This is a genomic window from Bradyrhizobium sp. 22, from assembly GCF_000482425.1.
Lineage (GTDB): Bacteria > Pseudomonadota > Alphaproteobacteria > Rhizobiales > Xanthobacteraceae > Bradyrhizobium > Bradyrhizobium japonicum_B.
This window is the reverse complement of sequence record NZ_KI519400.1, coordinates 958691-1016361: the sequence shown is the minus strand read 5'-3', so window position 1 is coordinate 1016361 and position 57671 is coordinate 958691. Positions and strand designations below refer to the sequence as shown.

Genomic DNA, 57671 nt, shown 5'->3' with positions numbered 1-57671 from the left:
ACTGGTTGTCTGAGCAGGCCGACATCGTCGTCCGCTTCCAGGGCGGGCATAACGCCGGCCACACGCTGGTCATCAACGGCAAGACCTACAAGCTCGCGCTCCTGCCCTCGGGCGTGCTGCGCGAGGGCAAGCTGTCGGTGATCGGCAATGGCGTGGTGTTCGACCCCTCTGCCTTCCTCGACGAGGTCACCAAGCTGCGCTCGCAGGGCGTCGCGGTCTCTCCGGACAATCTGCGGGTGGCGGAGAACGTCACCCTGATCCTGCCGCTGCACCGCGAGCTCGACGCGCACCGCGAATCCGCCAATGCGGCGACCGCGATCGGCACCACCCGCCGCGGCATCGGCCCGGCCTATGAGGACAAGGTCGGCCGTCGCGCCATTCGCCTGATGGACCTCGCCGACCTCGACACGCTCCCGCACAAGATCGACCGGCTGCTGGCCCACCACAATGCGTTGCGCCGCGGCCTCAATCTGCCGGAGTTCGATGGCAAGCAGATCCTGAAGGAATTGAGCGCGCTGGCGCCGCAATTGCTGCCCTACGCCGAGACGGTGTGGCGGCTGCTCGACATCAGGCGCCGCGAAGGCAAGCGCATGCTGTTCGAGGGCGCGCAAGGCGCGCTGCTCGACGTCGACCACGGCACCTACCCTTACGTCACCTCGTCCAACACGGTGGCGGCGCAGGCCGCGACCGGTGCGGGCCTCGGGCCGGGCGCGGTCGGCTATGTGCTCGGCCTGTGCAAGGCCTATACGACCCGCGTCGGCCAGGGCCCGTTCCCGACCGAGCAGGACAACGAGACCGGCCGCAAGATCGGCGAGCGCGGCCGCGAGTTCGGCACCAATACTGGCCGTCCGCGCCGCTGCGGCTGGTTCGACGCCGTGCTGGTCCGGCAGGCGGTCCGGACCTGCGGCATCAACGGCCTCGCGCTGACCAAGCTCGACATCCTCGACGGCTTCGACACCATCGAGGTCTGCACCGGCTATAGGCTCGACGGCAAGGAGATCGACCATTTTCCGGCCGGCGAGGGCGCCCAGGCCCGGGTCGAGCCGATCTACGAGACCATTGAGGGCTGGAAGGAGCCGACTGCGAGTGCGCGGTCCTGGGCCGACCTGCCGGCCCAGGCCATCAAATACGTCCGGCGGATCGAGGAATTGGTGGGGTGCCCGGTCGCATTGCTTTCCACCAGCCCCGAACGCGAAGATACTATTCTCGTGCAAAACCCGTTTGAGGCTTAACGATCTCTTACCAGGACGCGCGTATAGTTGAGTAGAAATGGCTGATTACTATCCGCTGATCGCCCGCGCTATTGCCGCCCTGGACCCCAATGCTCCCGGCGAAAGCCGTCGCGCGCTCTATGAGCGGGCGCGCACGGCGCTGATCGCGCAGCTGCGCAGCGTGCAGCCGCCGCTCTCCGAATCCGAGATCACCCGCGAAAGGTTGTCGCTGGAGGAAGCCGTCCGCAAGGTCGAATCGGAGGCGGCCCAGCGCGCCCGCGAGGCTTCGCGCCCCGGTGGCGGCGGGCGCAGCGGCGGCAGCGGAGACGCCTTTCGCCGCGCCAGCACGAGAGCCGCTGAAGGCAACGCGGCTGCGGGCTCGCCGGCTGCGCCGCGGACGCGCCCGGCTCCGCCGCCGCGGGCCGACCGTCCGTCCGCCAACGTCGATGACCAGGGCGATGCCCAGCGCCCGCCGCGCGCGCCGCGGTTCGATGCCTCGCGCCAAGCCGGACCGGCCGCGCCGCCAGCGATGCCGGAGCCGCCGGCTGCTGGACGCGATCGCACCGGTCCCCGCCGTCCGCCCGATCTCGGACCGGCGTCGCCGCCGCCCGCCCCGGGCGTGCGCGGATTCCGCGACATCACGGCCGATGCCAATGATCTCGGCGGTGCGGCCGCGCAGGCCAGCCGCGCCGCGCGCCGCACCTACGCCAACGTGCCCTCGCCCTCGCCGGAATTCGACCGGCTCGAGCCGAGCCTGGAAAACCGCGCCGGCGAGCAGGACGCGCCCTATTCCTACGACGAGTCGATCGAGGAGGCCGAGCGCTACGCGCCGCAGCCGCCTTCGCCGCGTCCGCGCATCGCGCCCGAGCGCGACGCCAAGAAGCGCGTCCGCACCGGCTCCGCCTTCCCGTTCAAGAGCGCGATCGCCGTCGGCATCGTGCTGATTCTGGTCGGTGCCGGCATCCTCTGGGGCAAGCCGCTGCTCCAGATCGCGACCAACCTGTTCAAGTCCTCGCCGACCCAGGTGGTGGAGACGCCGAGCACTGCCTCACAGCCGCAGACCAAGCCGAAGATCCCCGATCGCGTCGGCCAGCCCTCGGCGAGCGACCAGCCGGTCGCGCCGGTGGCGCAGAAGGTCGTGCTCTACGACGAGGATCCGTCCGATCCGAAGGGCAAGCAATATGTCGGCTCGGTGGTTTGGCGGCTGGAGCCGATCAAGGCCTCCGGCAACCAGAAGGCCGATGTCGCCGTGCGCGCCGACATCGAAATTCCCGACCGCAAGTTCAAGATGACGATGTCGTTCCGCCGCAACACCGACTCCTCGCTGCCGGCGAGCCACACGGCCGAGCTGACCTTCATCCTGCCGCCGGACTTTCCGGGCGGCAGCGTCTCCAACGTGCCGGGCATCCTGATGAAGTCGAACGAGCAGGCGCGCGGCACGCCGCTCGCAGGGCTTGCGGTCAAGGTCACCGAAGGCTTCTTCCTGGTCGGCCTGTCAAACGTCGACGCCGACCGCGCCCGCAACGTCCAGCTCCTGAAGGAGCGTTCGTGGTTCGACGTGCCGCTGGTCTATGCCAACCAGCGCCGCGCCATCATCGCGATCGAGAAGGGCGCCCCGGGCGAGCGCGCCTTCAACGACGCCTTCGCGCAGTGGGGCGATTAGGGCACTCTGTCATTCCGGGGCGAGGCGTCGGCGTCGAGCCCGGAATCCATTTCCCAGCATGCCGCGCAGCACGATGGATTCCGGGCTCGACGCCGACGCGTCGTCCCGGAATGACGACTGCAGCTACTGCGCCGCCGCTTCCCGCTTGCGCGAGGCGACCGCCTCGCGGTCCATCACGGCGCGACAGCCGGAGCTGACCTGCGCCTTGTTCCGCACCATGCAGGCCCTGACTCGCGGGATGTCCGGGATTTCACTGGAGCACAGCCGCATCGCATCGCCGGTGCACAGCTGCTGCGCTTCGGACGAGAAGGCGAGACCGGGCGAGGTCTGGAGCGCGATGGCGGCGGTTGCGACGGCCAACAGCGAAGCGGTGGTCTTAAACAGCGAAGCGATGGTCTGAGTGCGTGTCATGCAGAATGGATCCCCGTATCCTTAGGCTTGAGCCACTTGGTTTTGGGGCGCCGCACGCGACTTGATCTGCCGCATGTCACAGCCTTCACGCCGGGAGCTCACTCCCGCATGTGGTCGCTCGATTTCTTGATTGCTCGAATCGAAAAGTGCTGCGCCGCCCGAGCGAAGTATGCGCCATTGTCACCAGCCTGCAATGGTCAGCGCAAAGGAATTCGCAATTGTTGCACGCGAGTCACGTCGCGCGCGATCAGATCAGCCGATCGGCGGATGCGCTCGCTTGTTCCACATCGCTCGCGCCGAGCGCGGCGGCGTGTTCCTCGACGGCGGTGACGCCTTTGGCGGTGAGCTCGAACAGGTCGCCGTCCTTCATCACGTAGCCGTCGGCAATCAATTGCCCCATCTTGCCTTGCCGGTCGTCGGCGAAGGCAACGGACTGGCTGATGTCCCGCAGGATTGAGAGTTCTTCGTCGTGCAACATGGCTTCACTCTCCGTTCGCTGGGGATGGTGTTCGTCCTCACATGCCGTGGCTCTGGAACACCTTGCTGCACGACTTCGACAGCTTGGCCCGGTTGGCTTGCAGGCAGCCTTGGACCGCCATGTCGTTGCCGAGATCCTTGCGGCAAAAGCGGGAGGCGTCGCGCGAGCAGGCCTTCTGCTCCTGGGGCGTACCCATATGGCCTTGAGCGAAAGCGGGCGCGTCGGACAGGCTCAACGCTGCCAGCGCGATCGTCGCCAGGAGAACTTTGCGGGCCATCGGCACTCCAATCTGTCAGGGTCGAATTCAGGTCCTGTCTGAACTCGTCGCCCTGCCACTTGTTCCCCCGATGAGACCTGCGCCCCGCTGTTCAAGGTTCCCGCGGCGCTGCTATAATCGCCCGGGAAGTGTGAGGGTGTTTGATGAAACGCTATCTGGTGTTTGCGCTGGTTGGCCCGTTCGTCGGCGGGTTTCTGCTGCTGCTGACGACGACCTATCAGTCCGGCTATTGGACCCAGACCAGTCTCGGCGAGGTCGGCAAGCTGTTCGCGGTGTTCTTCAAGACCCTGCAATACAGCTATCTGTTCGGCCTGCTGCCCTCGCTGATGATCGGCGCGGTGGACGACATCCTGGTCCACATCAGGCGGATCGGCCCGGTCTTGCGCATGCTGCTGGTCGGCCTCTTCGCCTTCGTGCTGGCCTCGCTCACCTACAGCTCGCGCGGGCCGGATTCCGGCGCGGTGCAGTTCATCCTGTACGGCCTCGTTGGCTTCGTGCCGGCGGCGATTTCGTCCTTCCTCGTGCATAGATACGTCAAGGAGCCGCAGGCTGTGGCGGCGCCGACCTGAGTGCGCGACGTTCGGGCGCGGCGCAGCAACTTCCGCCGCGCCGGCGCGTTCCTTCGAGACCATGACCATGTCCGACGACGATATTCTCGCGCCACGCAGGCCCCGTTCGGGGAGCGGCCCGCGCGGGCCCTTTTCGGGTTCCGAGGGACGCGGGCCGATCATCGACCAGGACGGCCGGGAAATCCGCCCCGAAACGCTGGAGCAGGGGTTTCGCGAGTTCCGTGTCGAGTTTGGCAAGGATAATCCGTTCTCGGGGAGCCCGTTCGGCAATCTGACGCGCGAGCAGCGGATCGCGCGGCTGGAGGCGATCGCAAAGCTGCTCGACATCGCCTTCATCCTGCCCGGCACCAACATCCGCTACGGCATCGACGGGCTGATCGGTCTGATCCCCGTGGTCGGCGACATCATCACCACGGCGGTCTCGCTGTGGCTGGTGCGCGAGGCCCGCGCGTTGGGCGCGCCCTGGCACGTCACCGCGCGCATGCTCGGCAATGTCGCGCTTGACGGCGTTGTGGGCCTGGTGCCGTTCGCGGGCGACGCTTTCGACGTCATGTTCCGCGCCAACATGCGCAATATGCGCCTGCTCCGCCGCTGGCTCGACAAGCAGCCGCGGATGTGAGGCGAGCTTCTTCCTTTGCCTCCCCGCAAACGGGGCAGCGAGGGACAGAGGCCCAAAACGCAAAAAGCGCGACGACCTTTAGGTCATCGCGCTTTTCGCGCACATCGTAAGGCTCAGCGAAAGCTTACGCCGCGTCGGCGTCGGTCTCGGCGGCCGGCGCCGGCTTGGGACGGCGGGGCAGCGGGAAGGCCTCGCTCTCATAGAGCGAGCGGATGCCGTTCTGGTCGAAACGCGCTTCCTCAACCTGGAGATAGGCGCCGTTCAGCGAATCCGTCGGCAACTGCTCCATCGCGAACTGCACGGCTTCGGCCGCGGTGCCGAAGCGGCGATAGGTAAAGCCCGCACGCTTCTTCTTGCGGATCGCGGCGGGGAAGAGTTCGGCGGAGGTATTGAAGTTGAACGGACGCAATGGACGCATGGTCAAAGACCTCGTGATCTTCTCTGGGGCTTTAAGCGCGTGGGGTTTGGGAGGGCAGGGGCCGCAATCGAGCAAGCCCGCCGCACATGCCATTTTCGACCCCTAATATAAGCCGATCTGACAAAAATGCGACCCCTGCGATAGGAGATGATGAATCCGCGCATGGCAGGTCCGCAGCCGGAATAAAGCCAATAATTCCAGTGGGTTAAATGGCTTGCAGCTTGCCGAGAAGCAGCAGGACGACCAGCACCACCAGCACGACGCCGCCGATCCCCATGCCGGAATGGCCGAGGCCGTAGCCGTAACCGCCCAGGCGGCCGGACAGCCCCCCGAGCAGATAAATGATCACCAGGATGATCAGAACGGTCCCGAGTGACATGGCTTCCTCCCTGGCGGCCGCCAAAATGCGATGATCGGCCGCACCGCCAGAGAAGAAAAGCACATCGTGCGGTCGGGTTCCATGAAGGAACCCGGGCGCGCAGGCCGATTATTTGGGCTCCAGCTTCAGCGCCGCCGAGTTGATGCAATAGCGCAAGCCGGTCGGCCCGGGGCCGTCGGGGAAGACGTGGCCGAGATGGCCGCTGCATTTCGAGCAGAGCACCTCGGTGCGGATCATGCCGTGGCTGACGTCCCGCTCCTCGTCGATGTGGCTCTCGACCGCGGGCTGGGTGAAGCTCGGCCAGCCGCAGCCGGAATCGAACTTGGCGTCCGACTCGAACAGCACGTTGCCGCAGCCGGCGCAGACGTAAGTGCCGGCGCGGTGGTCGTGCTCATATTCGCCCGTGAAGGGACGCTCGGTCGCCTTCTCGCGCAGCACCGCATACTGCATCGGCGACAATTCGCGCCGCCACTGCTCTTCGCTCTTGATGACCTTGTCGTCGGTGGTCTTCGTTCTGGTGTCGGGCATGGCTCTCCCGTTCTTGAGACGATGTTGCGATCAGTTGGTGGCCTTGCTGGCATTCACCAGCGTCGGCTTTTCAATGTAGTTATCCGCAAACAGCTTTTTCAGGTTCTCGACCTTGGGCAGGTCGTTATAGGCGATATAGGGCTGGTTGGGGTGCAGGGTCAGATAGTCCTGGTGGTAGGCTTCCGCCGGGTAGAACGCCTCCAGCGCGCCGATCTTGGTCACGATCGGCTTCCTGAACACCTTGGCGCTGCTGAGCTGGGCGATATAGGCTTCCGCCACCTTCTTCTGCTCGTCCGAGGTGGTGAAGATCGCCGAGCGATATTGCGGGCCGACATCGGGGCCTTGGCGGTTAAGCTGGGTCGGGTCGTGCACTACCGAGAAGAAGATCTGGAGGATCTTGCCGTAGGAGATCTTCTTCGGATCGTACTTGATCTCGACGGACTCGGCGTGGCTGGTTCGGCCGCTCGAGACGGCCTGGTAGTCGGCGGTCGCCTTGGTGCCGCCGGCATAGCCGGAGACCGCGTTGACGACGCCGGCGGTGTGCTGGAAGACGCCCTGGACCCCCCAGAAGCAGCCGCCGGCGACGACGGCGGTCTGGATCCCGCTCGCGGGCGCTGCATCCATGGCGGGCGCCGGGATCACGACCGCATCCTCTGCTGCCCGGGACGGCATGGCAAAGGCCAGCGTCAGGGCGGCAGTTGCGGCGAGCAGGGAAGCGAGGGCAGGTCGGCGCATGGCGGATCCTCTTTCGGAAGGTCTGACAGTCTAGGACGATGGGAGCCGAACGAACAGTTGCCGGGCGGCCTTTCCGCATCATCCGAGGTACGGACACCGCCGCCGATTGTTACGACGGGACGGACACGAGTCCGTGAAATGAGCCGCACGGGACGGCCGGGCGAGCGCCCGCCTTGGCGGGACCGGGAACTCCGCGCTAAAGCATGATCCGGAAGAGTGCGCAGCGGTTCTCCCAAAAATCATGCGTAAACGACAACCCAAAGCGCGATGTTGGAGCAGGCCTGACAATATGTGGCTCGTCGTTTCCCTGACCCTCGTCATCCTGGCCGCCGGCGTGTCGAACGCGGCGGCCGACCCGCAAGCCGACGAGCTCGCCATCTGCCGTGACCGCCAGGCCGAGGCCCAGGCCCGCGCGAGCGCCTGCGACAATCTGCTGAAGGCCGACCAGCTCGGCGGCAAGGACAAGGCGATCGCGCTCTCCGTGCGCGGCAACACGCTGATCAACAAGCGCGATTACGACCACGCGATCGAGACCCTGTCGATCGCGATCGATCTCGATCCCGACTACGTCGTTGCTCTCAACCTGCGCGGCCTCGCCTATGAGCGCAAGGGTCAGGACGACCTCGCCATGGCGGACTACAACCTCGCGCTCCAGAAGCGCCCGGCCTACGGCGTTCCCTACAACAATCGCGGCGTCATTCACGCCCGCCGCGGCGTGCTGCAAAGCGCGATCGACGATTTCACCCTGTCGATCAAGTACACGCCGAAATTCCTGCTGGCCTGGACCAATCGCGCCCGCGCGCGCACGCTGCTGAAGGATTTCGAAGGCGCGCTCGCCGATTTTGCGGAGGCCGAGAAGATCGATCCCGCCGCGCCGCAGATCGCCGGCAACCGCTGCATCACCTACGGCATGATGAGACGATTCGATCAGGCCTTTGCCGACTGCAACCGCCTGATCGAGAAACAGCCGAAGAACGTGTTCGCAATCAACAATCGTGCCGACGTCAGCATGATGAAGGGCGACTTCGATGCCGCCCTGAAGGACTACAACACGGCGCTCCAGATCAACCCGAACAATGTCCGCGCCCATTCCGGCCGCGGTCAGATCTACGAGCGCCGGAAGGATCTGGCGCAAGCCCGCGCCGATTATCGCGCCGCGGCCTATTCGCTGACGAAGTTCGACGACACCGAGGTTGCGCGCGCCCGTGCCATCGCGCAGGAGCGGCTCGCCGCGCTCATGCCGCAAAGCGCATCCACCGGCCGCCGCGTGGCGCTGGTGATCGGCAACGGCGCCTACAAGAATGTCCATGTCTTGCCCAATCCGCCGCGCGATTCCAGGCTGATCGCGAGCGTGCTGCGCGAGGTCGGCTTCCAGACCGTGATCTCCGTCAACGACCTCACCCGCGACAAGTTCTTCGAGGCGTTGCAGGCCTTCGCCAACGAGGCGGAAAAGGCCGACTGGGCCGTGGTCTATTACGCCGGCCACGGCTTCGAGATCGGCGGGGTGAACTATCTCGTTCCCGTCGACGCCAAGCTCGCCGCCGACAAGGACGCCGAGACACAGGCGGTCGCCCTCGAGCAGGTGATCGCCGCGGTCGGTGCCGCGCGAAAAATGCGTCTCGTGGTCCTCGATGCCTGCCGCGACAACCCGTTCGCGCCGACCATGCAGCGCACATTGTCGCTGAAGCTGGTCGACAAGGGCTTTTCCAATATCGAGCCCGGTGCCGGCTTCATGGTGGTTTATGCCGCCAAGCACGGCGAGACCGCGATGGATGGCGACGGCAGCGCCAACAGCCCGTTTGCGACCGCGCTGGCCCGCGAGATCAAGCAGCCTCGCGTCGAGATCAGAAAACTGTTCGACATCATCCGCGACGACGTCTGGGCCGCGACCAAGCACGGCCAGCAGCCGTTCACCTACGGCTCGCCGCCGGGACGGGAAGATTTCTACTTCGTCGCGGGCAAGTGAGAGCCGGCGCCGCTCTCACATCAACGAATTGAACCAGTCGAATGCGGTCGATTGCCCGTTCAGGACGGTGCCGTCGCCATAGAGACTTGCCAGAAACGTGACGCGATGGCTTGCGTCGGCAACCGGTACGCCGACCGCGAAACGTCCACCCGCGGCAATCGCGGGCTTGACCAGTCGCGGATGCAGCGCCTCGTCGGCCAATCCGTAATAGAACCGGGTCGGGGAATCGTAGTCCCAGAAAGTCGCGCCGTTGCGACCGAACTGGCGCAGCAACCTGCTGTTGGCGTCATGGGTGAAACGGTCGAAAAACCCGTCCACCAGGAAATCTGCAGCCGGCGGAACGGTCTTGGCGGTGTCGCCTGCCAGGCTGTAGTCGGCCCAGTATTTCTCCGCGAACGCCTGGTGTTGCGGCTTGATGGCGGTCTTAAACAGATCGCTCAGCCCATAATACTGGCGATAGCTTCCGAGCAGCACCACCAGGCAGGGCGTGATCCAGGCCGGCGGCAGCGGGTAGGACGTCTCTGCGGACGGAATAAAGGAGGTCGGGTTGACCCAGTAATGGAAGCTTTCGGCGAGATTGTTGAACGGGCTCTGGGTCGCACTTGCCGTCACCTTCATGCCGCGGCGTTGCATCTCCTGCTTGAGCCATTGCGTGTTCAGCGCGCCTTGCGACCAGCCGTTCAGAAACAGCGCGGATTGGCGGAGGCCGAGTCTCTTCAACTCGATGAGGCCGGCATCGAGCACGTCGAGGCAGCATTGCACCGTGGCGCCTTTCACCGCGTAAGCCTCGCCGCGGCCGTTGCGAAGAGGGCCCTTGCCAATGTAGTCGGCGGCGATGACGGCATAGCCGTTGCCGGCGAAGCGCTGGATGTTGAACAACGTCTCCAGCGAATCGACGTTGTCGCGAAGCTGGTAGCCTTCGTCGGCAAGTCGCAGCAGGTTCGAAGGAACCTGGTCGAAGGACAGGATCGTGCCGTGTTGCCAGGACAACACCGGCAATGCCCCGCGCGCGCCGACGGGGACCGCAACGAGCGCAGAGACCTTCACGCGCTCTCCCGTCTCGGGCACGCGCGTCACGGTGGTGATGCGCCGCAGCTCGACGTCGTACCGCGCTTCGTGCTTCCCGGAGAAATCCTTGGGCAGGACGTCGTGCTCGTTGAACACGGCATAGAATTGCGCCGCCAGCGCGTTGAGGCGTTGCTTCGAGACCCGCACCGGCTTGTCCGGCCGCGCAGGCACGTCACGCAGCGGAGCGGAGTGCGCAAATCCCGGCGCGGCGATCGATGCGGCGAGCGTGCCGGCCGCAAAGCCTGCCGACTTCAGAAACCCGCGACGACTCGCGCTAGAGGTGTCATCATGCGTATCGAGGTAATCGGGTCTGCGTTTAGCCATGCGAGTCCTCCTGCCGACGGCAGTCATAAATCGCAATGCCTAGCGCTTGGTGAATGCGTCGAGCGGTCCGGATAACTGCATCACACCATGGCGCTCGGTGCCGTAGGGTGGGAAGAGCGAAGCGTGCCCACGCACTCTTGTTGCGGAGAGAGACGGTGGGCACGGCGCTTTGCGCCTTGGCCCACCCTGCGGCAGTCGTCCCTTACACCACGATACTCAATCGTTTCGCCGCCCGCGTGATTCCGGTGTACAGCCACCTGGCGCGGCTCTCCTGAAACGCAAAGCTCTCGTCGAACAGCACGACGTCGTCCCATTGCGAGCCCTGCGACTTGTGCACGGTGAGCACATAGCCGTAGTCGAACTCGTCATAGGGCTTGCGCTGCTCCCAGGCGATCTGCTCGACGCCGCCCTCGAAGCAATCGGCGCGCACCGAGACCTTCGTCACCTTGTGGCCGAAATCCTCGTCCGGCGACAGCCGCATCGAGAGAATGCGGGACTTCGAGCGCGAGGTGTTGCGCGATTTCACCCGCCACAGGCCGCCGTTGAACAGGCCCTTCTTGCGGTTGTTGCGCAGGCACACCAGCTTGTCGCCGGCGACCGGAAAGAGGTCCTCGATGTTCTGGCGCTGCCGCACCCGCATGTTGTACGCGCGGCGGGTGTTGTTGCGGCCGACCAGGACCTGGTCGGCGCCCATGACCCTGTCGGGGTCGAGCTCCTTGCGCGAGACCACCTCGCTCTCGCCATAGCGGCCGATGTCGAGCTCGCGGCCTTCGCGCACGTCCATCGACATCCGCACGATTGGATCGTCCTGGGCCTGGCGGTGCACCTCGGTCAGCATCGCATCCGGTGAGGTGTTGGTGAAGAATCCGCCGCCCTGGATCGGCGGCAGCTGCGCGGGATCGCCTAGCACCAGCAGCGGGCAGTCGAACGACATCAGGTCGCGCCCCAATTCGGCGTCGACCATCGAGCATTCGTCGATCACGATCAGCTTCGCCTTCGAGGCGGGCGCGTCGTCCCACAATTCGAAGCTCGGCTGCTCCTCGCCGGATTCGCGGGCGCGGTAGATCAGCGAGTGGATGGTGGAGGCGTCGTCGCAACCCTTGTTGCGCATGACGAGGGCGGCCTTGCCGGTGAACGCGGCGAACTTCACATCGCCGTCGACGCCATCGGCGATGTGCCGGGCCAGCGTCGTCTTTCCGGTGCCGGCGAAGCCGAACAGGCGGAATACCTGCGGCGTGCCGCTGCGGCCGGGTTTTGCTTTGAGCCAGTCGCCGACGGCTTTGAGCGCGGCATCCTGATGCGGGGTGAAAGTTGGCATTGCTGTCTTGAAAGAGGGCGACGCGCGGCGATTCGCCGCCCTCCAAAGTAACCATTCGACCCGTCCATTCAAGGCGGATGCGGCACCGGAGATCGAGACCGCCAACGCCGCCTGTCGGCTGATTTCCCACCCGCCTGAACCGGCTTGGTCGGCTCAAACATGAAGGCCGGGTAAACGCCTTGATCGATTGGCGCAATTTCACGCCGCGACGGCCGTGCGGGTCGATCGCTGCTGGCGCGGGTCGGCTTCGCCCGGTTGATCTAGCGCAATGCGATCTGGACCGCCGGGACCTATGGTCCGCAGCGGTGACAACGGCGTCGACCGAGATGTGTCCGATGGGGCGCATTCTCTTGGACAATTCCTGAACACGGCTCTGCCCGTGGGGATTCGGATATGCCGAGACCAATGTCACGACGCTCACTATTCTCTGCCGTTCTGCCTTTCGCATCCGGCCGCGACGCGCATGCGCCGCGCCTGGACGAGACGCGTCCCGAACAGGTGGCGACCGTCTCCAGCGCGAGCGCCTGCGTCGAACGCCATGGCGTGGTCTGTCGCCGTTGCGTCGAGGCCTGTGAGCATTCCGCCATCCGCATTCTCGGGCGCGAGAAGCTGGGCGCCGTGATCGATGCGGCGGCCTGCACCGGCTGCGGCGATTGCATTCCGGTCTGCCCGGTCGAAGCCATCGCACTCGCGCCGCGGGACCGCATCGCGCTCGTATCCGAACTCGCAAACCTGGTCGTGCACAATGGCTGAAGCCACCAACATCTGCGGCGTTGCCGTCTATCTCGCACCGGATGCGGAGCGGGATCTGACCGACCGGATCCTGGCGCTGCCCGGCGTCGAGCTGGAGGCCGCGTCCGGCAGCAACAGGCTCGCGCTGACCGTCATCGATACGCCGGCCTCGCTGGCGATCGACCAGATCGCCGCCATGCATCGCCTGCCCGGCGTGGTCAGCGCCTCGCTGATCTTTCACGCATTCGACACGCACGACGACGAGAGCGCTGTCGATACCGGGGAAGCCGCGTGCTGCGGCGGCGCCTGCCAGAATTCCGGCGCGCATATGCGCGCTTCCGCAATTTGAGATTCGTTGAGCCGGAGAGACCGACGATGGGTACGAAACTGACGAACGGGAACGAAGCTACGGCGACGCGCCGCGATGCGCTGAAGGCGGCGGCAGCGGTTGCTGCGGCCTCGACCATCGGCGTGACGCTGCCGGAGGCGGCGAGCGCGCAGCCTGGCAAGACCGACGGCATCCGCTGGGACAAGGGCGTGTGCCGCTTCTGCGGCACCGGCTGCGGCGTGATCGTCGGCACCAAGAACGGCAAGGTCGTGGCGACGCAGGGCGATCCCGATGCACCGGTCAATCGCGGTCTCAACTGCATCAAGGGCTACTTCCTGTCCAAGATCATGTACGGCGAGGACCGGCTGACCCAGCCGATGCTGCGCATGAAGAACGGCAAGTTCGACAAGAACGGCGAGTTCGCGCCGATCTCCTGGGACGATGCCTTCAAGCTCATGGCCGAGAAATGGAAGGCGGCGCTGAAGGCGGGCGGTCCGTCGACCGTCGGCATGTTCGGCTCGGGCCAGTGGACCATCTGGGAAGGCTACGCCGCCGCCAAGCTGTACAAGGCCGGCTTCCGCAGCAACAACCTCGATCCGAATGCCCGTCACTGCATGGCATCGGCGGTCGCGGGCTTCATGCGCACCTTCGGCATCGACGAGCCGATGGGCTGCTACGACGACATCGAGCAGACCGACGCGTTCGTGCTCTGGGGCTCGAACATGGCGGAGATGCACCCGATCTTGTGGTCGCGCATCACCGATCGCCGGCTGACGCATGAGGGCTGCGAGGTGCACGTGCTCTCGACCTTCGAGCACCGCTCGTTCGAGCTCGCCGACAATCCGCTGGTGTTCACGCCGCAGAGCGACATGGCGATCCTCAACTACATCCAGAACTACATCGTCAATTCCGGGGCGATGAATAAGGATTTCGTCGAGAAGCACGTCGAGTTCGCATCGACCGTCACCGACATCGGCTACGGCCTACGCCCGACCCACGCGCTCGAGGTCAAGGCGGTCAACGCCTCGCACAAGGCCGGCAAGGACGGCGCGCTCGATCCGGCCGGCTTCAAGGACAAGATCGGCTTCGAGGAATACAAGAAGCTGCTCGAGCCCTACACGCTCGAATACGCCCACAAGGCATCCGGCGTGCCGAAGGAGAATCTCGAGCGGCTCGCCAAGCTCTACGCCGACCCCAAGAAGAAGATCATCTCCTACTGGACGATGGGCTTCAACCAGCACGCCCGCGGCACGTGGGTCAACAACATGATCTACAACGTGCACCTCTTGACGGGCAAGATCTCCGAGCCGGGCAACGGTCCGTTCTCGCTGACCGGCCAGCCCTCGGCCTGCGGCACCGCCCGCGAGGTCGGCACATTCTCGCACCGCCTGCCGGCCGACATGGTCGTCACCAATCCGAAGCATCGCGAAGCGACCGAGAAGCTGTGGCAGGTGCCGGAAGGCACCATCCCCGCCAACATCGGCTACCACGCCGTGCTGCAGAACCGGATGCTGAAGGACGGCAAGCTGAATGCCTATTGGGTCCAGTGCAACAACAACATGCAGACGGCCCCGAACATGAACGAGGAGGGCTATCCCGGTTATCGCAATCCGGCCGCCTTCGTCGTCGTCTCCGATCCCTATCCGACCGTGACCACCTTGGCCGCGGACCTCATCCTGCCGACGGCGATGTGGATGGAGAAGGAAGGTGCCTATGGCAATGCCGAGCGGCGTACGCAGTTCTGGCGTCAGCAGGTGAAGGCGCCGGGCGAGGCGCGTTCTGATCTCTGGCAGATGATGGAGTTCTCGAAATACTTCAAGATCGAGGAGGTCTGGCCGGAAGACCTGATTGCCAAGAAGCCGGAGGTTCGCGGCAAGACCCTGTTCGACGTGCTCTACGGCAACGGCGAGGTCAACAAGTTCCCGATCACCGAATGCCAGAAGGGCTTTGACAATTCCGAGAGCGCGGCATTCGGCTTCTACGTGCAGAAGGGCCTGTTCGAGGAGTATGCGAAGTTCGGTCGCGGCCATGGCCACGATCTGGCGGACTTCGAGCAGTATCACCAGGCGCGCGGCCTGCGCTGGCCGGTCGTCAACAACAAGGAGACGCTCTGGCGCTTCCGCGAGGGCTACGATCCCTACGTCAAGCCGGGCGAGGGCGTGTCGTTCTACGGCAAGCCGGACAAGAAGGCCCGCATCATCTTCTGTCCGTTCGAGCCGGCGGCCGAAACGCCGGACAAGGAGTTCGATCTGTGGCTGTGCACCGGCCGTGTGCTGGAGCACTGGCATTCCGGCTCGATGACGCGCCGCGTGCCCGAGCTGCACCGCGCCGTGCCGGCCGCGACGCTGTTCATGCATCCGGATGATGCCGCCGAGCGCAAGCTGCTGCGCGGACAGCCGGTCAAGATCCAGACGCGCCGCGGCGAGGTGGTGACACGGGTCGAGACCAAGGGCCGCAACAAGCCGCCGCGCGGCCTCGTCTACTTCCCGTTCTTCGACGAAAGCCAGCTCGCCAACCAGCTCACGCTGGATGCGACATGCCCGATCTCGAAGGAGACCGACTTCAAGAAGTGCGCCTGCCGCGTGACGTCGGCCTAACCCCTCGATGGACGAGCCATGTCGGACTCCAGCTCAGGCATCCCGCGCGATCCGCGCCGCCGCAAGGCGCTGCAGGATATGACGCGTTTCGGCGGCGGCGCAGCCGTCGCCGCAACGATGCTGACGGCGTTCGGGGTGTCCTCGCGGGCCAAGCCCGCACAGGCGCTGCGGCCTCCGGGCGCGTTGCCCGAGAAGGATTTCCTGGCCGCCTGCGTCCGTTGCGGTCTATGCGTCCGCGACTGCCCCTACGACACTCTGAAGCTTGCGGACTGGGCCGACGGCCCCGCCGTGGGCACGCCGTTCTTCCAGGCCCGCAATATTCCCTGCGAAATGTGCGACACCATTCCCTGCGTCAAGGCCTGCCCGACCGGCGCCCTGCAGCATGCGCTGACGGACATCGCCAAAGCCAAGATGGGCGTCGCGGTGATCACCAGCCGCGAGACCTGCCTCAATCTGCAGGGGTTGCGCTGCGACGTCTGCTATCGGGTCTGTCCGGCCATCGACAAGGCGATCACGCTCGAAGTCTCGCACAATGCGCGCACCACCAAGCACGCGATCTTCGAGCCCGTCGTCCACGCCGAGCACTGCACCGGCTGCGGCAAGTGCGAGAAGTCCTGCGTGCTGACGGAGTCCGCGATCAAGGTGCTGCCGATCGAGGTCGCCGCGCTGAAGCAGGACGAGCATTACAAGCGCGGCTGGGAAGAGAAGACCAGGGCCGGCGGAGCCCTGGTCGATGCGCCTCTCAAGCTGCCGGTGCGCAGACCCGAGGGAGGCACGCCATGACCGCGAACGCCAGGCCCTATGTCGAAGCGCGGGCGCAGAAGGGGCTTTGGGCTGCCTCGCGGTTTCTGGTGCTGCGCCGGACCAGCCAGCTGCTCTTCCTCGCGCTGTTCCTGTCGGGACCGCTTCTGGGCGTCTGGATCGCCAAGGGCACGCTGGCTTCGTCCATGACGCTCGCCGTGCTGCCGCTGACCGATCCGTTCGTCCTGCTGCAGTCGCTCGCGGCGCGGCATTGGCCCGAAGGTCTGTCGCTGATCGGCGCGGTCATCGTGCTCGCCGCCTATCTCCTGTTCGGCGGCCGGACCTATTGCTCGTGGGTCTGCCCGATCAATCCGGCGACCGATCTCGCCGCCTGGCTCCGGCGGCGGCTCAACATCACCTTCACCGCCAAGATCCGCCCGGAGCTCAGGCGCTATTTCGTCGGCGCGGTGCTCGCGGCATCAGTGCTGTCGGGCTCGATCGCCTGGGAGCTGATCAACCCGGTGACTGCGCTGCATCGCGCGCTGGTGTTCGGCCTCTGGTTCGGTGCCGGCGGCACCGCGGCGATCTTCGTGTTCGACCTCCTGGTTGCGAGGCACGGCTGGTGCGGTCATCTCTGTCCGGTCGGCGCGTTCTACGGCCAGATCGGCAGGGTCGCGCTGCTGCGCGTCACCGCCGACAACCGGGCCGCCTGCAACGACTGCATGGACTGCTTCGCAGTCTGTCCGGAGCCGCACGTCATCAGCCCCGCGCTCAGGGGCGAGCGGAGCGGCGCCACGCCTGTCATCACCGCGGGCGATTGCACGGTCTGCGGCGCCTGCATCGACGTCTGCTCCAAGCAGGTCTTCCATCTCGGTTTGCGCGGCCGCAATGCGGTGCGTCCTGACCCCCTCCATGACCGCGCCATCGCCAATGGCACGCGTCGTCTCTTCCCAGCCGGCCGTCCTTGAAAGGGACCTCCCATGACGTTTGTTCGACTGATTCCGTTGATCGCGGCGGCAGCCGTGGCCGTCGCGCTTGTCATTCCGTTCGCGGCGTCGGGGCCGCTCGCGCAGGAGGCCAAGCAGCACAAGGCGCTGCGCGAGGCGCCGTTGACCGAGATGTCGCCGCCGCCCGAGGTGACCAAGCAGTCGGTGCCGGCGAGCGGCTTCGAGCGCGCCTATCGCCAGCAGCCGCCGCTGATCCCTCACAAGGTCGATGGCTACCAGATCACAACGGAGAACAACGCCTGCATGGGTTGCCACGACTGGCCCGGCAACACGCGCGTGAACGCGCCGAAGATCTCCGAGACGCATTACGTCGACCGTCAGGGCGTGCGGCTCGATAAGGTCGCCGGCACGCGCTATTTCTGCCAGCAATGCCACGTGCCGCAGGCCGATGCGAAGCCGCTGGTCGGCAACATCTTCAAGAACGCGACACAGGCGAAGTGAGGGGGACATGCAGGACACCAGCACTTCTGCCGCCATGGCAGCCGAGCGGCCGGGTCGCCTGAAGCGGCTATGGCGATGGTTCTTCTCGCCGACCGCGCGCTATGCCTGGGGACTGATCGTCGTCGTCGGATTCGGCGCCGGCGTCCTGTTCTGGGGCGGCTTCAACTGGGCGATGGAGATGACGAACACCGAACAGTTCTGCATCTCCTGCCACGAGATGAAGGAGAACGTTTATCTCGAATATCGCAACACCGTGCACTATTCCAACCGCACCGGCGTCCGTGCCAGCTGCCCGGATTGCCACGTGCCGAAGGAATGGGGACACAAGGTGGTCCGCAAGATCCAGGCCTCGAACGAGGTGTTGCACAAGATCCTTGGCACCATCGACACGCCCGAGAAGTTCAACGCGCACCGTATCGACCTCGCCAAGAACGTCTGGCGCGCCATGAAGACCACCGACTCGCGCGAGTGCCGCAACTGCCACAAGTTCGATCACATGGAATATGCGGTGCAGGAGCCGCGCGCCTCCAAGCTGCACCAGACCGCGTTCGCGCAAGGCAAGACCTGCATCGATTGCCATCAGGGCATCGCGCATAAGCTGCCGCCCAAGGCGCAGGAAGGATATCGCGACATGCTCGACCATATCGACGAGGTCAGCCCCATGCAGCGGATGATCGACTTCCTGCAGGATGCCGACGTCGCCAAGGCGAAGGCGGCGAGGTGATGGACATGCTTCAGCAATCCCGCGACACCGCGGACAGCGCGGGAAGGCCTTCCGCCGCCCTCAGCGTAGCCCTGGTCTATGACTCGGGTCCCGCCGTGAATCGTTGGTTCACGGGTCTCGTCGCCGAGCTTCGCCGCTCTGGCAAGAGCCTGGCCGGCCTGATCCAGGAGGACGTGCCCAAGCCAGGTCGCACACGCTGCGACATGGTTCTGCACGAGCTCGCCACCGGCCGGTCGATCTCGATCTCGGAGGATCTCGGGGCGGGCGCGACCTCCTGCCGTCTCTCCACGCCGCGCCTGCTCGAAGCGGCGCAATTGGTCGAAGCCCAACTCGCCGACGCCGAGATCGTCTTTCTCAACAAGTTCGGCAAGGCTGAGGCGGAAGGCGGCGGCCTGCGCGATCTGATTGCCCATTGCATCGAGTCCGGCAAGAGCCTCGTGATCGGCGTTCCCCGCAGCAACCTCGAGGCCTGGACTGATTTCTGCGGCGAATACTTCAGGACGGTCGCGGCAACGCCGGAGCCGCACCAGGATGCGATCGCGGCGCTTGCGGCCCTGCTTGGCCAGCCCAGCGTCGGCACCGGGCATCTGCACTTGATCTGAAGCCGCGCTCCGGCGCGCGATCCCTGTTCTTCCACGCCGTGGAATTGACGGCGTGGTGGACAGGATCGCCTCGCTCAATACAATGCCCGCAACAACAAGACAGTAGCGGGAGAGCGACGCCATGAAGTTCGGCATCTTCTACGAGCTGCAATTGCCGCGGCCCTGGGTGGCCGGTGACGAGCTCGCCCTCTATCAGAACGCGCTGACGCAGATGGAGCTCGCCGACGGGCTCGGCTACGACCATGCCTGGGTGGTCGAGCATCATTTCCTCGAGGAATATTCGCACTCGCCCTCGCCGGAATCCTTTCTCGCCGCGGCGAGCCAGCGCACCAGGAACATCCGGCTCGGCCACGGCATCCTCCAGCTCACCACCAACCATCCGGCGCGCATCGCCGAGCGCGTTGCCGTGCTCGATCTGCTCTCGAACGGCCGCTGCGAGTTCGGCATGGGCGAAAGCGCGTCCATCACCGAGCTGACGCCGTTCGGCCGCGACATGGAGACCAAGAAGGAGGTGTTCGAGGAGGCCGTTGCCGCGATCTTCCCGATGTTCAAGGACGCCGGCAGCGAGCACCACGGCAAGTATTTCGACATCCCCTTGCGCAACGTCGTGCCCAAGCCGGTGCAGAAGCCGCACCCGCCGCTGTGGATGGCCTGCTCGCAGCTGCCGACCATCGAGCGCGCCGGCCGCCACGGCTTTGGCGCGCTCGGCTTCCAGTTCGTCAGCGCCGACGCTGCCCACGCCTGGGTGCACGCCTATTACAACGCCATGACCAAGCGACTGCACAAGCTCGCCGACTACGAGATCAACCCGAACATGGCGCTGGTCTCGTTCTTCATGTGCGCCAAGACCGACGAGGAGGCGCGGGCGCGCGCCGACGGCGCCACCTTCTTCCAGTTCGCGCTGCGGTTCTACGGCGCCTCGCAGAACCGCCAGCGGCCCGCGCCCTACACCGTCAACATGTGGGACGAGTACAACAAGTGGAAGCGCGACAATCCCGAGGCGCAGGAGGCGGCGTTGCGCGGCGGCCTGATCGGCTCGCCGGAGACGATCCGCAGGAAACTGAGGCGCTTCCAGTCCTCGCACATCGACCAGGTCATTCTGCTCAACCAGGCCGGCAAGAACAGCCATGAGCACATCTGCGAATCGCTCGAGTTGTTCGGCCGCGAGGTGATGCCGGAGTTCCAGAACGATCCGGCGCAGGCCGAATGGAAACGGGGCGTGATGAGCGGCGAGATCGAGCTGGAAGAGATCGACACGCAAGCCTTCACCGACCGCTACGGCAAGCTTGCCATCAACGTGGCCCCGGTGAAGGCGGTGGGGTAGGGAGCTCCGCATCTGGCATGGGCCCCGGCTCGGCAGCGCATCACTGGGGTGCTGCGCCGCGTCCGGGGCACGAGACTGCCGATCGACGCACCCGCTCTCATGTCCCGGACCAGCAGCAACGCGCAAAGCGTTGCTGCGCCGAGCCGGGACCCAGAAGCGCCGCCGCCTTTCGGCGCATGATCGTTGCTGCTATCCTTCCGCCAAACAGCGGCTGACGGAGGAAGCGATGCGGCCCAACGGGATGCCCGTGAATCAAGCGACTGGCGATGTCACGCCTGCGGTGCTCGCCATCGGTCGCCCGGATTTCCCGGACATCCTGATCGACACGCTACGCCGCCACGCCGGTGTCGGCCATTGCATGGTGTTCGCGCTGAAACGCGCCGGCGCCGCGACCTGCCTGCTCGGTGCCGGCAACATCCCGATCGGCGGCGATCTCGGCGCGGCCTATGCCGGCCAGTTCCACGTATCCGACCCCAATCGCGATGCGCTGTTCGACGGCGAGGGCGGCGGGCCGATCATGTTGCCCGCGTTCGCGCCGCGCATGTACGGTACGCGCTACCGAAAGATCTTCTTCCACGATTCCGGCATCGTCGACAAATGCGCCAGCGCGATCTGGGCCGGCGACACTTGCTTCTACGTCAATTTCTATCGCATCGCCGCTCAGGGCCGCTTCAACGCTGCGCAGCGCGAACGGCTTGAGGCGATCGCACCGGCGATCAGCGCGAGCGTCGCCCGCCATTTTCAGGAGAAGGCGACGCCCGAGCGGTCTCTCGCCGAACTGTTTGCGACCCGCGCGCCGCTCGCCGGTCTCACGCCGCGCGAACAGGAGGTCTGCCGGCGCATCCTTGCGGGCTTCAGCTCGGAAGCGATCTCGCAGGCGCTCGGCATCAGCCTGCATTCGACGCTGACTTATCGCAAGCGCGCCTATCAGCGGCTCGGCATCTCCTCGCAGAGCGAGCTGTTTGCGATCGTGCTGCAGTTGCTCACGCGCAGCCTGAACTGAGGCTGCCGTCGAGAATGGGCCGGCCCTCGCGATCATGTCGTGCAGGCCCTCGCCGCGGCGAAGATCCGGCTTGGACTCGGGTCGCCGCTTCGGCGTCATCGGCAGCCAGAACGGCCCACTCCAGCTGCCTGATGCGGGCGCCCTTCGTGAACGGCTGCGTCCATTTCGTAGGCGAGCGCTTGCCCCATCAAACAACGTTAGGTACAACCGATCGTGCAATCCGTTGTCAGGTTGTTCCGATCCAGATGCGACGATAGTTGCATATGAGGTCGCGCCGGATTGCCGACGTAATCTGTGGTAGTGCTCCGTGGCGGCGGCGTGCGGATTGTACGTCTCGGCAATTCGAACCTGGTATTTCCTTTGTTTAAGCGCGTCTTTGTACCCATTGGCGAATTTGAAACGGGGCCGCCCCACAGGTCGGACCTGGCTTCTCCTGGGTCATCGGCTTTGAGCTGCGGAGTCCTGATCCGCATCCTGGCTGACTTTCGCGGCGTTGCTCTGCGGCCAATGTGGACCTTGCCGATGATGCCCCGCGCAGCGCGGTCGCCAGTCTTCGCGCTTGGCAGCGACGTGCGTATTCGACCGGGTATGAAGTCGAGATCATGACGATTGCTGTTGTCGAAGCGCGTGATGAGGCTGCGGACGCGACGGGTGGCAATGGTTCCTCGTTTCCGGCGTCACTCCTCGCATTCGTCCTGGTCTCGAAGTTCCTTGGCGTGCCGGCCGATGCCGGTCAGATCACCCACGAGTACGGCTCTCCCGGTGCCGGATACCGCCTGGAGGATATGGCCCGGATCGCCAAGCGGCTGAAAATCGTCGCCAAGGTCAAGCCCGTCGCGCTGGCCGAACTTCACAAGGTGCCTCTGCCCGCGCTCGCTGAATTGAAAGACGGCGAGGCAATCATCCTGCTCAAGGTCGACGAGCGGCCGGACGGAACGCGCTTTCTGATCCAGCGCGGCGATGGCGAGCGGCCCGAAGTGTGGTCGGTGGACGATTTCGACGGGCAATATGCCGGGCGCCTGCTGCTGATGACGACCCGCGAGCTGATGGCGGGGGCGGCGCGCCCCTTTGACGTCAGCTGGTTCATTCCCGCGCTCGTGAAATACCGCGGGCCGTTGCGCGACGTCCTGATTGGATCGTTTTTCCTGCAGCTGATGGGGCTGATCTCGCCGATTTTCTTCCAGCTCGTCATCGACAAGGTGCTGGTCCACCAGTCGCTGACGACGCTCGACGTGCTGGCGGTGGGGCTCTCGGCGGTGCTGATCTTCGAGACCGGTCTGTCGGCGCTGCGCAACTGGCTGTTCGCTCACACCACCAATCGGGTCGACAGCGAGCTTTCGGCCCAGCTATTCCGGCACCTGCTCAACCTGCCGCTGTCGTATTTCGAGGCGCGCCGTGTCGGCGACAGCGTTGCCCGCGTGCGCGAGCTCGACCGTATCCGAGAGTTCCTCACCTCGAATGCCGTCACGGTGGTGATCGATCTGTTCTTCACCATCGTCTTCTTCGGCGTCATGTACGCCTATAGTCCGCTATTGACCCTGATCGTCACGCTGTCGATCCCCCTCTATGTCGCGATCTCGGTGATCGTGACGCCGCCGCTGCGCGCCCGTCTCGACGAGAAGTTCCGTCGCGGCGCGGAGAACCAGTCCTTCCTGGTCGAAAGCGTCACGGGCATCGGCACGCTGAAGGCGATGGCGGTCGAACCGCAGATGCGGGCAAAATGGGAGAAGCAGTTCGCGGGCTACACCAGCACCGGATTTCAGGTGGCGACGCTCGCGAATTGGGGCAGCCATCTGATCCAGCTGGTGTCCAAGCTGACCACGGTTGCGATCCTGTTCTTCGGCGCGAAGGCGGTCATCGCCGGCGACCTCTCGGTCGGGTCGCTCGTCGCCTTCAACATGCTCTCCGGGCGCGTCGCCCAGCCGATCCTGCGCCTCTCCCAGCTCTGGCAGGATTTTCAGCAGGTGCGCATCTCGGTCGAACGGCTCGGCGACGTCTTGAACTCGCCGGCCGAGCCCGATCACAATCCCAACCGGGCGAGCCTTCCCCCGATCAAGGGTGCTGTGAACTTCGACCGGGTTCGTTTCCGCTATCGTCCCGATGCGCCGGAGGCCCTGCGCGGCATCTCGCTGGCGATCCAGCCGGGCGAGATGATCGGCATCGTCGGCCCCTCCGGCTCGGGCAAGTCGACCCTGACCAAGCTCGTGCAGCGTCTTTACGTTCCGGAGCAGGGCAGGGTGCTGGTCGACGGCGTCGATCTCGCGCTGGTCGATCCGGCATGGCTGCGCCGGCAGATCGGCGTCGTGCTGCAGGAGAACATCCTGTTCAACCGCTCGGTGCGCGAGAACATCGCGCTCGCCGACACCACGATGCCGATGGAGCGCGTCATCGCCGCCGCTCAGCTTGCCGGCGCCCACGAGTTCATCCTCGCGCTTTCGCACGGCTATGACACGGTGATCGACGAGCGGGGCGGCAACCTCTCGGGCGGCCAGCGCCAGCGGATCGCGATCGCAAGGGCGCTGATCGGCAATCCGCGCATCCTGATCCTCGACGAGGCGACCAGCGCGCTCGACGCCGAGAGCGAGGAGATCATCCAGCACAATCTCGCCGGCATCGCCCGCGGCCGCACCGTCATCATCATCGCGCACCGCCTTTCCGCCGTGCGCCAGTGCGACCGGATCGTCACGGTCGAAGCCGGCGAGATCACCGAAACCGGCGATCATCAGACGCTGCTGCGCTCGGGCGGCCGCTATGCCCAGCTCTACACCAAGCAGATGGGGCGCAGCACGTGACGGCATGGGTCGCCGAGCGCTTTCCGACGCTCGCCAGGCACTGGGCCGTGCTGCGGGCGAGCTGGAGCATGCAGAACGAGGCCAACCGCAACCGGCGGCCGCTCTCCGATCACGAGTTCCTGCCGGCCGCCCTCGAGATCATGGAGAAGCCGCCGAGCCCCGGCTTGCGCATGCTGCTGCTGATGACCTGCGCCTTCTTCACCGCCGCTTTGGTCTGGTCGGTCCTCGGCACGGTCGACGTCGTGGCGGTGGCGAGCGGGAAGATCATCCCGTCGAGCAAGGTCAAGACCATCCAGCCGATGGAGATCGGCTCGGTGCGCGCCATCCATGTCGCCAATGGCCAGCATGTCGAGGAAGGGCAGCTTCTGGTCGAGCTCGACCCGACGCTCGCGACCGCCGATGAGGCGCAGGCGCGCCAGAACCTGCAGGCTTCAAAGCTCATCCAGGCCCGCAACGCGGCTCTGCTCGCCTATCTCGAGGGACGGCCGACCGGCTTCGTCGCGCCGGACGACACGCCGGCAGCGACGGTCGCGGTGGAGGAGCAATATGTCCGCGCGAGCATCGCCGAATACGAGGCGCAGGTCGCAAGCCTGCAGCAGCAGATTGCGCAGCGCGCGGCCGAGCTGACCTCCGCCGAGGTCGAGATCAACAAGCTGCGCCTCACCCTCCCGCTCGTCGAGCAGTCGCTCGAGGCGCGCCGGCAGCTCACCGAGCAGGGCAATTTCGCGCGGCTGCGGCTGCTGGAATACGAGCAGCAGCGCATCGAGCACGTCCAGAACGTCGACGTGCAGCTCGCCAATGCGGCGCGGGCGCGTGCTGCGATGACGGCCCTGGAGGCCGAGATCCGCAAGCTGCGCGAGACCTTTGGCAAGACCGCCGTGACCGAGATGGTCCAGGCCCGCGACAAGGCACAGCTTGCGGCCGAAGATCTGCGCAAGACCACGCGGCGGCGCGAATTCCTGGCCTTGCGCGCGCCCGTCGCCGGAACGGTGCAGCAGCTCGCGGTCGCGACGATCGGTGGGGTGGTGCAGCCGGCTCAGCCCCTGATGACCATCGTCCCCGATGGAGCCGAGATCGAGGTCGAGGCCCAGGTCCTCAACAAGGACATCGGCTTCGTCCGCGAGGGCCAGCCGGTCCGGGTCAAGCTGGAGGCCTTTCCCTTCACCGATTACGGGCTGGTGCCGGGCATCGTCGAGAGCATCAGCCGCGATGCGATCGACCTGTCGCAATCGAACGGCCAGCCGCAGCGCGACGACAAGGGCCGGCCGGTCCAGCCCGGCCTCGTCTACGCCGCGCGCATCCGCCTGTTGCAAACCAGCATCCGCGTCCGCGACCGCCAGCAGACGCTCGGCCCCGGCCTCTCCGTGCAGGCCGAGATCAAGACCGGCGAGCGGCGGATCATCCAATATCTGCTGTCGCCGATCACGCAGTCGCTGGATGAGGCGGGGCGGGAACGGTGAGGGGGTTGGCGCCCCGGAGCGTCGAGAATCGCGTCGTCGAGCCGATGACGCGCGGCCGTATCGCCATCGCCAAGGCCGGCGGCAAGGACAAGGTCGAGGAGACCCCCGGCATCGCGATCTGGGCCAGCGTCTCCGACGAGGTCGACGCCAAGATTCCCGTGCGAAGCTTGGGAAGGTGACGCATGACGATCAGATTTGCGACGTTCGACTCATGTGGAAAGTGGCCTCGCCGTTCAATGGGTCCGAGACGAGCCTCCGATGGAGCGCTCGACGCACTTCAAGTTGATTGTCGGCGGACTCGAAGTCCCATTTGCCGCCTCCTACGACTACGGTGAGGACAAGATCAAGAAGGTAAATCCGGATATTGGCGCTCTTGAAATCGATCGCCTTTCCACCGCGCTGTGGGAGAAGAACTACCGAGCGGTCAACGTTGAGGCCAACTTCGATAGGCAGATATTCGTCGAGGTTTGGCGAGACTTGGTTTCGCAAGGTCACAGTAGCTATCGGATATCGACCTACTACACCGAAGTCCGGACGCCGAATGCCAGCGATAAGAATGAGTGGGAGTGCCAAGGATGATCGTTGATCCGCTCTTGGGGCCTCCTTCGAGGCGCGATCCCTGAAGGTGGAAAACTCGCAGTTCATGCATTTAACGAGAATTACGGTCACAGCGCACACAAGTCACGATCCGGCAGCCTTGTAGCCACCACCTAATGGGCGTGAGCGAAAAGTGACGCCGCAGCTTCGTCTGCAGGCTGTTGCGCGCTTCCTGTGAGCTTCGCTAGCCGCACCGAACCGCTCGCACCAATCTTCCGAAGCCGCCGAGTTCCCTTCTCCACAATCGTCAAATATCGCAACAGACGTGAGACACATCGCGAAACATTTTTTTGGGCGCATCGCGGTTTCGTCTTGAAGTTGTATGCGAGTTAACGTTCTATGAACGCCGAAGGAGGGGCAGTGGGGCTGCGTCCGATCACCTGCGACAGAACTATACATCCGCTACCGCGGTAGCCATCGGTGCAACCGGGGCGGGTATTGCGCAGATGACGGATTTCTTCTCGTCGGCAGGCGTGCGGCCCGGATGGGCTGCCGGCCGCCGCAGCAGGCTCACGTCCCCAGGGATCACGATAAGCCCCGTCGCGCGGGGTGAATGCGGGGAGCGAGAGCCATGGCAAAAAACGCGAACGAGACGGCAGCCGCCGGCAAGCCGGCATTGAACGGGATCAAGGGTGGCGCCGCGGCCGGGCCCGCGAATGAGAAAGAGCGCGCGCTCGATCCACAGGTGCTGGCGCAGATCGCCGCGTTCAAGATGCGGATCCAGGCCGGCGTCGGCGAGGTCGTCCTCGCCATGCTCAACCTGCCGCGCTACCGCAACCAGACCTTGGCCGACGTGATGCATCTCGTCGTCGAGCCGATGACGCGCGACCGCATCGCCATCGCCAAAGCCGGCGGCGAGGGCAAGGTCGAGGAGACCGCCGGCATCGCGATCTGGGCCAGCGTGTCCGACGAGGTCGACGCCAAGATTCGCGAGCAGATCCAGGCCCGCGTGTTCCCGATCCGCCTCAAGGCCGAGGAGTGGACCAGCGGCGAGACCACCTGGCTGCTCGACGTCATCGCCCCCTCGCAAAAAGTCGCCACTGCCGTGCTCGCTAACTTCAAGCAGGTGGTGAAGGACAAGCCGGTGCGGATTCATCCGATCGTGAGCCAGCTGGTTGATCCAGCCGTGCTGGAGAAGATGAAGGTGCGGCCGGTGGGGGAGGCGGGAGAGAAGACAACATGATTTGTGCACTGCGTAACGCGAATCAACGCAGTCCAGAAAGATTGGCGCTGAGGTCGCGAAACGAGGTCTGTGGTTTGATCGCGGGAGTTCGCGCGCGATGTTGATTTTGCGAGCGCGTCTGGTGAGATGGCTTTAGTGTGCAGCCACGACAAATCTGGGAAAGCTTCTCCGTTGAAAGCTCGCAGAACGAGCGCGGAAAGCAATGAGCGTGGACGTACCAAATGACTGAGAAATACAAAGCGTGGACGGACGCAAACGGTCAGTACTTCGATTGGCTCGAGGAGCTATGGGCCCTGGAGACGGAACAGAAGGCGAAAGGCGGAGACACGCAAGAGGCTCTCATGATGCCCGTGTCGGAGTTGCGGTTGCCTAAACTCAGCTTTCTCGTCGATTGCCTCGCAGCGATCAGAGCGAATCCTGATTTGATGGGCAGGATTTCTCAGATGGCTCACCGTTATCCGACGCCCGATTTATTGCCTGAAAACGAGTCGCACGAACTTGCACACCTGGTTCGGATGTTTCTGACTTGGTTCGGGCTCAAGAAAGAATCGGTTCAGGGCCGAACATCGTCGCCTTTAAATCCAACGGCTTCAGGGTTCCTCTTCGGAATTCTATACGATCAAGAACGTGGAAGCCTGCGCTGCTCAGACGCCGACGCAATCAGGCAAGAAATTCTTCCGGGATTTTTTGTCGACGACTTGCGACCTGATCAAAGGGACGAGTCCGATGGCTGATTATTTTATTCTCGACACGGGGGCTGCCGGGACGCTTGCCAGAATTGCTGGATTGGACTCGCTTCTCGCCGGCGGAACGAAATTCGTTATCATGCAGCAAACGTTGGATGAGCTGCAGGCGGCCGGTACACCGGCAGCGATCAAGAACGCATTCTTTCAATGGTGGAGCACCAATCAAAGCAACGCAATTGTCGTAAATCAACAACTCACGGCGGCTGATCTAGCGCTTTACAATCCAAACAATAAACCCGGTCAGCTAGGCGACGTTGCAATCAAGAAGTTTCTTGCTAGCCCGAGCAATTCGAGTAACTTTTTTACGATTGTCGCAAATGATGGTGATCTGATCGGCTTGCGCGGGGCCAACTATCGGGCAACTCAATCGGCGACGGGCTTCATAGCCGAAGCGATTCTCGACAAGCGCCTCTCGGAAGCGGAGGCGGTCCGGCTCTCCAACCTTTTAAAAGACCCCGCGAACTTGCAGGGTATATCTCCAGGCAAGGTCAAGGACGGTTTTAAGACAAACTGGCGATCCGTTGTCTTTGAGGAAGCCGAGATTCGCAAGTTCTACGCCGACGCCAAGATGGCGCCCGGGCTAATTTCGCCGGCATTGAAGAAGGGAATTACTGTTACCGCTCTGGCGGCTGGCGCGACGATACTGCAGAAGGCTGGCATTATCGGAAACATATTGAGTTTCGGTGTGACAGCTGCGCACGCTGCGGATTTGCGTTCGTCGGGCAATGCGGAAGACACCAAGAACGCCAACCGACTGTGGGCGGAATACCTGTTCGATAATGCTGGCGGCCTGGTAGGCGGCGCGTTGGGTGGTTTTGCCGCGATCGCACTGCTCAAAGGTCTGGGCGGTTTCTGGGGGCCGCTGATCGGCGCGGTGGCCGGCAGCCTTGGCGGGTCACTTGGCGGCAGCAAGCTCGGAGGTTATCTCTACGAGAGATATCCAGCAGTGTTCGATGATTTCATCAACAAGGTCTATGATGAAATCAGGGGTCTCACGACAACTACGAATGAGTACTACGATATTCTGGGCAACGCGTCCACGTTAGGAAGCGAGTTCATCTATAATCCTGATGCTTTCTTCACAAAGATTGCGACCAGTTTTGGGTTCTCCATCGATCTCGGTCAAGGTGGAGACGGCAATGACATGCTCGTCGCAACGAAATGGACAAAGACGTTCGGCGGAGCCGGCGATGACTACCTAATTGGTTGGAAGCCACAAACCGTCAAAGCGGGAGATATCTTCGACCCCGAAATGTACGCTCACGCCCAAGCTGATTGGGCTGCCTACGATGCGGCTGTTGCTCGGGGGGAGATGCCTCCCCCGCCAACGCTCGATCGCAATGCGGGCGTAGCAACGCAGGATCTGAGCATGATCCTCGATGGCGGTACCGGCAACGATTGGGTACTCGCCATTGGTGGTGAAAAGGCAACCACTGCAGGCGGTCTTGGTCGCGACTGGATCTACAACCGCTCGATGGGCGGAATCATCTGGGGTGATACCGTCGGCGGACTTTACGAAAAGCCCGTTCTCGATGCTCAGGGTAATCCCATCCTCAATCCGGACGGCACTCCCAAGACGACACCGACCAAGGTCGAGGACACCGCGGCCAACTCCGACAACATCTGGTACTCGGCCAACACCATCGTCAAGGATGCGCAGCATCACGACGTCCTCAAATTCTATGGTCTGACTCTCACCGGCGGCAATGCCGAAGGCGGCATCGCCGGTCTTGCGGCATTCGGCGGCGTCGGTGCTGTCGTCGGCTACACCAATTTCCTGGCCACGGCTGCTGCAAACGGCGGCAAATACGATCCGGCGAAGTCGATCTATTTCGATCATCTGCTGCCGTGGATGACCTATGCGTTCCGGCCCAATGCCCGCGGCGGGCTGGACATGTACGTCACCAACCAGTTCGACCAGTTGTTCACGGCTGTTTTCGGCGGCACCGCGAGCGACGCCTACAAGGCGCAGCAGGCGCTGGATGCACAAGGCATCCTGAAGGGCTGGATGAAGATCGAGAACTTCGATCTCGTCGGCAGCTACATCGGATTCCAGCAGGCAGAGCTCACCGGCCAGGGCACCTTCGGCATGGTGTTCAAGGCGCCCAATCCGATCGCCGATCTGATGACGCTGCTCGAGCCGCTGCTCGGCGTGTACGGCATTGCCATTGCCGCCCAATATGGCGGCAATACCCTGATCGATCAGGCCGTGACCCTCAGTGCCGCCGCGACGCGGTTTGCCAAGGGCATGAAATGGGCGGACGGGGCCGATCCGCTGGTGATCGATCTCGATGGCGACGGCATCGAGACGACCGATCTCGGCGTGAGTCCGGTCTATTTCGATATCGACCATGATCTGTTCGCCGAACGCACCGGCTGGCTGAAGGGCGACGACGGCTTCCTGGTCCGGGACGTCAACGGCAACAGCGGAATCGACGACATCTCGGAGATGTTCGGCGGCGTCGGGCAGTCCGGCTTCGCCCAGCTGTCGCAGCTCGATTCCAATGGCGACGGCAAGATCACGGCCGCGGACGTGCTGTGGTCCGAGCTGAAGGTCTGGCAGGACCTCGACGGCGACGGCATCACCGATGCGGGCGAGCTGAAGACGCTCGATCAGCTCGGCATCGTCAGCATCGATCTCGGCGCCACCGCGATCGACATCACCACGCCCGACGGCGCGCGGCTGACCGGCGTCGGCGACATCACCTTCCAGAGCGGTGCCGTCAGGCGCATGTACGACGCCATCCTGGCTTCGAACGACACCGACACCCGATATGCCGGCGAGGCCGGTCGGGCGGTCTGGCAGTCGGGCTCGACGCTCGACGTCAAGGGCTTTGGGCGGGTGACCAACCTGGCGGTCGCCGCCGCCAACGACATCGCGTTCGGCGAGCTCGTGACCGCCACGGCAGCCGCGATGACGACGCCAAAACTGCGCACACTGGTGGCGCAGGTCGGCGAGGTGCTCGGCGCCTGGGGCGAGGCGCTGGAACAGACGCGCGAGCTGACGCCGGTGCTGGTCGGCACCGACGCCAACGGCAAGGCCGTGCTGCTCGACCGCGGCGTCTATGTCGAGGATGCCCAGGGCGGCTACTGGACGCTCGCCTCCGGCGCGCCGGTGCTTGACGCGCAGGGCCAGCCGATCGCGCGCGCCACCATGCAGGACGTGCTGGCGCAGGCGGCAGCCTCCGGTGCGAGCTGGCGACTGGAGCAGACCTGGTCGCCGTCCGACCGCGACGCCGCGCCAACGGATCGCGATGCCGCGCCCTATCTGATGAGCGTCGTCAACGGGCGCGCCGTCGTCCTCGACTACGGCATCAAGCAGGCCGACGGCAGCTGGAAGCTCGCCTCCGATGCTGCCACCAGCTACGCCAGCAAGGACGCCATCCTCGCGCTCGCCCATCCCACCGGCACCGAATGGCGCACCGAGCAGCTCGGCTTCAACCCCTATGCCAACCTCCCGGTCGACAAGATCGGCGTTCGCTTCACCGACGGCATCGCGGTCGACTACACCGTCAAAGTGACCGACCAGGACGGCACTTTCTACGTCTGGGCGCGCAATCTCGACCGCGCCTTGCAGCTGGAATGGAAGACCGGCGATTCCCGCGAATTCAACCTGCGCAATTACGCGGTCGACTTCGACACGCTCGACGAGGTGAACTCGACCGACGATTCCACCTATCGCGTCGAGATGCTGACGCCGGCGCAATTCCATTTCGCGACCTCGCTCGGCGGTATCGATTTCCGCCCCGAGATGCTGACGGCGCAGCTCGACAATGCGACCGGGCACATCGCCTATGCCGTCGGCCCCGGCGGCAGCGCCAACCTGTCGACCGATCCGGCGCATTACGTCTCCGGCATCGCGACCATGATCGACATGCTGCAGCCGGTCATGACCGAGTACATCGCGACTTCGCGCCGTTATGCGGTCCGCATCGCGATGCAGGGCGGCCTCAAGGACTTCTTCCGCGGCCTCACCTACGATCTCGCCTCCGACAGCTACAAGCCGACGACCAACCGCGAGCTCGCCCCGATGTTCGAGGCGATCTTCGCCGGCGCGCCGGCCAGCAACACGGACGATGCCGTGTTCGACTACCTGGCGCAGTGGAACGGCATCCTGGCGCAGGTCTATCCTGATTACCACCCGTCCGGCGAGGGCAATCTCGGCGGCTCCACGCTCGCGGTCAACCAGGCCTTCATCATGCAGATGATGCTGCCGGCCTTCGAGACCGTCGGCGTCGACCTCGACATCCGCGGCGTCGCGCACGCGCTCGGCATCAGCGACGAGCGCATCATCACCCACGCGGCCGGCGACGTCATCGTCGACGGCACCGATGCGACCGACTATTTCTACATGACCGCGGGCAACCAGACCCTGCGCGGCGGCAAAGGCGCCGATTACTATTTCGTCGGGCGCAGTTCGGGCGACGACCTCATCGACGACAAGGACTTCGGCGACGGAGACGAGCTGCGCCTCACCGACGTGCTCTCGACCGACGTCAAGGCGATCCGAGACGGCGAAGATTTGATCCTGCAGATCCGTGGCCGCACCAACACCATTCGCCTGACCGACCAGTTCCTCGGCGAGAACAACGAGCTCCTCAGCAACGGCAAGCGGGTCGATTCCGGCGTCAGCGCCATCGTGTTCGCGGACGGCGTGGCCTGGGACCGTTTCCGCATGTCGATGGAGGTGCTCGACCGGGAGCGCGCCGCCGGACAGTTCAACGACAATCTGATGGGCTCGGGTTCGGCCGACATCCTCTGGGGGGGCAAGGGCAACGATTACATGAGCGGCGGCGCCGGCGGGGACATCTATGTCTTCCAGGCCGGCGACGGACAGGACGTCATCGACGACCTCGGCAATTTCTCGTTCGGGCCGGTCAAGGCCGGCATCGACGTCCTCAGCTTCAAGAACGGCATCAAGGTCGAAAATCTGAAGCTGATCCGCGACGGCGAAAGCCCAGATCTGCAGATCGTCTTCCTCGACGACGACGGCCAGCCGACCGGCGACACGCTCGTCATCAAGGGGCAGTTCGCCGGCATCAAGACCGGCCTCGGCCTGTTCTCCGACGCGCTCGGCTCGAGCGACGGGCTCGACTATGTCGCGCCGAATCTGATTGAACGTTTCGTCTTCGACGACGGCTCCAGCGTCGATTTCACGCAAATCGTGCAGAAGGTGCTGGAGAACGCCAAGACCGCGAACGACGACGCGATCTACGGCATGATCAATGCCAACACGCTCGACGGCGGCGCCGGCAACGACTTCCTGTCCGGCAAGGAGGGCGACGACACCTATATCTTCGGCCGCGGCTACGGCCGCGACGTGGTGCTCGACAATTCCATTCCCGGACTGTTCGATCCGCCGCAGCACGACAAGCTGCAATTCGTCGACGAGATCCGCTGGACCGATCTCGACTTCCTGCGCGACGGCGCCAGCGATACGCTGCGCATGCGCATCAAGGGCACGACCGACGAAGTCGTGCTGCAAGACTTCCTCGCCACGGTTCCGATCCTTGGCTTCGTCAACGTCATCGAGGACATTCAGTTCGGCGACGGCACGGTCTGGACCGGGTTCAAGCTGGCTCAGCACTACATCGACATCGCCAAGACCGCCGGCAACGACACGATCTACGGCTATGAGGAGCTGTCCGATTCGATCGACGGCGGCGCCGGCGACGACCGTCTCGTCGGCTTCGGCGGCAACGACGTCTATTACGTCGCGCGGGGGGAGGGCAACGACACCATCCTCGACAGCTCGGGCAACGATCAGGTCATTCTCTCCGGCATCGCCTCGACCGACGTCGACTTCTCCCGCACCGCACTCGACCTGATCATCACGGTCCGCGCCACCGGCCAGCGCTTCGTGCTGGAGAACCAGTATGTCCGCGACGACGGCCAGACCTATGCGGTGGAGAACCTGGTCTTCACCGACCGCACGGTGTCGTTCCTCGACGTCAATCCGGAGGACATCGATCTCGTCGGGACCGACGGCGACGAGACCATCACCGGCTCGAATTTCGCCGAAACGCTCGACGGGCGCGGCGGTAGCGACACGCTGACGGGCGGCGACGGCGGCGACACCTACAAGTTCGACGCCGGCTACGGCCAGGACGTCATCGTCGACCGCCGCGTGCGCGCGAGCTGGTCGGACCGTCGCGGCGTCCGCGTGCCGGTTGACGACGTCGTGCAGTTCGGCGGCGGCATCACTCGCGACAACGTCGTTTTCACCAAGGACGGTGACGACCTCCTGATCTCGATCACGGGCCGCACCGACACGCTACGCATCCGCAATCAGTTCCGCGACGCCGAGGACGGCGTCGAGCTGTTCCGCTTCTTCGACGGCTCCACCATCAAGATCTCGGACGTCGAGCAATTGCTGCAGATCGCCGGCGGTAACCGCGGCGACAATGTCATTACGGGCCTGCTCGACCAGGAGAACGTGCTGGACGGGCGCCAGGGCGACGACACGCTTTACGGCGGCAACCGCGCCGATACCTATGCGTTCTCGGCCGGCTATGGCTTCGACCGCATCATCGAGCGGCCGGACACGGCGGGCATCGTCGATCGCGTGGTGTTCGGCGCCTCCGTTCGCTTCGAGGACATCGTCGCCACCCGCAATGGCAATGATCTCCTCATCGATCTCGGCAGCGGCCTCGACGTCCTGACCATCGTCAACGGCCTGTCGACCAGCCGCGTCGAGCAGTTCGAATTCGCCGACGGGCGAATTCTGTCCATTGAAGCCATCATCGACCGCATGCTGACCGGCACCGCTGCCGACGACCATCTGATCGGTTTCGACAACCGCGACGATGTGCTGTCCGGCGGGGCAGGCCAGGACGCTCTCGAAGGCGGGTTCGGCAATGACAGCTACAAGTTCGGCATCGGTGACGGCAGCGACAGCGTCTCCGATACCGGCGGTATCGACAAGATCGTGTTCGGCGAAGGCATAACCTCCGATCTCGTCCATTTCAGCAATATCGGCGGCGATTTGCTGATCTCGATCGGCAACGGCACCGACCGGCTCGCCGTCCTGTCCGGCTATAGCGCAAGGCCTGTCGAGAGCTTCGTCTTCGCCGACGGCACCACGCTGTCGATCGAGGACGTGCGCGGCATCATCCGCGACGGCCTGTCGAATGCCAGCCAGGACCTTGTCGATCTCAGGGAGTTGCCCGCCGCCAGCACGCTGCGTCCGGGCGCCGGCCATGACCGCCTCATCCTGGCCCAGGATTCGCGGGTCCTCATCGGCGCCTCCGAAGGCATCGACAGCGTCGAGATGCCCGCCGGCGTGACCAGCGCCACGGTCGTGCTCGAGGCGTACGCCTCGAGCGACGCGATGGTCAGGCTCGTGGCGACCGACTCGACGGACCTCGTCGTCTCTTTCTCGTCGGGAAGCCAGCTGATCGTCAGAGGTGCGCTCGGCAACGGCAGTGTGCCGAACATCGAATTCGCCAACGGCGTCACCTGGAACGGCGCGGCGCTGGTGCAGGCGGCGATTGCCGGGCAGTCGAGCGCGGGGAGCGACATTATCATCGGCAGCGGCCGCGCAGACGTCATCGCCGGCGATGCCGGGGACGATCTCCTGAGCGGCGGGGCAGGCGACGACACCTACAATTTCACGCGCGGCGCCGGCCGCGACGTGATCGACGACAGCTCCGGCAACGACACGCTCACCATCACCGGCTATCGGCCCGACGAGCTGCGCGTCTCGCAGATCGATCCGGCGCGCAACGAGCTGGTACTGTCCTTTGCCGATTCGACCGACCAGATCGTGCTGCGCTACGTCTGGGGCTGGAACGGCGTCGACGTGGTTCGTTTCGGTGACGGCACGACGTTCACGCTCGACCAGCTTCGCGACATGGCGGCCGATTTCGGGACCTGGCAGGACGACCGCATCGTCGGTTCGGCGCGCAACGAGACGTTCAGCGGCGGCGCAGGCGACGACGTCATCATCGGCGGCGGCGGCGATGACATCTATCGGTTCGGACGCGGCGACGGTCAGGATCGGATCGAGAGCAACGGCGCGGCCGACGGCAAGGGAACGCTCGTTTTCGGGGCGGGGATTGCGCTGGAAGACATCGTCGCGACGCGGGATGCCGACGGCAACATCGTGCTGTCGATCGGCGGCACCGACGACCGCATCACGCTGGTCGATCCCGCCGGCGACATCGATCCGGTCATCGCCAGGATCGTCTTCGCCGACGGCCGCAGCCTCGGCTACCGCGACATTGCCGCCTCGATCGGATCGACCGAAGGCGACGATCACATCGTCGTTCCCGCCGATCTCGCCAATCCCGACATCGGCTCGGTGATCTCTGGCGGCCTCGGTAACGATCATGTCGAAGGCGGAAGGGGCGCCGACGTCGTCACCGGGGGCAAGGGCGACGATCTGCTGGAAGGCGGCAGCGGCGCCGATACCTACTATTTCGGGCGCGGCGATGGGCAGGACACGATCGCCGATGTCGAGATCACCGACGCGTCCAAGGTCGACAAGGTCCAATTCGCGGCCGGGATCCTGCCGAGCGACATCCGCTTCCTCTCCGTCGGACCGAGCGACCTCGTGGTCGGCCTTGTCGGCAGCGATGATCGTCTGACGCTCAAGGACATGTTCCGGGCCGGGACCGGCACGACCGACTATGGGGTCGAGCGGTTCGAATTCGCCGACGGCACGGTCTGGCAGCTCGCCGATATCGTCTCGCACGCAGCCGCGTCGACCGGCGCGGGCGCCGACGCGATCGATTTCGGTCCGCAGCTCGATGCCGCCATCACCCTCGACGGTGGCGCGGGCGACGATGTGCTCGCCGGCGGTATCGGCGACACCACCTACGTGTTCGGCCGCGGCTATGGCCGCGACACGATCCGCGAGGCCGCGAACGCGACCGGCTCCAGCGACACGCTGCGCCTGAACAGCGGGATCGTGCCGAGCGACGTCGTGGTCGTCAGGGACGGCAACGACATCGTGCTGCGCTTCGTCGGCAGTGACGACCGGCTGACCATCATCGGCCAGGCCACGGCGAGTGCGCCGCCGATCGACGTCGTGCGCTTCAACGACGGCACTCAATGGAGCGCGGCGACGCTGCTCTCGCGCGCGCTGACGCCGGATGCGGCCGAGCAGGTGCTGCATCCGAACAATCCGTCGGCCGATCCGTTCGCCGCCCCGGTCTTCGCGGGCGCGGGGCCCGGATCCGGCGGGGGAGGAACGCAGGGATCCTCGACCATCGGCCTTGCCCGCTACGATTCCGTCTCGCAGCCCGTCACCGGCCTCGCCGTGGTCGGTTCGGCCACCGAGATCGGCAACGGCACCTATCAATTGACGCCGGAAGCCGGCAGCAGAGCCGGCGCGGTCTGGGGCAGCATCGACCTCTCGCAGAACGTGGTCTGGACCACCAAGATGCTCTTCGGTGCCAACGAGGGTGGCGCCGACGGCTTGTCCTTCGCAGTTCAGAACAAGAGTGCGGGCGAGCTGACGGCGTCGGGCGGCGGCGGGATGGGCGCGCTGGTCTCCGGCTCGTTCGGCATCATCTTCGATACCTGGGGGCAGGCGACCGACTTCAGCCAGTTCGTCGTCAACGGCCAGACCGGCGACGATAATTTCGATCCGCGGCACGACTTCAGCCAGCTCGAGGATGCCGCCTGGCACGATGTCGTCATCAGCTGGGATGCGGCGAGCAAGACCTTCAGCTACAGCGTCGACGGAACGCCGATCGGAAGCAAGACTTACGATGTCGTCGGCAGTCTCTTCGGCGGCGATGCCGACGTTTGGTACGGCTTCGGCGCGGCCACGGGCGGCGCAACCAACGACCAGCGAGTCCAGATCCTCTCGGTCACCACCTTGCAAGGGACCGGGGTCGACCCTGACACGATCGGCACCGTCGAGCAGATCGGCTCCGGCCTGTTTGCGCGCGAGCTCGCCGGTGCTGCCGCACAGAACAGATATGACTTGTTCGTGCCGCTTTCGCGCTGGGGCGACCGTGTCGACGTCGTCACGAATTTCAAGGGCGGCGACGCCGGCGACAGTCTCAACATCGCCATTGCCGAAGGATTGTCCGGCACGTTGCTGGCGCGCGCGGTCGGCTCCGACACGCTGATCTATTTTGCGGAGCAGGGCACGCAGCGCTTGGCCGATGCACGGCTGCTGTTGCGGCTGGACAACGTCTCGCCGACCAGCCTCACCAGCGTCAATTTTGCCGGTGCCGCGTTCACGGTGGTTGCCAACCAGATCTTGACCGCGAGCGGCGCAACCCCGCTTCAGGGCGGTTGGGGCGACGACACGATTAACGGCGACAACGCGGCCAACACGCTGTCAGGTGGGGCCGGCAACGACACCTTCGCGGATGCCCGTGACGGCAACGACATTCTGACCGGCGGGACCGGCAACGACTGGCTGCGCGGTGGCGGCGGCAACGACACCTATGTGTTCAACCGCGGTGACGGCCAAGACATTATCAGCGATTGGGGTTCCGGGACCGACACCATCCAGTTCGGTGCCGGCATTACGGCCGCCGATGTCGTGGTGACGCAGGGCAGTAACGGCCAGGACCTCATCATCGCCATCGCGGGGACCGACGACAGGATCACGGTCCAGCGGAGCCTCGATGCCGACTGGACTCGAGTAGAGCAGCTGCGCTTTGCCGACGGCAGCACGCTCAGCTATACCCAGATGGTCGAGCGGTCGCTGACGCCGACGGTCGGCAATGACACGTTCGCCGGAGACCAGTTTGCCAACACGCTCTCGGGCGGCGTCGGCAACGACACCATCTCGGATGGCCGCGACGGCGACGATACCCTGATCGGCGGGGCCGGTAACGATTGGCTGCGCGGCGGCAACGGCAACGACACCTACATCTTCAATCGCGGTGATGGTCAGGACGTCATCAGCGACTGGAATTACGGGAATGACGTCATCCAGTTCGGCGCCGGCATCACGGCCGCGGATGTGGTGGTGACGCAAGGCAATAGCGGCCAGGACCTCATCATTGCCATCGCGGGAACCGAAGACAGGATCACCGTCCAGCGAAGCATCGATACCGACTGGAGCCGGATCGAACTGGTGCGCTTCAGCGACGGCAGCACGCTCAGCTATGCGCAGCTGCTCGACCGCTCGCTGGCACCGACCAGCGGCGACGACACCTTTGCCGGCGACCAGTCCGCCAATACGATATCGGGCGGCGCCGGCAACGATACGATCCTCGATGGCCGCGACGGCGACGATATCCTGATCGGCGGCACCGGCAACGACTGGCTGCGCGGCGGCAACGGCAACGACACCTATGTGTTCAACCGGGGCGACGGCCAGGACATCATCAGCGACTGGAACTACGGCAACGACACGATTCTGTTCGGGACCGGAATCACCGCCGCCGACCTCTCGCTGACGCGCGCCAGCAACGGCCAGGATCTGATCATCGCCATTGTCGGAACCGAGGACCGGATCACGATCCAGCGAGATATCGACACCGACTGGAGCCGGATCGAGCAGCTGCGCTTCGCCGACGGCAGCACGCTCAACTATGCCGACATGCTCGCGCTGGCGGACGCCAACGACCGCAGCGGCCTCACTCAGATCGGTGCGGCATCCACCAACGGCATCGTCGGGACCGATGCTGCCGAACTGCTCAATGCGACCGCCTATGCGACTGGCGCCATATTGGATGGTCGCGGCGGCTACGACCAGCTGACGGGCAGCGCCTATGACGACGCCCTGACCGGCGGCACCGGCAACGACTCGCTGACTGGCGGCGCCGGCGCGGACACCTACCGGTTCTCCGCGGGCTTCGGTCAGGACACGATTCAGGAATCGACGTCGAACGGCAGCAACAACATCATCGTGTTCGATGCCTCGCTCTCGATCGATGATTTCGTGCTGGAAGCCTACGTCTCGACCGACGGCAACGGCAATTCCGATTTCGGTCAGGCCCGGCTGCGCTTCGCCGGCACCGACGACCGGATCACGATCGCCGACCTCGACACGATCCAGCAGATCCGCTTCGCCGACGGCACAGTGCTCGACCGGCAGCAGATGCTGGCCCGCGCCGTCGACCTTTACGGCAACGACCGATCGATCTCCCCGTCGGATATCCCGATTCCGAATCCGCTGAGCGGGTCGGCGAAAGACGACCTGCTCGAAGGCCGTGGCGCCGACGATACCCTGCTCGGCGGCGCGGGTAACGATCGCCTCGACGGAGGCGACGGCGCGGACATCCTGAGCGGCGGGACCGGCAACGACGCCCTGTCCGGCGGCGCTGGAGCCGACATCTATCGGTTCTCGGCGGGTTTTGGCCACGACAGGATCGACACAGGCGACACCGGGCTCGACTGGATCGAGTTCGATTCCAGCCTGACGCCAGCCGACATCGAGCTGCTGCGTCCCTACGACCGGTATGAGGGCGGTGGCCTCACCGACGATCTGCTCGTGCACGTGAAGGGCACCGAGGACGTCATCGAAGTCCGCTATGCCCTGGGCGAGAATCCTTACCAGAGCATTGCCGGCATCCGCTTCGCGGATGGAACGACCTGGACGCTGGCCGACATCATCAACGCAGCGGTGCCGACGCCGGGCATCAACGTGCAAGGCGCCATCTCGGACGACACGCTGACCGGCACGGCCAACAACGATTCCCTCAATGGCGGCGGCGGCAACGATACGTTGACCGGCGGTGCCGGCGACGATTTCCTGTGGGGCGCGGAAGGTGACGACATCTTCGATGGCGGCGCAGGCAGCGATGCCCTGATCGGCGATTCCGGCTCGGACCTTTATCGCTTCTCCAGCGGTTTCGGCAACGATTTCATCGATGATTTCCGTGACGCCGGTGCGATCAACGCGATCGTCTTCGATTCGACCATCGCGGTCTCCGACATTGCCGTCTACTTCTCGCAGTACGGCGACCTGATCCTGAGATCCGTCAACTCGGACGATTCCATCACGATCGGCAGCGCCTATGCCGATGAAAACGCCGGTGTCGACGAGGTCCGTTTCGATGACGGGACGATCTGGACCCGCGACCAGCTCGTTGCGGCCGCGACGGCCCTGCCGGGCAGCGTGATCCAGGGCGACGCGACCGATCAGACGCTGACAGGCACCGCCTTCGACGACAGCATCGACGGCGATGCCGGAAACGAAACCATCATCGGCGGCGCGGGCAACGATATCCTGTACGGTGCAGACGGCGCCGACATCCTGATCGGCGGCGCCGGCCATGACGAGCTGGACGGGGGATACGGTAACGACATCTATCGCTTCTCGGCCGGGTTCGGCTCGGACACGGTTTACGTCACGCCGTACTATGCGGACGACACCGATATCATAGAGTTCGACGCGACGATTGCCGCTGCGGATGTCCATCTCACTTTCGAAGGAGATGGATACCCGCCGAGCATGATGTTGACGATCGACGGCAGCACCGACCAGATCATGCTGAACGGGCTGCACGAGTCCACCGAGATCCATTTCGCGGACGGCACGATCTGGACTTATGACGACATGGCCTCGCTCGCCGCGCCGTGGCTGGGCGTCAACCTGCAGGGCGACCAGGGCACCGACGTTCTCGGGACCAGCGGCTGGGACAAGCTCGAGGCCAACGACGGCGTCGCATCCACCATCATGGGCTTTGCCGGCGACGACATCCTCAACGGCTCCACCGGCGACGACATCCTCGTCGGCGGCACCGGCGACGACCAGATGCAGGGCAACCAGGGAGCCGACACCTACCGCTTCTCGGCCGGATTCGGCCAGGATGAGATCTACGAGTGGGGTTCCGAGGTCAACCACATCGTCTTCGACTCTTCGATCTCGTCCGGCGATATCATCATCGAGCACGAGGCGGGCTATAATGGCGACATCACCTATGCCGACGTGATCCTGCGCGTCGCGGGCACCGAACACCGTATCACATGGGGCGGCGGCTTCGGCTCCGGCGATTTCGACATCCGGTTTGCCGACGGCACGGTCTGGAATTCGGACGATATCAGGGCGCGCTGGAGCTCGGTCGAGCATCCCTATCAAGGCGGCACCCCGATGGTCGGAGGCGCCACCAACGACAGCATCTACGGCTCGACCGTCGCCGACGTCATCGAAGGCGGCGGCGGCAACGACTATCTGGACAGCAATTCCGGTGGCGACATCCTGGTCGGAGGAACCGGGTCCGATCGGCTGTATGGCGGTCTCGGCAGCGATACTTACCGCTTCTCTGCCGGCTTTGGCGAGGACTGGATCAACGACTCCGTGAACGGTTCGGACGTCAACGTCATCGAATTCGATGCGACGATCGACCCGGCGCAGGTCAGCGTCCTGTCTGACGCCTCAGACCTCCAGGGCAATTACTATCTGTCCATTGCCGGCACCGAGGATCGCGTCTGGGTCTCGCGCTACGGCCACGACGCCGTGATCTCGCAAGTCCGTTTCGCCAATGGCACGGTATGGAGCGCCGCCGATATCGAGGCGCGTCTGACCTATTCGAACCGGCCGACGCTGGTGAGTTCGGCTGGTGGCGCACAGATGGTCGGTACCGCCGGCAGCGACACCCTGACCGGCACGGCCGCCGCGGACGACATCAACGGCGGTGGATCGGTCCAATGGCGGCCGGTCGGTCCCAACCTCATCGTCAACGGCAGCTTCGAGCAGCTTGCCGCGGATGCCAGTCCGCAAAGCTGGGGCTACTCGGCAACGACGTTGCCGGGCTGGAGCCGGATCAACAGCACGCAGCCGGCGACGACGCTCGGCATCGAGCAGATCACCTCCGGCTACAATGGCGTCACCGCAACCAACGGCAATTATTGGCTCGATCTCGACGGGGCGGGCACCGGCGGCAGCAATGTGCAGATCGCACAGGACGTGACCGGTCTCACCGAGGGCGAGACGTTCCTGGTGCAGTTCGACCATGCCAACCGCACCTGGGACTGGAACGGCTCGTTCGACGTGCTGTGGAACGGCACGGTGGTCGCGAGCTTCAACAATACCGGCACGGCGATGGTGCGCTCCAGCGTGCTGGTGACGGCAGCCGCCGGCACCAACCAGCTCAGCTTCCGTGGCACCGGCAACCAAGACGGCGTCGGCGCCTCCCTCGACAATGTGACCCTGACGCGTGCGGAAGCCGTCCCAAGCTCGGCGGTCGGCAACGACGTCCTGTCCGGTCTCGACGGCAACGATCTCGTCCGGGGCGGTGCCGGAGACGATGTCATCTCCGGCGGCAACGGCAACGACACGCTCAACGGCAATGGCGGCAACGACACCATCAACGGCGATGCCGGCATTGACATCCTGATCGGCGGCAAGGGCAACGACAACCTGGTCGACGGCCAGGGCAACGACGTCTATCGCTTCGCGGCCGGCGATGGTCAGGACATCATCACCGACGCAAATGGAATCGACCAGATCGAATTCGGCGCCGGCATCGATCCGGCAGACGTCAGGGTCGCACTGGTCGGCAATTCCTCGACGCTCGTCGTCACATTCGGCAACAGTGACGACCGCATCACCATCAACAACGGCTCGGTCACCGACGGCAGGGCCATCGAGAAGTTCATCTTCGCCAACGGCACCGTCTGGAGCTTCGCCGACATCGCGGCGCGATGGAAGACGCCGACCGCGGGCGCCGACATCATCCTCGGCACCACCAACGGCGAGACCCTCGCGGGCGGCGCGGGCAACGACAGCCTGATCTCCTTTGGCGCGGCCACGCTGCTCGGCGAAGCCGGCGATGACACCCTGACCGGCGCGAACGGCGCCGATATCCTGGTCGGCGGCACCGGCAACGACACGCTGCTTGGCGGGCAAGGCGACGACGTCTACCGGTGGGGCCGTGGCGACGGCAGCGACACGCTTACCGACACCGGCGGGATCGATCGCGTCGAGATCGGCGCTGGCGTCGCGCCCGGTGAGGTCAAGGTCACTTCGCCTGACGGGCGCAGCCTCGTCCTGCGGATTCGCGACACCGGCGAAGAGCTCAAGCTCACCGATGTGATCGCGAATGCGAGCAATTTGATCGAGAGCATCGCCTTCGCCGACGGCACCGTCTGGACGATGAACGAACTGAGGGATCAGTCGTATATCGGCGAGGATGGCGCCGACACCATGGTCGGCAGCAGCGACGCCAACCGCCTCGATGGGCGCGGCGGCAGCGACAATCTCTCCGGCCTCGGCGGCAACGACGTGCTGCTCGGTGGCGCCGGCGACGACGCGCTCAACGGCGGGACGGGAGACGATGGTCTGGTCGGTGGTCTCGGCAACGATGCGCTGTCGGGCGGCGCCGGTGCCGATACCTACGTGTTCGCGGCCGGTGACGGCAACGACACGATCACCGAAGGCGGCGATGCAACGAACGATACGCTGCGGATCGAAGGCTATGGCCTGTCGCAGATCCGCTTCGGCGCGCTCGGTCAGGACCTGATCATCCGCTTCGCGGGAAGCGCCGATCGCATCATCGTCCGCAACGGTCTCGGCAGCAACGCAAGCGATCTTGTCGATGCCTTCGAGATCGCGGCCGACGGAATGACGCTGTCGCTTGCCGACGTGCGTGGCCGCCTGGTCGAGGACGTCGCCGTCACGGGCGAGTTCCTGGCCGGGAGTGCCGCGGATGACGTGCTGACCGGCGGTACGGGCGACGACTATCTGAAAGGCGGCGAGGGCGCCGACATCCTCTCCGGCGGTGCCGGCAACGATCAGTTCGGCGACATCTCCGCCGACGGTTCGGTCGACACGCTGACCGGCGGCGCCGGTCGCGACACCTATTACTATCTGCCGGTGCGGCAGGGTGCATCGCCCATCGTCGCCGACGTCATCACCGACTTCCAGGCGGGCGCTGGCGGCGACGTCATCCGCCTGATGACCAGCAATCCGAATCCGTTCGAGGGCGGCAGCATCTTCCTGGCGCAATCGGGCAGCGATGCGCTGGTCATGATGCGGGCAAGTTCAGGGCCCGACCAGGAGCTGGTGCGCCTGCTTAACGTCGACGCCGCGGCGCTGACCTCGGCCAATTTCGACGGCGTTCCGATCGCGATCGACAATTCGATCAGCATCAATGACGACGATATCGGCCACGTCCTCAACGGCAGCGCCCTCGACGACCGCATTTACGGCAATGGCGGCAACGACGTCATCAGCGGCTTCGGCGGCAACGACCGGCTGGCCGGCGGCGCCGACAACGACGTGATCGACGGCGGCCTCGGCAACGACCTGATCGCTGGCCAGGAAGGCAGCGACGTCATGGTCGGCGGCGGCGGCAGCGACATCATGTCGGGCGGCTCCGGCGATGACGTCATCACCGGTTACGGCGACGGCAGCTTCGCCACCGACACGGATGTGTTCGAAGGTGGCCAGGGCGACGATCAGCTGTCCGGCGGCATCGGCACGGACGTCTACCACTTCGCGCGCGGCGACGGCCGCGACACCATGTCCGATCTCGACGGCAGCGATCGCCTGGAATTTGCTGCTGGAATCGCAGCGGCCGATGTCAGCGTCGTGCAGATCGGCCGCGACGTCGAATTGCGGATCAACAACGAAGGCGGTCGGGTGCGCGTCATCGGCGCGCTCGACGGCGCCAGCGCCATCGAGACGATCGCCTTTGCCGACGGCACCACGTGGACCTGGAACGACGTGCTGATCCGTTCCCTGCAGGGATCGAGCGACGACGACGCGCTTGCGGTTCCCGCGAGCTTCCAGGGCGATCTCGTCACCCTCGACGGCAAGGCGGGCAATGACACGCTGCAAGGCAGCGCGGGGGCCGATACGCTGATCGGCGGCACCGGCAACGATGTGCTGCAGGGTGCAGGCGGCGACGACACCTATGTGTTCGCCCGCGGCGACGGCCAGGACGTCATCCTCGACACGTCAGGGATCAACACGCTGAGCTTCGCGGCCGGTATCCTGGCGACCGATATCCGCGTCGTGCGCGGCGCCTCCAATCTGGTGCTCGAAATCATCGGCACCGGTGATCGGGTCGATCTCGGCTCTCCGGCGATGGCGGACATGGGCGTCTCGCGCGTCACCTTCGCCGATGGCACGGTCTGGACCGCGTCGACCCTGATCGCGCTCGCCCGTACCGCGACGGACGGCGACGACGTCATTCGCGCAGACGATCTCGATAATGCGCTGGCCGGCGGCGCCGGCGATGACCGGCTGATCGGCGATGGCGGAGCTGACGACCTCGACGGCGGCACCGGAAACGATCGCCTCGAAGGCGGCACCGGCGACGACACCTACCGGTTCGCAGCCCATGGCGGCCACGACCGCATCGCCGACGCGGCCGGTAATGACACGCTGCTGCTGGCGGCGGATATCGCGCCTGACGACATCACCGTCTCGCAGAGCGAGGATGGCGCCGACTTCACGCTGATCGTCAAGTCGACCGGCGCGCGCATCACCATCGAGGGCGCGCTCGGCGCAGGCGGCATCGAGACGATCCGCTTTGCCGACGGCACGGTGTGGGGAACGTCCGATCTGATCGCGCGCGCGCCGAGCTTCGCCGACGACGCGCTGACCGGCGATGCCGGCAGCAACGTCATGGTCGGCGGTCTCGGCAACGATCATCTGTCCGGTAGTGCCGGCAACGACACCTACCGCTTCGCCCGCGGCGACGGCAGCGACGTCATCAACGACAAGGCCTCGTCCGCGGCCGATCGGCTCGAGATCAGCGGCTATACCGCGGCCGAGATCAGCTTCCACCGCATCGCCGCCGACAGCGACGATGTCGCGATCCGCTTTGCCGGGACCACCGACCAGATCGTCATCGTCGATGCGCTCGGCGTCAACTCCGCCGGGGTCGAGACGATCGCGCTCGCCGACGGCACGCAGTACACCGTCGCCGATATGAAGCTCGCGATCCTCGCCAGCCTCACCACCGACGGCAACGACATCATCATCGGCACCGACGGCGCCGACACGCTGATGGGCGGCAAGGGCAACGACCTGATCGACGGCGGTTACGGCAACGATACCTATCTCTATCGCCGCGGCGACGGCGACGACCGGATCAGCGCGGTCGGCAAGGGCACCGACGTCCTGAGCCTGACCGACTACAACGTCGCAGACGTCGTCTCTGCCGTCCGCGCCGGCCCTGACAGCAACGATCTCGTGCTCTCGTTCTCGGGCGCGGGCGATCGTGTGGTGCTGATCGACGCCCTCAGTCCGTCGAACAATCCGTCGTTCGGCCTGTCGATCCGTTTCGCCGACGGCACGGTCTGGAACCGCGACACGACGCGGGTCCGCGCGCTGTCGGATATCGACGGCACCGGCAATGACAATGTCTACGGCTTCGACGGCAACGACACCTTCGCCGCGCGGGCGGGCAACGATCTGCTCTCGGGCGCTGCCGGCGACGATCTCTATCTGTTCGGACGCGGGGCCGGCAACGACACGGTCGTCGATTCCGGAACCAATGGCACCGACCGGATCCAGATCGCGGACTTCGCCTCGACGGAAGCGCATGTCGAGCAGCTTTATCGTGGATCGGATGCCGTCGTCATCCACTTCACCGGAAACAGCGCCGACAGCCTCACCGTGTTCGATGCGCTTTCGACCGATGCCAAGGGCATCGAGAGCTACGTCTTCGCAGACGGCGTGACCTGGACCAAGGAGACGCTGCGGGAGCTGCTGGGCAACCGTGTTCCGACGGCCCTGGGTGACGGTTTCTTCTCGGTCACCACCGGCGTCGAGCTCGTCATCAAGGCGACCGATCTGCTGCGCAACGATTTCGACGCGGATGGCGATGCGCTGACGATCGTCGGCGTCGATGCCGGCGATTCCGGCGTCGCCACGATCGATAGCCAGGGCAACATCCACTACACCGCGACCAACGGCTATTACGGCTCCGCCTCGATCAGCTATACGATTTCCGACGGCCATAACGGCTTCGCCACGGCCTCGATCGATCTCAAGGTGCGTCCGGTCGCAACGGCCTATCCGGATACGGGATTCACCGTTGCCGAGGATGGTTCGCTGGTGATCCGCGTCGAGCGGCTCCTGGCCAACGACCTCGACGGCGACCGCATGATCGTCGGCCAGGTCCATCAGGCCGTCAACGGGACGGTCGCGCTGGCGAGCGACGGCAACATCACCTTCACGCCGAACGCCGATTTCAACGGCACCGCCGAATTCAGCTACGTGGCGAACACGCCCGAAGGCGGCCGGGCCGAAGCCAAGGTGACGATCCAGGTCACCGCGGTCAACGATGCGCCGGTCGCGCATGACGATACGGTCGATGCGACGCCCGAAAGCACGGGCTTCACCCTCGATCCGGCCACGCTCAGCGCCAACGACACCGATATCGACCAAGACGGGCTCACGGTGCAGTCGGTGATCTCCAACGCCGATGTCACCGTCACGATCGGCGACGATGGCCTGATCCATGTGACCCCGCGCGCCTATTTCTGGGGCAACGCTCACTTCGACTACGTCGTCGCGGACCCGAGCGGGGCGACCTCGACAGGCCGGGTCAGCTTCACGGTCACTCCCGTGAATGATCCGCCGGAGCTGCACGACGATCGCTTCGAGACGACCGACAATGGCGATCCGATCCGCGAGGACAATCCGATCGTGATCGGTGCCGATCGGCTGCTCGCCAACGATATCGAGCACGACGGCGAGACGATGACGGTCACCGCCGTCCGCAACAGCCATGGCGGCAACGCCGTGCTGCTCGAGAACAACACCGTCCTGTTCACGCCGACGGCCAATTTCAACGGCGATGCCTGGTTCGAATATCAAGTCGACGACGGTCACGGCGGTATCGCCTGGGCCCGCGCCACGCTGGCCTATCAGCCGGTCAACGACCTGCCGGATGCCCGCAACGACAGCTATACCGACCAAGCCCTGCCGATCCTGCGCGGCACGGAAGACCACGCGATCGAGATCCCGATCATCGAGCTGCTCAAGAACGACGGCGATATCGAAGGTTTCGCGGTTCAGTTCGAGAGCGCCGGCAACGCGGTGCATGGCGACATCGAAGTCACCGACCACGGCACGATCATCTTCACGCCGGATGCCGACTTCTGGGGCGAGGCGACCTTCAGCTACCTCGTCCGCGACAATGAAGGCGCGGTCGACGGCGCCACCGTCACGATGTGGTTCGACAACGTCGGCGACGCCCCGCCGGTCGCGCATCGCGACGTCATCTATGTGAACGAGGACATCCCCACCGTCATTCCGATTGCGTCGCTGCTCGCCAACGACACGGATTTGGATCGCGATCCGCTCCGTTTCCTGGGCTGGCGGCTGTCGACGACCGCGGATGCGCTGGTGTTCGGCGGTGATGCCGGCCAGAAGCTGAACGGCACGATCGAATTCGACGCCGATGGCAATCTGGTGTTCACGCCGAACCGGGATGCGAGCCAGGGCTCCGGCTTCGTCTACGGGGTGACCGACGATGCCGACGGTTCGGCGGAGGGCTATGTCGACATCGTCATCGTCCCCACCAACGACGATCCGACCGTCGGCCAGGACGAAGGTTTCGTCACGCCGCTCGACGCGCCGCTGGTGCTGCGCGTCACGGATCTGTTGAAGAACGACTACGACGTCGAGCAGGCGGACCATGACGGCGACGGCGTGATCGACGACGATCTCGACAACCCGAACCGTGCCCGCCCGACCTTCGTCGGCGTCGACGGCGTCTATGACGCGGATGCGCTTGCGCTCGGACAGCGCGTGCCGCGCGGCACGGCCGAGGTGGTCGAATGGAACGGCGAGACGTTTATCGTCGTACGCTTCCCGGCCGGCTTTACCGGCCAGGTCGCGGTCGAGTACCGCATTGCCGACGCCGATGGCGCGACCGACACCGGCTTTGCGATGGCGTCGGTGGCCGATAGCTACAACGGCCTGCTGCGCGGCACGACGAAGGCCGACTACCTCGTCGGCACCGAGGGCGCGGATCTGATCCAGGCGCTCGGCGGCAACGACTTCGTGCTGGGCGGCGGCGGCAATGACTGGATCGAGGCCGGCAATGGCGACGATCAGATCGATGCAGGCGCCGGCGACGACTGGATCGACGCCGGCGATGGCGCCGACCGCATCGCGGGCGGCGACGGCTACGATACCGTCAGCTTCGAGAACTCCGATTTCCTCGTGCGCGCCGACCTCGAATCGCGCGTCGGCCAGGGCGGCTACGCGCAAGGCGACACTTATGTCGGCATCGAGGCGCTGATCGGCTCGCAATATGCCGATCAGCTCGGCGGCGATGCCGGCGACAACCGGCTCGAAGGCCGCGACGGCAACGACCTTCTCGAGGGGCGCGGCGGCAACGACATCCTGCTGGGCGGCGCGGGCGATGACGTCCTGAGCGGCGGAGCAGGGGCCGACGTGCTCGACGGCGGCCTTGGCAACAACACGGCCGATTACAGCTTCGGCGCCACCGCTGTGTCGATCTCGCTGGTATCAGGCACGGCCCACGGCGGCGATGCCGAAGGCGATGTTCTGACCAACATCCAGAACCTGACCGGTAGCGATGCCGACGACACGCTGGAAGGCGATGCGCTCGCCAACATCCTGTCGGGAGGTCGCGGCAACGACATTCTGATCGCCAATGCCGGCGACGATACCCTGATCGGCGGCCGTGGCGCCGACCAGTTGACCGGCGGCGAGGGCATCGATACGGCCGACTACACGCTGTCGACCGAAGGGGTCACCGTCGACATGGCCGATGGTGCGGCCGGCGGCGGCGATGCGCTCGGCGATACCTTCTCCGGGATCGAGATCATTCAGGGCTCGTATCAGGACGATACGATCAGAGGCGACGCCGGCGACAACCGCATCCGCGGCGGCCGCGGCGCCGATGTCATCGACGGACGCGGCGGCTTCGACATCGCCGATTACAGCAAGGCCGACGAGGGCGTCGCGGTCAATCTGGCGGCCGGCCTCGGCACCGCCGGCGAAGCGGCCGGCGACCAGCTCACCTCGATCGAGATGCTGGTCGGCTCGCTTTGGAACGACCAGTTCACCGGCAGCGCCGGCGACGACCGGTTCCAGGGACTTCGCGGCAATGACGCCATCGGCGGCGGGTCCGGCTCGGATACCTACGTGTTCGGCTTCGACGACGGCCAGGACGTCATCACCGAGCAGGGCGCGGAGACCGACACCGACCGCCTGGTGCTGTCGTCGGCGATCGCGCCGAAGGACGTTTCCGTCGTCCGCGAGGGCAATGACCTCCTCCTCGAATTCGAGCGGCAGGATGGGTTCTTGATCGACACCGTGCGCGTCACCGACCACTTCGTCGGGGCCGAGAGCGGCATCGAGGAGATCGTGTTCGCCAATGGCACGGTCTGGACCCGCGACCGGATCGATCAACTGCAGCAGCTCGGGCGCTTCAATGCCGCCGACGACATCGTGCATCTCGGCGTCGAGGACGAGCCGGTCGTGGTCGACCCGGCGGCCCTGTTCGCCAATGACGCCGACAGCGCAGTCAACCTGACGCTCGCCGGCGTCGGCAATGCCGTGAACGGCACCGTGCGTGTCCGCGAGGACGGACAGATCGAATTCGTGGGCGCGCCGAACTACAACGGCGATGCCTTCTTCAGTTATACGGTGCGCGACCAGTTCGGCCGTGAGTCCACGGCCCGGGTCGAGGTCGATCTCGCGGCGGTCAACGACGCGCCGACGGCGGTGGATGATGCGCTGGTCTATGCCGTCGAGGACCAGATCTTGCGGATCCGGATCGATACCCTGCTCGCCAACGATTTCGACATCGATGGCGACGCCGGTCTGGAAGAGTTGCACATCGTTTCGATCGCGCCGCTGACCAACGCGTCCGGACAGGCGATCGACAGTTACAAGGATCCCGACTACCGCTTCGAGGGCAGCAACGTCACCGCGCAGCTGGATGGCGATTACATCCAGTTCAAGCTGCGTCCGGACTATTTCGGTGCGGCAGGCTTCGTCTACACGCTGGCCGACGCCAGCGGCGCGACCTCGACCGCCAGGGTCGAGATCTCGATCTCGCCGGTCAACGACGCGCCGCGCGATCGCGACACCTATCGCTGGATCCGTCTCGGCCAGGATACCACCGTTACGGTCGCCGACCTCTTGGCCAACACCTACGACATCGAGGGCGACAGTTTCACCTTCGTCGGCCTGCATGGCGGTCTCGACGACAACCCCGCCAACAATGGCAGCCTGGTGTTCGACCAGGCGACCGGCACCATCACCTTCACGCCGGCCTCGCTCGGCCCGGCAAGCATCGAATATAACGTGATCGACGCGCGCGGCGCGGCGGCGACCCTGACCTACGACTTCAAGGTCAAGCCGCTCAACGACGCGCCGAAGGCCTACAATGACTATGGCTCCCGGACCCTCGAGGACCAGATCCTCCTGATCGACCCGGCGACGATCCTGGCCAACGACACCGACGAGAACGGCGATACGCTGGTGCTCGACAGCATCGCCCGGTTCGCCGACGGCGGTAAGGTTCGCCTGCGCGACGACGGCATGATCGAATTCCGGCCGACGCCGGATTACAACGGCGCCGCCGGGTTCCAGTACACGATCAGCGACGGCCGTGGCGGCACTTCGTCCGCCTATGTCGCGATCACGGTGCTGCCGCGCAACGAAGCTCCGATTCTGCGCAACGACTATGTCAGCGGCCTGGAGGACGGTCCGCTGTTCGTGATCCCTGCCGAGGCGTTCGGCAACGATATCGACGCTGACGGCGACGTGCTGTTCTTCAAGCGCTCGCCCGTGCTCGGCGTGATCGATCACCGCTATCTGTCGGACGGTTACGAGGTCAGCGCGGCCCTGGCCGACGGCTCGGCGCTGCCGGCCTGGCTGCAGTTCGATCCCGCCACCATGCGGTTTGCGGGCTCGCCGCCGGCCGGAATGGATCCGCTCTCCGTCGACGTCTGGGTGCGCGATCCCTCGAACGGACGGATCTTCAACACGCGGTTCGAGCTGACGGAAGGCGATATTTCGGGCGGCGTCGATGCCAGGACCGATGTCCTCGAGGGCTACGAGATCCGTTCCGCCTTCGCGGTCGACTACGAGTTCGATGCGTCCGATCTCGATGCGGGCACGACCGTCACGGCCGGGCTTGCCGATGGCTCCGTGCTGCCGTCCTGGCTCAGCTTCAACGCCCAGACGCTGCAGTTCACGGGCACGCCACCGGAAGGGACGACGGATCCGATCAGCGTTCAGCTCACCTTTACGCATCCCGCAGCAGGCGGCGGCAATCCGACGACCTTCACCGACAGCATGACGTTGGATCCGGCCGCGCTGCCGGGCGGCGTCAGCTATGACAGCCAGATCGCGCTGCTCGACACCAAGGGCGGGACGGTTTCGGCCTCGATCATCGGCGGCCGTCCGTTGCCGGATTGGCTGGCCTTCGACGCAGCGACGCGCACGGTCGGCCTCAGCGGCTTCGCGGTGGATGCGGATGCCCAGCTGGCGCGCCTGCAGGTCGTGTTCACGCCGCCGCCGCGCGTGCTTCCCGACGGGACCTACGCCTCGAGCAATCGCGGCTTCACGCTGGAATTCGTCGTCGATCCGCACGGCGATCTCGCGAGCCAGATGATGGCGATCAACCAGGCGCTGGAGGGCGAATCCTATTTCGCGGGCCAAGGCCTGTTCGCGATCGACCTGAAGGGTGCCGGTGCGATCACCGCGACGCGCGAGAGCGGCGCGCCGCTGCCGGACTGGCTGAGCTTCGACCCCGCCACCTTCACCTTCTCCGGCATGCCGCCCGCCAACTGGGTCGGCGCGGTGCCGGTCCGCCTCGATATCGCCGCGGGCAACGGCCATCCGGCGATGTCGATCATTACCGAAGCCGTGGTCGACGATACCTTCAAGATTGTGCCGTTCCCGGCCTCCACCGTCGTCTCGCCCGAGCAGATCAACCTCCTGGTTCCGACCGACTTCAACGGCACGGTCGTGCTGAGCTACGACGGCACCGACGAGAAGGGCGGCGTCTCCGGCAATCCGGCGCTGATCTTCTATGATGTGAAGCCGACGCGCGAGCGGCCGGACGCCGCGGTCGACAGTCTGACGGGACGCGAAGGCCAGTCCACGCGCTTCGCGGTGACCGATCTGCTGCGCAACGACTTCGATCGCGACCGCGATGCGTTGCGGATTCTGTCGCTGGGCCAGCCGGCGGGCGGCTCGCTCGTCGTCGAGCTCGCCCATGCCAGCATCGCGCCGCCGGCCGAGCTCGGCCAGCTCGATGGCGCGGTCTGGAGCGCGACGCTCGCGGACGGCTCGGCGCTGCCGAGCTGGCTCACCATCGACAGCGCGACCGGCGCGCTCTCGGGCGACGTGCCGCTGGCGTTCGCCTCGAACCTCGACATCCGCTTCACGCGGACGCTCGGTGGCGACAGCCAGAGCGCAATGCTGACCCAGCACTTCGACGGCAATGCCGGAGCCTATGCCATCTATACGCCGGCGGACGCCTTCTCCGGCGATGACGGCTTCAGCTATGTCGTGACCGACGATCGCGAAGGCCCGTCCACCGGCTCGGCCATCGTGCATGTCGCTGCCGTCAACGATCCGCCGACCACGGTCGAGGATACGGTCGCGGCGATCGAGGACACGCCGCTGCTGATCGACCCGGCGACGCTGCTCGCCAACGACTACGACGTCGACAACAACCCGATCCGCTTCGTCGGCGTCGCCAACGCCACGCATGGCACCGTCAGCTTCGACGGCACTCACATCGTGTTCACGCCCGACCACAATTTCGAGGGTGTCGCCTCGTTCGAGTACATCGTGACCGACGACACCAATGGCTCGAGCACGGGCAAGGTCAAGGTCAACGTCGCCTCGACCAACCGCGCGCCGATCGCTGCGACCGACGTGTTCGCGACCGACGAGGACACGCCGTTCGAGTTCACCACCGCCGACCTGCTCGGCAACGACAGCGATGCCGACGGCGACACCATCACCTTCCAGTCGCTGTCACGCAGCGCCGGCAACGGCCGCATCGTCGAGCTGCCCGACGGACGCTGGCAGTTCGTGCCGAACGAGAACATCAGCGGCGCGGTCAGTTTCAGCTACACGATCTCTGACGGACGCAAGACCTCGACCGGCACCGTGACCTTCAATGTCGCGGCTGTGAACGATGCGCCGATCGCCAATCCGGACGGAGCGGGGACGGCCAACGATCCCCAGGGTGTGTTCAGGACGACCCAGGACCAGGCGATCACGATCGACTTTGCCGCGCTGATCGCCAACGACCGTGACGTCGAAGGCGACAGCTTCGAAATCGTCGAGGTGTTCGACGGCGACCAGGGCACGGTGGTTCGCGTCGGCTCGACCGCGGTCTTCACGCCGAACGCCGGCTATATCGGCGATGCCGGCTTCCACTATCGTGTCACCGACAGTCATGGCGTCTCGAGCGTCGGCTTCGTGACGCTGCTGGTCGCGCCCGACGTGCCGCTGCCGATTCCGGTGTCGGATGCCGGCTTCGAGGTGCTCGAAGACGGTTTCATCGACATCGATCCCGCCGCGCTGATGGCGAACGACGTCACGCCCGAGGGATCGACCCTGATGTTCGTCGGGCTCGAGGGCGCCGAGCTGCTCGCGAACGGCAAGTATCGCGTCACGCCGGCCGCCGACTTCAACGGCGAGTTGGTGCTGCGTTACTCGGTCAAGAACGAGCAGGATTTCGCGGTCTCGACCACCGTCACGATCAACGTGCTGCCGGTCGCCGACGCCCCGGTCGCGCGCCCCGACACGCTGGACATGCGCGAGGACTCGCCGCTGACGCTGTTCGCGAGCCAGCTCCTGGCCAACGACAGCGATGCCGACCGGCAGGCGTTCGTGCTCACCCGGGTCGTCGCAACATCGGGTGTCACGGTCACCGATCTCGGCTTCGGTCAGCTCCAGATCACGCCGAACGCCGATTTCAACGGGACGGCGTGGTTCGACTACGAGATCGAGGATTCGACCGGCCTGACCGCGACGACGCGGGTCAATATCAGCGTGGCGGCGGTCAACGACGCGCCCGTCATCTCCGCGGTTCCCGTGCTCAAGGGAATCGAGGATCGGCACTTCAGCGTGGTCTTGCCGGCCGGCTTCGTCAGCGACGTCGATGGTGACGCGCTGCTGGTCGAGATCCGGGGCAAGGACGGCTCGGCGCTGCCGGCATGGCTCACATATGATGCGCAGACGCGGCTGCTGAGTGGCGATCCGCCCGCCAATTTCAACGGCATGATCCAGCTCGAGATCGCGGCGTCCGACGGCACCGCGCAGACCGTGCGGGAGCTGCTGGTGTCGATCGCCCCGGCCAATGATGCGCCGATCCTGTCGGTGCCGCTGGCCGACGTGTCCTCGTCGGAGGATGCGCCGCTCTCGATCGCGATCCCGGCCGGCAGCTTCACGGACCCCAATGGCGACCCGCTGACCTATTCGGCGACGCTCGCCGACGGCAGCGCGCTGCCGTCCTGGCTTGGCTTCGACGGCACGACTTTCACCGGCACGCCACCGGCGGACTTCAATGGCAGCTTCGATATCCTGGTCACGGCCAGCGACGGCGAACGCACGGCGAGCGACGTGTTCCGCGTGACCGTCACGCCGGCGAACGATGCGCCGGTCGTGGCGCAGCCGCTGGCGGACGTGTCGTCGCCGGAAGATGCCCCGGTCTCCATCACGATCCCGGCTGGCAGCTTTGCCGATGTCGACGGCGATGCGCTGACCTATGTCGCGACACAGGCCGACGGCAGCGCGCTGCCGTCCTGGCTCAGCTTCGACGGCACGACGTTCACCGGCACCCCGCCGGCGAACTACAACGGCGCGATCGACATCGAGATCGTCGCCAGCGACGGCACGCTCACCGCGAGCGACGTCTTCCGCCTGACGATCACCCCGGTGAACGACGCGCCGGTGCTGGCGCAGCCGCTGGCCGATATCGTCTCGCCGAAGAACGTCCGCGTCACGATCCCGGTTCCGGCCGGCAGCTTCACCGATCTCGACGGCGACACGCTGACGCTCACCGCAACACTGGCCGACGGCAGCGCGCTGCCGTCGTGGCTGGTCTTTGATGGTGCGACATTCGACGGCGCGCCGCCGACCAACTATACCGGCACGATCGACATCCTGGTCACGGCGAGCGACGGTTCGCTCTCGGCAAGCGATGTGTTCCGCCTGACGATCCCGTCGGTGAACAATGCGCCCGTGGTCTCGGTCCCGCTGCCCGACGTTTCCTCGCCGGAAGGCACCGCGCTGTCGGTCGCGATCCCCGCGGGCAGCTTCACCGACGTCAACGGCAACCGGCTGACCTACACGGCGACGCTCTCCAGCGGAGCCGCGCTGCCGGCCTGGCTCTCCTTCGACGGCACCACGTTCACCGGCACGCCGCCTGCGAACTATAACGGCACGGTCAGTATCAGGGTCACGGCCAGTGACGGTGCGTCGTCGGCCAGCGACATCTTCGTGCTGGCGATCACGCCGGTGAACGACGCGCCGGTGCTGTCGGTGCCGCTGTCCGACGTCAATTCGGCCGAGGACGCCGCGATCTCCTATACGATCCCGAC

At 65.2% G+C, this 57671-nt stretch carries 31 protein-coding genes (1 of these 31 cut by a window edge); 22 read left to right on the top strand and 9 right to left on the bottom strand.

All coding sequences use genetic code 11. The features are described 5' to 3' along the window. Both K410_RS0130120 and K410_RS0130115 read left to right on the top strand, forming a co-directional pair. A protein-coding gene (locus K410_RS0130120) for an adenylosuccinate synthase (RefSeq protein WP_028138314.1) crosses the window boundary here: on the top strand, positions 1-1232 show its 3' portion. Its footprint begins 61 nt before the window's first position; only the last 1232 of its 1293 coding nucleotides appear in the window; its start codon lies beyond the left edge, outside the window; it ends in the stop codon at positions 1230-1232. A gap of 37 nt (positions 1233-1269) precedes the next feature. Further along, positions 1270-2874, top strand: coding sequence for a hypothetical protein (locus tag K410_RS0130115; protein WP_028138313.1), 1605 nt, complete (start codon positions 1270-1272; stop codon positions 2872-2874). 123 nt (positions 2875-2997) lie between these two features. Here the strand turns inward: K410_RS0130115 and K410_RS0130110 are convergent, their stop codons facing one another. From K410_RS0130110 to K410_RS0130100, 3 genes are all read right to left on the bottom strand, one after another. Continuing rightward, a complete protein-coding gene (locus K410_RS0130110) occupies positions 2998-3285 on the bottom strand; it encodes a hypothetical protein (RefSeq protein ID WP_028138312.1) in 288 nt (95 codons plus the stop codon). 247 nt (positions 3286-3532) lie between these two features. Next, the gene (locus K410_RS0130105) at positions 3533-3763 is read right to left on the bottom strand and encodes a hypothetical protein (RefSeq protein WP_028138311.1); all 231 of its coding nucleotides are present in this window, start codon (positions 3761-3763) and stop codon (positions 3533-3535) included. Positions 3764-3800: 37 nt separating this feature from the next. Then, the gene (locus tag K410_RS0130100) at positions 3801-4040 is read right to left on the bottom strand and encodes a hypothetical protein (protein ID WP_028138310.1); all 240 of its coding nucleotides are present in this window, start codon (positions 4038-4040) and stop codon (positions 3801-3803) included. A gap of 143 nt (positions 4041-4183) precedes the next feature. Here K410_RS0130100 and K410_RS0130095 point away from each other — a divergent pair, with 143 nt between their 5' ends. Continuing rightward, on the top strand, positions 4184-4609 hold the full coding sequence (locus tag K410_RS0130095) for a DUF5413 family protein (protein ID WP_028138309.1): 426 nt from the start codon (positions 4184-4186) through the stop codon (positions 4607-4609). Positions 4610-4670: 61 nt separating this feature from the next. Continuing rightward, positions 4671-5228, top strand: a complete 558-nt coding sequence (locus K410_RS0130090) for a DUF4112 domain-containing protein (protein WP_028138308.1) — start codon at positions 4671-4673, stop codon at positions 5226-5228. Between the two features lie 124 nt (positions 5229-5352). Here K410_RS0130090 and K410_RS0130085 read toward each other — a convergent pair whose 3' ends face one another. From K410_RS0130085 to msrA, 4 genes are all read right to left on the bottom strand, one after another. Next, entirely contained in the window at positions 5353-5646 is a 294-nt protein-coding gene (locus tag K410_RS0130085; RefSeq protein WP_027560969.1) for a hypothetical protein, read from the bottom strand. Between the two features lie 205 nt (positions 5647-5851). After that, entirely contained in the window at positions 5852-6025 is a 174-nt protein-coding gene (locus K410_RS37505; RefSeq protein WP_063831464.1) for a DUF3309 family protein, read from the bottom strand. Between the two features lie 108 nt (positions 6026-6133). Then, positions 6134-6553, bottom strand: a complete 420-nt coding sequence (msrB, locus tag K410_RS0130075) for a peptide-methionine (R)-S-oxide reductase MsrB (RefSeq protein ID WP_028138307.1) — start codon at positions 6551-6553, stop codon at positions 6134-6136. A 30-nt stretch (positions 6554-6583) separates the two neighbouring features. Next, positions 6584-7288: a peptide-methionine (S)-S-oxide reductase MsrA gene (gene msrA / locus K410_RS0130070; protein ID WP_028138306.1), complete on the bottom strand. Its 705-nt coding sequence runs from the start codon at positions 7286-7288 to the stop codon at positions 6584-6586. A gap of 289 nt (positions 7289-7577) precedes the next feature. On the opposite strand from msrA, the gene K410_RS0130065 reads away from it, so the two are divergent. After that, complete coding sequence (locus K410_RS0130065) at positions 7578-9254, top strand: tetratricopeptide repeat protein (RefSeq protein ID WP_028138305.1); 1677 nt, start codon at positions 7578-7580, stop codon at positions 9252-9254. Positions 9255-9269: 15 nt separating this feature from the next. Here the strand turns inward: K410_RS0130065 and K410_RS37500 are convergent, their stop codons facing one another. After that, positions 9270-10646 (bottom strand): alpha/beta hydrolase, encoded by a 1377-nt coding sequence (locus K410_RS37500; protein WP_210164246.1) that lies wholly within the window; start codon positions 10644-10646, stop codon positions 9270-9272. A gap of 202 nt (positions 10647-10848) precedes the next feature. Further along, positions 10849-11964 carry an ATP-dependent DNA helicase gene (locus tag K410_RS0130055; protein ID WP_028138304.1) on the bottom strand — a complete coding sequence of 372 codons (1116 nt, stop codon included), beginning with the start codon at positions 11962-11964 and terminating at the stop codon, positions 10849-10851. A 405-nt stretch (positions 11965-12369) separates the two neighbouring features. On the opposite strand from K410_RS0130055, the gene K410_RS37495 reads away from it, so the two are divergent. From K410_RS37495 to K410_RS41105, 17 genes are all read left to right on the top strand, one after another. After that, a complete protein-coding gene (locus K410_RS37495; RefSeq protein ID WP_049820394.1) occupies positions 12370-12717 on the top strand; it encodes a 4Fe-4S dicluster domain-containing protein in 348 nt (115 codons plus the stop codon). After that, positions 12710-13045: a chaperone NapD gene (locus K410_RS37490; RefSeq protein ID WP_049820393.1), complete on the top strand. Its 336-nt coding sequence runs from the start codon at positions 12710-12712 to the stop codon at positions 13043-13045. Before K410_RS37495 ends, K410_RS37490 begins: the two co-directional genes overlap by 8 nt. 26 nt (positions 13046-13071) lie before the next feature. After that, on the top strand, positions 13072-15621 hold the full coding sequence (gene napA / locus K410_RS0130040; RefSeq protein ID WP_049820392.1) for a nitrate reductase catalytic subunit NapA: 2550 nt from the start codon (positions 13072-13074) through the stop codon (positions 15619-15621). 18 nt (positions 15622-15639) lie between these two features. Further along, positions 15640-16404 (top strand): ferredoxin-type protein NapG, encoded by a 765-nt coding sequence (gene napG / locus K410_RS0130035; RefSeq protein ID WP_049820391.1) that lies wholly within the window; start codon positions 15640-15642, stop codon positions 16402-16404. Continuing rightward, a complete protein-coding gene (napH, locus tag K410_RS37485) occupies positions 16401-17330 on the top strand; it encodes a quinol dehydrogenase ferredoxin subunit NapH (protein WP_049820390.1) in 930 nt (309 codons plus the stop codon). Before napG ends, napH begins: the two co-directional genes overlap by 4 nt. 12 nt (positions 17331-17342) lie before the next feature. After that, a complete protein-coding gene (locus K410_RS0130025; protein WP_049820389.1) occupies positions 17343-17810 on the top strand; it encodes a nitrate reductase cytochrome c-type subunit in 468 nt (155 codons plus the stop codon). 7 nt (positions 17811-17817) lie between these two features. Further along, positions 17818-18534, top strand: a complete 717-nt coding sequence (locus K410_RS37480; RefSeq protein WP_063831455.1) for a NapC/NirT family cytochrome c — start codon at positions 17818-17820, stop codon at positions 18532-18534. A gap of 5 nt (positions 18535-18539) precedes the next feature. Continuing rightward, the gene (locus tag K410_RS37475; RefSeq protein WP_196236082.1) at positions 18540-19136 is read left to right on the top strand and encodes a DUF2478 domain-containing protein; all 597 of its coding nucleotides are present in this window, start codon (positions 18540-18542) and stop codon (positions 19134-19136) included. Between the two features lie 121 nt (positions 19137-19257). Further along, a complete protein-coding gene (locus K410_RS0130010; protein ID WP_028138300.1) occupies positions 19258-20460 on the top strand; it encodes an LLM class flavin-dependent oxidoreductase in 1203 nt (400 codons plus the stop codon). Between the two features lie 226 nt (positions 20461-20686). Then, a complete protein-coding gene (locus tag K410_RS0130005) occupies positions 20687-21463 on the top strand; it encodes a helix-turn-helix transcriptional regulator (RefSeq protein WP_028138299.1) in 777 nt (258 codons plus the stop codon). Positions 21464-22065: 602 nt separating this feature from the next. After that, positions 22066-24255 (top strand): type I secretion system permease/ATPase, encoded by a 2190-nt coding sequence (locus K410_RS37470; RefSeq protein ID WP_080672276.1) that lies wholly within the window; start codon positions 22066-22068, stop codon positions 24253-24255. Then, positions 24252-25715: an HlyD family type I secretion periplasmic adaptor subunit gene (locus K410_RS0129995; protein WP_028138298.1), complete on the top strand. Its 1464-nt coding sequence runs from the start codon at positions 24252-24254 to the stop codon at positions 25713-25715. The genes K410_RS37470 and K410_RS0129995 overlap by 4 nt, the downstream gene beginning before the upstream one ends. A gap of 5 nt (positions 25716-25720) precedes the next feature. Then, positions 25721-25894: a hypothetical protein gene (locus tag K410_RS40020; protein WP_196236081.1), complete on the top strand. Its 174-nt coding sequence runs from the start codon at positions 25721-25723 to the stop codon at positions 25892-25894. Between the two features lie 79 nt (positions 25895-25973). Next, positions 25974-26294, top strand: coding sequence for a hypothetical protein (locus K410_RS0129985; RefSeq protein WP_028138297.1), 321 nt, complete (start codon positions 25974-25976; stop codon positions 26292-26294). A 589-nt stretch (positions 26295-26883) separates the two neighbouring features. Next, on the top strand, positions 26884-27495 hold the full coding sequence (locus tag K410_RS0129980; RefSeq protein ID WP_080672275.1) for a toxin-activating lysine-acyltransferase: 612 nt from the start codon (positions 26884-26886) through the stop codon (positions 27493-27495). A 221-nt stretch (positions 27496-27716) separates the two neighbouring features. Continuing rightward, positions 27717-28229, top strand: a complete 513-nt coding sequence (locus K410_RS0129975; protein ID WP_028138295.1) for a hypothetical protein — start codon at positions 27717-27719, stop codon at positions 28227-28229. A 1381-nt stretch (positions 28230-29610) separates the two neighbouring features. Then, positions 29611-57671: tandem-95 repeat protein (locus K410_RS41105; protein ID WP_245269564.1), on the top strand; the 28061-nt coding region annotated here is incomplete at its 3' end.

What these genes read in the sequence shown, in the direction of transcription:
- K410_RS0129985 (WP_028138297.1), top strand. Translation starts at nt 25,974, where the DNA reads ATGGAGCGCTCGACGCACTTCAAGTTGATTGTCGGCGGACTCGAAGTC.
- napA (WP_049820392.1), top strand. Translation starts at nt 13,072, where the DNA reads ATGGGTACGAAACTGACGAACGGGAACGAAGCTACGGCGACGCGCCGC.
- K410_RS37490 (WP_049820393.1), top strand. Translation starts at nt 12,710, where the DNA reads ATGGCTGAAGCCACCAACATCTGCGGCGTTGCCGTCTATCTCGCACCG.
- K410_RS0130085 (WP_027560969.1), bottom strand. Translation starts at nt 5,646, where the DNA reads ATGCGTCCATTGCGTCCGTTCAACTTCAATACCTCCGCCGAACTCTTC.
- msrA (WP_028138306.1), bottom strand. Translation starts at nt 7,288, where the DNA reads ATGCGCCGACCTGCCCTCGCTTCCCTGCTCGCCGCAACTGCCGCCCTG.
- K410_RS0130110 (WP_028138312.1), bottom strand. Translation starts at nt 3,285, where the DNA reads ATGACACGCACTCAGACCATCGCTTCGCTGTTTAAGACCACCGCTTCG.
- K410_RS0130025 (WP_049820389.1), top strand. Translation starts at nt 17,343, where the DNA reads ATGACGTTTGTTCGACTGATTCCGTTGATCGCGGCGGCAGCCGTGGCC.
- K410_RS0129975 (WP_028138295.1), top strand. Translation starts at nt 27,717, where the DNA reads ATGACTGAGAAATACAAAGCGTGGACGGACGCAAACGGTCAGTACTTC.
- K410_RS0130100 (WP_028138310.1), bottom strand. Translation starts at nt 4,040, where the DNA reads ATGGCCCGCAAAGTTCTCCTGGCGACGATCGCGCTGGCAGCGTTGAGC.
- K410_RS0130065 (WP_028138305.1), top strand. Translation starts at nt 7,578, where the DNA reads ATGTGGCTCGTCGTTTCCCTGACCCTCGTCATCCTGGCCGCCGGCGTG.
- K410_RS0130010 (WP_028138300.1), top strand. Translation starts at nt 19,258, where the DNA reads ATGAAGTTCGGCATCTTCTACGAGCTGCAATTGCCGCGGCCCTGGGTG.
- K410_RS37505 (WP_063831464.1), bottom strand. Translation starts at nt 6,025, where the DNA reads ATGTCACTCGGGACCGTTCTGATCATCCTGGTGATCATTTATCTGCTC.
- K410_RS0130105 (WP_028138311.1), bottom strand. Translation starts at nt 3,763, where the DNA reads ATGTTGCACGACGAAGAACTCTCAATCCTGCGGGACATCAGCCAGTCC.
- K410_RS0130090 (WP_028138308.1), top strand. Translation starts at nt 4,671, where the DNA reads ATGACCATGTCCGACGACGATATTCTCGCGCCACGCAGGCCCCGTTCG.
- napG (WP_049820391.1), top strand. Translation starts at nt 15,640, where the DNA reads ATGTCGGACTCCAGCTCAGGCATCCCGCGCGATCCGCGCCGCCGCAAG.
- K410_RS0130005 (WP_028138299.1), top strand. Translation starts at nt 20,687, where the DNA reads ATGCGGCCCAACGGGATGCCCGTGAATCAAGCGACTGGCGATGTCACG.
- K410_RS0129980 (WP_080672275.1), top strand. Translation starts at nt 26,884, where the DNA reads ATGGCAAAAAACGCGAACGAGACGGCAGCCGCCGGCAAGCCGGCATTG.
- K410_RS37500 (WP_210164246.1), bottom strand. Translation starts at nt 10,646, where the DNA reads ATGGCTAAACGCAGACCCGATTACCTCGATACGCATGATGACACCTCT.
- K410_RS0130115 (WP_028138313.1), top strand. Translation starts at nt 1,270, where the DNA reads ATGGCTGATTACTATCCGCTGATCGCCCGCGCTATTGCCGCCCTGGAC.
- K410_RS37475 (WP_196236082.1), top strand. Translation starts at nt 18,540, where the DNA reads ATGCTTCAGCAATCCCGCGACACCGCGGACAGCGCGGGAAGGCCTTCC.
- K410_RS0130095 (WP_028138309.1), top strand. Translation starts at nt 4,184, where the DNA reads ATGAAACGCTATCTGGTGTTTGCGCTGGTTGGCCCGTTCGTCGGCGGG.
- K410_RS37495 (WP_049820394.1), top strand. Translation starts at nt 12,370, where the DNA reads ATGTCACGACGCTCACTATTCTCTGCCGTTCTGCCTTTCGCATCCGGC.
- napH (WP_049820390.1), top strand. Translation starts at nt 16,401, where the DNA reads ATGACCGCGAACGCCAGGCCCTATGTCGAAGCGCGGGCGCAGAAGGGG.
- K410_RS37480 (WP_063831455.1), top strand. Translation starts at nt 17,818, where the DNA reads ATGCAGGACACCAGCACTTCTGCCGCCATGGCAGCCGAGCGGCCGGGT.
- K410_RS37470 (WP_080672276.1), top strand. Translation starts at nt 22,066, where the DNA reads ATGACGATTGCTGTTGTCGAAGCGCGTGATGAGGCTGCGGACGCGACG.
- msrB (WP_028138307.1), bottom strand. Translation starts at nt 6,553, where the DNA reads ATGCCCGACACCAGAACGAAGACCACCGACGACAAGGTCATCAAGAGC.
- K410_RS0130055 (WP_028138304.1), bottom strand. Translation starts at nt 11,964, where the DNA reads ATGCCAACTTTCACCCCGCATCAGGATGCCGCGCTCAAAGCCGTCGGC.